Origin of the sequence: Emticicia sp. W12TSBA100-4 (assembly GCF_040253585.1) — a bacterium.
Classification (GTDB): domain Bacteria; phylum Bacteroidota; class Bacteroidia; order Cytophagales; family Spirosomataceae; genus Emticicia.
In genome coordinates, this window is the sequence record NZ_JBELAU010000002.1 from 1 (window position 1) to 57,671 (window position 57,671).

At 36.8% G+C, this 57,671-nt stretch carries 34 protein-coding genes, 2 tRNA genes and 1 pseudogene (1 of these 37 running past the window's edge); 17 read left to right on the forward strand and 20 right to left on the reverse strand.

Going from position 1 to position 57,671, the window contains the following annotated elements:
- The 3 genes from ABR854_RS02235 to ABR854_RS02245 form a co-directional block, all read right to left on the reverse strand.
- Positions 1–2,325: autotransporter outer membrane beta-barrel domain-containing protein (locus ABR854_RS02235; RefSeq protein WP_350263721.1), on the reverse strand; the 2,325-nt coding region annotated here is incomplete at its 3' end.
- Positions 2,326–2,425: 100 nt separating this feature from the next.
- On the reverse strand, positions 2,426–3,283 hold the full coding sequence (locus ABR854_RS02240; protein ID WP_350263722.1) for a hypothetical protein: 858 nt from the start codon (positions 3,281–3,283) through the stop codon (positions 2,426–2,428).
- A gap of 83 nt (positions 3,284–3,366) precedes the next feature.
- Positions 3,367–8,826 (reverse strand): beta strand repeat-containing protein, encoded by a 5,460-nt coding sequence (locus ABR854_RS02245; protein WP_350263723.1) that lies wholly within the window; start codon positions 8,824–8,826, stop codon positions 3,367–3,369.
- Positions 8,827–11,198: 2,372 nt separating this feature from the next.
- Here ABR854_RS02245 and ABR854_RS02250 point away from each other — a divergent pair.
- On the forward strand, positions 11,199–12,026 hold the full coding sequence (locus ABR854_RS02250) for an IS5 family transposase (protein ID WP_350263724.1): 828 nt from the start codon (positions 11,199–11,201) through the stop codon (positions 12,024–12,026).
- On the opposite strand, the gene ABR854_RS02255 is transcribed toward ABR854_RS02250, so the two are convergent.
- Together ABR854_RS02255 and ABR854_RS02260 are read right to left on the reverse strand one after the other, a co-directional pair.
- Positions 12,010–14,070 (reverse strand): GEVED domain-containing protein, encoded by a 2,061-nt coding sequence (locus tag ABR854_RS02255; protein WP_350263725.1) that lies wholly within the window; start codon positions 14,068–14,070, stop codon positions 12,010–12,012. The two genes, ABR854_RS02250 and ABR854_RS02255, sit on opposite strands and share 17 nt — an antisense overlap.
- 29 nt (positions 14,071–14,099) lie before the next feature.
- Positions 14,100–14,447: a LytR/AlgR family response regulator transcription factor gene (locus tag ABR854_RS02260; protein WP_350263726.1), complete on the reverse strand. Its 348-nt coding sequence runs from the start codon at positions 14,445–14,447 to the stop codon at positions 14,100–14,102.
- 522 nt (positions 14,448–14,969) lie between these two features.
- Here ABR854_RS02260 and ABR854_RS02265 point away from each other — a divergent pair.
- Positions 14,970–15,674 (forward strand): LytR/AlgR family response regulator transcription factor, encoded by a 705-nt coding sequence (locus ABR854_RS02265; protein ID WP_350263727.1) that lies wholly within the window; start codon positions 14,970–14,972, stop codon positions 15,672–15,674.
- On the opposite strand, the gene ABR854_RS02270 is transcribed toward ABR854_RS02265, so the two are convergent.
- Positions 15,671–16,351, reverse strand: coding sequence for a LytTR family transcriptional regulator DNA-binding domain-containing protein (locus ABR854_RS02270; RefSeq protein ID WP_350263728.1), 681 nt, complete (start codon positions 16,349–16,351; stop codon positions 15,671–15,673). The genes ABR854_RS02265 and ABR854_RS02270 overlap by 4 nt on opposite strands.
- 172 nt (positions 16,352–16,523) lie before the next feature.
- Between ABR854_RS02270 and ABR854_RS02275 the strand changes: the two genes are divergently transcribed.
- Both ABR854_RS02275 and ABR854_RS26080 read left to right on the forward strand, forming a co-directional pair.
- Positions 16,524–17,804, forward strand: a complete 1,281-nt coding sequence (locus ABR854_RS02275) for a sensor histidine kinase (RefSeq protein ID WP_350263729.1) — start codon at positions 16,524–16,526, stop codon at positions 17,802–17,804.
- Positions 17,805–18,148: 344 nt separating this feature from the next.
- Positions 18,149–18,262 (forward strand): annotated as a pseudogene (locus tag ABR854_RS26080) (IS701 family transposase); the annotation flags it as partial.
- A gap of 160 nt (positions 18,263–18,422) precedes the next feature.
- Here the strand turns inward: ABR854_RS26080 and ABR854_RS02280 are convergent.
- Complete coding sequence (locus tag ABR854_RS02280) at positions 18,423–18,548, reverse strand: hypothetical protein (protein ID WP_350263730.1); 126 nt, start codon at positions 18,546–18,548, stop codon at positions 18,423–18,425.
- A gap of 150 nt (positions 18,549–18,698) precedes the next feature.
- Positions 18,699–21,737 carry a reprolysin-like metallopeptidase gene (locus ABR854_RS02285; RefSeq protein WP_350263731.1) on the reverse strand — a complete coding sequence of 1,013 codons (3,039 nt, stop codon included), beginning with the start codon at positions 21,735–21,737 and terminating at the stop codon, positions 18,699–18,701.
- 1,051 nt (positions 21,738–22,788) lie between these two features.
- Between ABR854_RS02285 and ABR854_RS02290 the strand changes: the two genes are divergently transcribed.
- Entirely contained in the window at positions 22,789–23,502 is a 714-nt protein-coding gene (locus ABR854_RS02290; RefSeq protein WP_350263732.1) for a LytR/AlgR family response regulator transcription factor, read from the forward strand.
- 197 nt (positions 23,503–23,699) lie between these two features.
- Here the strand turns inward: ABR854_RS02290 and ABR854_RS02295 are convergent, their stop codons facing one another.
- Positions 23,700–24,887, reverse strand: coding sequence for a n-acyl-d-glucosamine 2-epimerase (locus ABR854_RS02295; protein ID WP_502881172.1), 1,188 nt, complete (start codon positions 24,885–24,887; stop codon positions 23,700–23,702).
- Between the two features lie 178 nt (positions 24,888–25,065).
- On the opposite strand from ABR854_RS02295, the gene ABR854_RS02300 reads away from it, so the two are divergent.
- On the forward strand, positions 25,066–26,241 hold the full coding sequence (locus tag ABR854_RS02300; RefSeq protein ID WP_350263733.1) for an ROK family protein: 1,176 nt from the start codon (positions 25,066–25,068) through the stop codon (positions 26,239–26,241).
- A 7-nt stretch (positions 26,242–26,248) separates the two neighbouring features.
- On the opposite strand, the gene ABR854_RS02305 is transcribed toward ABR854_RS02300, so the two are convergent.
- The 5 genes from ABR854_RS02305 to ABR854_RS02325 are packed head-to-tail and all read right to left on the reverse strand — an operon-like array spanning position 26,249 to position 33,338.
- A complete protein-coding gene (locus ABR854_RS02305; protein ID WP_350263734.1) occupies positions 26,249–26,542 on the reverse strand; it encodes an ImmA/IrrE family metallo-endopeptidase in 294 nt (97 codons plus the stop codon).
- Positions 26,543–26,574: 32 nt separating this feature from the next.
- A complete protein-coding gene (locus ABR854_RS02310) occupies positions 26,575–28,176 on the reverse strand; it encodes an FAD-dependent oxidoreductase (RefSeq protein WP_350263735.1) in 1,602 nt (533 codons plus the stop codon).
- Between the two features lie 45 nt (positions 28,177–28,221).
- The gene (locus ABR854_RS02315; protein ID WP_350263736.1) at positions 28,222–30,369 is read right to left on the reverse strand and encodes a hydantoinase/oxoprolinase family protein; all 2,148 of its coding nucleotides are present in this window, start codon (positions 30,367–30,369) and stop codon (positions 28,222–28,224) included.
- Between the two features lie 38 nt (positions 30,370–30,407).
- Positions 30,408–31,703 carry a citrate transporter gene (locus ABR854_RS02320; protein ID WP_350263737.1) on the reverse strand — a complete coding sequence of 432 codons (1,296 nt, stop codon included), beginning with the start codon at positions 31,701–31,703 and terminating at the stop codon, positions 30,408–30,410.
- Positions 31,704–31,754: 51 nt separating this feature from the next.
- Positions 31,755–33,338: a DUF4127 family protein gene (locus tag ABR854_RS02325; RefSeq protein ID WP_350263738.1), complete on the reverse strand. Its 1,584-nt coding sequence runs from the start codon at positions 33,336–33,338 to the stop codon at positions 31,755–31,757.
- 287 nt (positions 33,339–33,625) lie between these two features.
- On the opposite strand from ABR854_RS02325, the gene ABR854_RS02330 reads away from it, so the two are divergent.
- The 3 genes from ABR854_RS02330 to ABR854_RS02340 all read left to right on the forward strand — a co-directional run bounded on the left by ABR854_RS02330 (position 33,626) and on the right by ABR854_RS02340 (position 39,762).
- A complete protein-coding gene (locus tag ABR854_RS02330; RefSeq protein ID WP_350263739.1) occupies positions 33,626–36,664 on the forward strand; it encodes a SusC/RagA family TonB-linked outer membrane protein in 3,039 nt (1,012 codons plus the stop codon).
- A gap of 84 nt (positions 36,665–36,748) precedes the next feature.
- Complete coding sequence (locus ABR854_RS02335) at positions 36,749–38,524, forward strand: RagB/SusD family nutrient uptake outer membrane protein (RefSeq protein ID WP_350263740.1); 1,776 nt, start codon at positions 36,749–36,751, stop codon at positions 38,522–38,524.
- 86 nt (positions 38,525–38,610) lie between these two features.
- The gene (locus tag ABR854_RS02340) at positions 38,611–39,762 is read left to right on the forward strand and encodes a glycoside hydrolase family 10-like protein (RefSeq protein WP_350263741.1); all 1,152 of its coding nucleotides are present in this window, start codon (positions 38,611–38,613) and stop codon (positions 39,760–39,762) included.
- A gap of 67 nt (positions 39,763–39,829) precedes the next feature.
- Here the strand turns inward: ABR854_RS02340 and ABR854_RS02345 are convergent, their stop codons facing one another.
- The 4 genes from ABR854_RS02345 to nudK all read right to left on the reverse strand — a co-directional run bounded on the left by ABR854_RS02345 (position 39,830) and on the right by nudK (position 42,207).
- Positions 39,830–40,795, reverse strand: coding sequence for a sodium-dependent bicarbonate transport family permease (locus tag ABR854_RS02345; protein WP_350263742.1), 966 nt, complete (start codon positions 40,793–40,795; stop codon positions 39,830–39,832).
- A 370-nt stretch (positions 40,796–41,165) separates the two neighbouring features.
- Positions 41,166–41,239 (reverse strand) — tRNA-Pro (locus ABR854_RS02350).
- 103 nt (positions 41,240–41,342) lie between these two features.
- Positions 41,343–41,430 (reverse strand) — tRNA-Ser (locus tag ABR854_RS02355).
- A gap of 198 nt (positions 41,431–41,628) precedes the next feature.
- The gene (gene nudK, locus ABR854_RS02360; protein ID WP_350263743.1) at positions 41,629–42,207 is read right to left on the reverse strand and encodes a GDP-mannose pyrophosphatase NudK; all 579 of its coding nucleotides are present in this window, start codon (positions 42,205–42,207) and stop codon (positions 41,629–41,631) included.
- A gap of 56 nt (positions 42,208–42,263) precedes the next feature.
- On the opposite strand from nudK, the gene ABR854_RS02365 reads away from it, so the two are divergent.
- The 3 genes from ABR854_RS02365 (at position 42,264) to ABR854_RS02375 (ending at position 47,341) form a co-directional block, all read left to right on the forward strand.
- Positions 42,264–43,010: a DeoR/GlpR family DNA-binding transcription regulator gene (locus tag ABR854_RS02365; RefSeq protein ID WP_350263744.1), complete on the forward strand. Its 747-nt coding sequence runs from the start codon at positions 42,264–42,266 to the stop codon at positions 43,008–43,010.
- 545 nt (positions 43,011–43,555) lie between these two features.
- Positions 43,556–46,393, forward strand: coding sequence for an outer membrane beta-barrel protein (locus ABR854_RS02370; RefSeq protein WP_350263745.1), 2,838 nt, complete (start codon positions 43,556–43,558; stop codon positions 46,391–46,393).
- A 201-nt stretch (positions 46,394–46,594) separates the two neighbouring features.
- On the forward strand, positions 46,595–47,341 hold the full coding sequence (locus ABR854_RS02375) for a GLPGLI family protein (RefSeq protein ID WP_350263746.1): 747 nt from the start codon (positions 46,595–46,597) through the stop codon (positions 47,339–47,341).
- A gap of 80 nt (positions 47,342–47,421) precedes the next feature.
- Here the strand turns inward: ABR854_RS02375 and glgB are convergent, their stop codons facing one another.
- Complete coding sequence (gene glgB / locus ABR854_RS02380) at positions 47,422–49,425, reverse strand: 1,4-alpha-glucan branching protein GlgB (RefSeq protein ID WP_350263747.1); 2,004 nt, start codon at positions 49,423–49,425, stop codon at positions 47,422–47,424.
- 267 nt (positions 49,426–49,692) lie between these two features.
- On the opposite strand from glgB, the gene ABR854_RS02385 reads away from it, so the two are divergent.
- Complete coding sequence (locus ABR854_RS02385; RefSeq protein WP_350264081.1) at positions 49,693–50,241, forward strand: DUF4272 domain-containing protein; 549 nt, start codon at positions 49,693–49,695, stop codon at positions 50,239–50,241.
- 59 nt (positions 50,242–50,300) lie between these two features.
- A complete protein-coding gene (locus ABR854_RS02390) occupies positions 50,301–51,563 on the forward strand; it encodes a replication-associated recombination protein A (RefSeq protein ID WP_350263748.1) in 1,263 nt (420 codons plus the stop codon).
- Between the two features lie 3 nt (positions 51,564–51,566).
- On the opposite strand, the gene ABR854_RS02395 is transcribed toward ABR854_RS02390, so the two are convergent.
- A complete protein-coding gene (locus ABR854_RS02395) occupies positions 51,567–52,580 on the reverse strand; it encodes a LacI family DNA-binding transcriptional regulator (RefSeq protein WP_350263749.1) in 1,014 nt (337 codons plus the stop codon).
- 300 nt (positions 52,581–52,880) lie between these two features.
- On the opposite strand from ABR854_RS02395, the gene kduD reads away from it, so the two are divergent.
- From kduD to ABR854_RS02410, 3 genes are all read left to right on the forward strand, one after another.
- Complete coding sequence (kduD, locus tag ABR854_RS02400) at positions 52,881–53,636, forward strand: 2-dehydro-3-deoxy-D-gluconate 5-dehydrogenase KduD (RefSeq protein WP_350263750.1); 756 nt, start codon at positions 52,881–52,883, stop codon at positions 53,634–53,636.
- A gap of 234 nt (positions 53,637–53,870) precedes the next feature.
- The gene (gene kduI / locus ABR854_RS02405; protein ID WP_350263751.1) at positions 53,871–54,701 is read left to right on the forward strand and encodes a 5-dehydro-4-deoxy-D-glucuronate isomerase; all 831 of its coding nucleotides are present in this window, start codon (positions 53,871–53,873) and stop codon (positions 54,699–54,701) included.
- 152 nt (positions 54,702–54,853) lie between these two features.
- Positions 54,854–57,671, forward strand: partial view of a SusC/RagA family TonB-linked outer membrane protein gene (locus ABR854_RS02410; RefSeq protein ID WP_350263752.1) — the 5' portion only. It continues 377 nt past the right edge of the window; 2,818 of the gene's 3,195 nt are visible here — the first part of the coding sequence; the start codon lies at positions 54,854–54,856; the stop codon falls past the right edge of the window.

Genomic DNA, 57,671 nt, shown 5'->3' on the forward strand with positions numbered 1-57,671 from the left:
TGGATTTCCCGACACTGGTACTGGTGTACCATATGTCGTACCTGCTGGTACATTCTTATCATTCGTACTTACATTTCCCGTTGTCTGTGCATTTGGCTGTACTACTGCAAAATCAGGATTCAATACTGCACAAGGAGATATTGTTACTACCACACCAGTACCTACTGGACTAAAACAATTATTTGTCGCATCATAATATGCGGGATAGTATGTTCCTGCTATTGTAACAGCCTTAGGATCAGGTACCAATGTCGCCAATGATGGGGTACTTGATGTAAACCATCCTATTGGGGCACCATTAGCATTTGTCGATGGACTTGCATGAGTTGTTAAATCAACTGAAGCTGAAGGACAAATATTAGTTATTGATATGCTTGAACAATTATTAACCTGTACTTCAGCCGTTGTTGCAGGCGAAATACATCCATTTACAACTTGAACTACGCTTACCGTATAAATTCCTGCAGCACTTGGATTCATGACGTTAGCCGTTGTTGTGCTATTGCCTAAACCAGCTGTAGAACCATTAGCACTCGTAATTGACCAGTTAAATGTTGAACCTGACGCTCCTGACGTAGTTAAATTAATTTGGTTGTTTACACAAACAGGATTTGATGAAACTACAATTGTTCCTGGTGCAGCTGGTGCATTGGGTGCAGACAATACTATTGGTCCAGCAAATGGTGTTGCAGATGCACATGAGGTACTTGGATAGCTTACTGAAAAATTAGCATAACTTCCTGTTCCCAAATTTGAAATCGTTGCAGTACCTGCTGTTGTACTTGTTCCTGCTACTGCTGTTTGCTGTGCCCCATCCTTTGAATAACTAATCGAATAGCCAGTATTTGCGGTTAATCCTGATATGGTTATTGAACCTGTGTTTCCTATACAAGTTGTCGGATTTGTTCCTACTACATTGGTTGTTGTAAGCGTTGGAGGAGCTGCATTCACTGATATTTGAGCAGTTGTTGCTGGAGATACGCAACCATTCACTGTTTGTGTTACACTAACAATATAAGTTCCCGCAGTACTTGGTGTCATAGTAGTGTTATTGGTCGTACTATTCCCCAACCCTGCCGTTGAACCATTGCCACTTGTAATTGACCAGTTAAAGGTTGCCCCTGCCACACCATTCGTCCCTAAATTAGTTGTCGATAATGCACAAATTACAGTATTCAACGAACTCTTTATTGTTTCTGGTGCAGCTGGTGCATTAGGGTCACTAAGTGTTATTGGTCCTGCTATTATATTTGAACCAGTACACGATGTGGATATTACTTGTATGTTAGTATAAGTTCCTGCACTAAGATTTGGTATGGTAATACAGCCATTAGCATCAGCTGTCTGATTGGCCAATGAAACACTTGCATTGTTTTTTGAATAATTTACAGTATTTCCAGTACTATTTGCTATTAAACCACAGATTTTAATACTTCCCTGCGAACCACTACAGGTTGTAGGGTTTACATTATTTGTTGTTAAATTACTAATATTCGGACAACATGTAGAAATTTCTACATTGACTGCTGCACTCACAGAACTATAACAATTATTTACCTCATCATAATAGGCGGCGTAATAAGGCCCCGTCGTTGTTACTGCTGATGGATTGGTAACCATAGTTGTCGATGACGGTGTCTTTGAAGTAAACCACTTAACTGGCACTCCATTACTATTCACAGATGAAGTTACGTGGGTAGTTAAATCTACAGACGTTAAAGGACACGTATTCTTTACTGTAATTTCTACACAAGGTATAATATTAACTGTAACTGGCACACTTACTGGGCTATAACAATTATTTACCGCATCATAATAGGCGGCGTAATAGGTACCCGATTCTGTCACAGCAGTTGGATTAAGCACCAGTTTATCAGGTGATAGCGTATTTGAAGTAAACCACCTTACTGAAGAACCATTGGGTGCAGCACTAACATGTGTAGTTAAATTTACATAAGTAAGTGGGCAAGTATTAGTTACCGTTATACCTGCACATGGAGTAGTGGTTACAGTAACACCCTCACTTGTTTGGCTATAACAATCATTTACCGCATCATAAAATGCGGCATAATACGTACCAGCCCCAACACTGGCAGGGTTTGCTATTTTATTTATAGAGGTTGGTGTCGGTTCATTATGCCAAGTGACAATAGTACCAGCAGGTGGTGTGCTTGATACGTGTGTAGTTAAATCTACAGTTTGCGTTGGACACTGATTACTAACACTAATTTGTCCATAAGAATAGCTCTTACCAAATATTAACAGAACCATTAAAATGATTCTGCAAATACTGGCAAATTCTTTATTTATGTATTTGCTATTCATATTGAATTATCGATTAATTTATTAAAATTAAAATGAACAGTTGTCTTTAATAAAAACATTCATTTCATAAGCATAAGAGGTCATTACCTCTTATAATAATTCAACGAACAGTGGGAGCTACCGACCCTGCATTACAGGTGATTACGGGAGCAGTGAGAGTAGCATTCAAATTACATGTATTAGGAGTCCCCAAAGGACTTCCAGAAGATACAATTGTTCCTGTTACAGTAACTTGTTGACTACCAACTGCACCACCACCATTATACGTTACAGGTACATCTACAGTATTTTCTGAACCTGTGGCAACATAAGAAGGAAGCTTTCCTGAAAAATTGGAACCACTTATTTCAAATGAATAGTTAGCACCACCCACTAAGTTAGCAACACCCACTTTATATGTACCTGTTTGTGATGAACCATTTATCGTATAAGTATTAGGACTAAGGGTATTTGTATTACAAGACATTGTTGGTATTGCGGCAGTAACTTGCAATGATGGTGCTGCCGAATTGTTTGAAGTGATCTCATCTGTTGCTCCTTGAGGTAAAACATTTAATTGCGTAGTTTGAGCTCCAGCGGTAGTTATAGCCACACCAATAACGGGTACAGTAATATTCTGAATTTGTAGAGGGTTAATGGTAGTATTGTTTGTTCCCTGCCAACAGCCATTGGCATAAGTCCAATTATATGAACCTCCATCTGTACCAGCAGGGGGTACTGTTGTACTAGCGAATGTATAAAATTGTGTTGGTACACAAATTTGTAACACAATATCTCCTGGAGCAAAAGAACCGTTACCAGAAGCATTACCCGTTTTAATATTTAAATTGGTTGTACCTCCTACGGTTATTGAACCTTGTGCAAAACTGGCACCGACTGTAGCGTCTTGTGCTTTTGCAATAAAAATATTACATAATAGTAATAATACTATTGAAAGACAAAAATTTAAAGGTTTCATTTGAATATAGTTTATATGTTAAAAAAACGAGGCAACATGATCAAATATAATATTTCTATCCTGTTGCCTCGTTTGAAAAATAACTATGGATTAGTACTCGCAATAGTTAATACTGTGATGTTATTACTTGATACAGTATCTCCACCGCTACCATTAGGTATTGAAGCAGTAATTGTAGAAGACGAACCTGCATTTGTTACTGTTAAAGTAATACTAAATGTTGTAGATCCCCCAGGTGCTAATGCAGGAATAGCAAAAGAGCCAAAACCTGTTGTTGTGAATCCTGATGTGAAATCCGGAATACTTAACGTCGCTGGAGTTGAGGCAACCGTACCTTTATTTCTAACAGTTAAGGTATAGGTTTTAGTTGCAGTCGAACTTCCTACCGTAAACAAAGTACCTTGAGTAACATTTGAGAAAAATACAGTCAAATCTACATTTCCTGCCGGCACTGTCACAGCAGTTGATTGTGAACTTTGCACACCATTTACTGTACATACCGCCGTATAACTATCGCCTGCAGCCACTGCTGATGTACTATAAGTAGAACTTGTTGCTCCTGCGATTGGATTACCATTTTTATACCATTGGATAGTTCCTGCACAACCTGTAGATGTAAAAGTAGCTGGCTGCCCTGCTACTAATGGATTGGGCTGTACTGTAACTGTAGGTGCTGCTACTGATGCTGGCACTGTCACAGCAGTTGATTGTCCACTTGACACTCCATTTACTGTACAAACTGCCGTATAACTATCGCCTGCAGCCACTGCTGCTGATGTACTATAAGTAGAACTTGTTGCTCCTGAGATTGGATTACCATTTTTATACCATTGGATAGTTCCTGCACAACCTGTAGATGTAAACGTTGCCGGCTGCCCTGCTACTAATGGATTGGGCTGTACCGTAATTGTCGGTGCTACTGGTGGCACTGTTACAGGAGTTGATGGTGAACTTGGCACTCCATTTACTGTACATATCGCTGTGTAGCTATCTCCTGCAGCTGGTGATGTTGTATAAGTACTGCTCGTAGCACCTGCTATTGCAACATTATTTTTATACCATTGGATAGTTCCTGCACAACCTGTAGATGTAAATGTTGCCGGCTGTCCTGCTACTACTGGATTTGGCTGTGTCGTAACTGTCGGTGCTGTTGGTGGCACTGTTATAGGAGTAGATGGTGAACTTGGCACACCATTTACTGTACATACCGCTGTATAACTATCTCCTGCTGCTGGTGTTGTTGTATATGTACTGCTCGTAGCACCTGCTATTGCAACATTATTTTTATACCATTGGATAGTTCCTGCACAACCTGTAGATGTAAATGTTGCCGGCTGTCCTACAACTACCGGATTCGGCTGTGTCGTAACTGTCGGTGTTGGTGTTCCTACTACATTGGCTGTCACATTAGAGCATGATGACCCACCTGGTGATTGTGAAATAACTAATGTTCGAGACCCTGCTGCACCTGAACCATCAAAAGTAATTGGAATATCCACTGATGTTTGACCTGCTTTTAATTCAGTAATAAATTGATTAGGATTTGCAGAGAAACCTGTGCCTGTTACATAGAATGACGCTGAACCTGTCGTAGTAACACTTATAGGTAAGGTTACTGTACCTGTTTGTCCTACTGTACCAAGACTAAATGTCGGCGTTGCCGTAATAGTGCTTGCACCGCATTGCATAGTATAAGTTGCATAAGTTGACCACACTCGAACTACTGGACTACAAATTGTACCATTTGTGTTATTACTTGAAGAAACTGTAAGCGTTCGGAATGACGCTTGTCCTGTGCCATCATAAAGAAATGGTATAGTAATACTCGTTGTTTGTCCTGCTGTTACATTTGTTGTATATGGGTTCGAATTTCCCACAAAGCCATCACCTGACAAATTTAATGTAACTGGTCCTGACTTACTTGCAGTCACTGGAATAGTTACTGTACCTCCTTGACCAGGTACATTATTAGCAACTAAATAACCCGTACTTGTTGCCGAACTACAATTACCAAATGCTATACGACCATTTGTACTTGTTACTGTCACATTTGGTGTACATGGAGCGGTCGAATTATTTGTAGAATTAATCGAACTTACTGAAATTGCTCTCACCCCAGGAGACCCCGAGCCATCATAAAGAAAAGGTATGTTCAAATTTGTCTGACCATCTACTAAAATAAATTCATAAGGTGAAGGATTCGTTGTAAATCCTGGGCTACTAAAGGTTACTTTAATAGGGCCTGCCTTAGCGTTTGTAATTGGTATCAGAATTGATCCCTTCTGGCCTTGGGCTCCACTTGCTTCAAAATAAAATGGAGCTTCTGTAGCTGTAGCTGTAGCATTGCTACAATTACCCCAAGCAAATGACCCTGGGCGAACAATCGGAGTGAATGTAGCCAAACATCCTCCCTGTGATGCATCCTGAGAACTAATATTGAATGAATTTACTAAATTGGCTCCACCAGTACCATTATACGAGATCGGAATTTTAACTGATGTATCCCCAACATTTACAATTGCTGAATATGGTGATGGGCTTGTCGTTACGCCTGTTCCTGAAACAATAAAAGTTATAGTACCTGCCTTAGTTACACTAATTGGCAATATAACTTCACCTGTTTGTACGGTATTGTCTGTATAGAAATTACCATTGGCATTTGAAGCAGTTGGGGTTGCATTTACTGAAGTTGGACAGTTAAAACTAATTTGTCCAGTAGTTGCATTAACCATAACATTCACATTACAAGAATTGTTACCTGTAGGTCCTTCTTGCAGTGTTACTACTATTTGGCGAGTACCTGAAGTACCACTACCATCATAACGTACAGGAATTACTAAATTAGAAGTCCCTGCTGGTACTGATGCAACATAAGGAGAATCAGTTAAAGAAAATCCTGCTCCTGCAACTGTAACATGTACAACCCCAGCTGTACTTACAGTAATAGGTAATGTAACATCAAACTTCTGCCCAGATTGATTACTGGCTACTAAATTACCAGATGAACTCGCATTAGTACAGTCTACTGACGTAACTTTTGCTGCTACTGCATTTACGTTGGCAGTTACTGTACAAGTACCTGTACCATTTGCAGATGTAATTTGGATAGGGGTTGTACCACCGCCACCACCAGTGTTATTAACTGCGTTTGAACCATCATAAACCAATGGTATTTCAAGGGTAGTTTGTACTGGGGTTGTGCTTACTGAACCAGTATAAGTAGTTGTATTGTTTGGCGATACCTTGAACCCAGACCCATTAACAGTTACTGTTATTGGTCCTGCCGTTTGTACTGTAATTGGTAATTTTAAGGTTGCTATCTGGTTAGCAGTTCCATTGGCAGTTACTGATGTTACTGTTCCTGCTGAGCAATCTCCGAATGTAAAAGCACCCGCTTGGACATTTACATTCTGAGTTATTGTACAAGATTGACCACGAACATCGTTAATTGTAATGGTATAGCTACCAGACGCTGCACCCGTAAACTTTATTGGAATATCAATAGATGGCTGTGCTGCTGTTATTATAACAGATTGCCCAGGTACTGATGATACATAGTTTGGATCAGCTGGGTCAATACCAAAACCAACTGGTGAAGAGCTTACTTTTAAGGTATCGGTTCCTGCGGTAGCACTTGTCAAAAAAACTCGAATTGTACCTGTTGTACTGGTATTCTGTGTGAAAGTTGTTGGGGTAATTTGTGCCCCCGTACAATTTAGCGTAAAGGAAGAGGGGGGTAAACTTACAGTAACAGGTGCATCACATGTTGCCGTTGTGAGATTCGTGATTGTACTACCACTATTTGGTGTGTTTATGATTATAGACCTTACTGAGCCAGTACCTGTCCCATCATACTTAATTGGAATATAAATGAAAGCAGTTGGATTTGTTCCAGTAGCAATAGTGGTACGAAATGGGCTTGTACCACTAATCTTAATTGAAGGGTCCCCTGAAATTGTTACTGAAATTGGACCTGCAAGGTTTGTTGTGATAGGTACTTTTAAATAACCTGTTTGTACAGTGTTATTTGCATAGAATTTTTTAACTGATGCAGTGGATACTGGTGAAGAAACAAGTGTCGAAGTGCTACAATTTCCTAATGTTAAACCACCCTTTAAGGCACTCGTTAGGATTGTAAAAGTTGACTTACCATCTGGAAATACTACATTATTAAATGTTACAACTGTTCCATTGATAGATGTACAATCGTAATACAAAACCTCTCCACCACCATTAGTGTTTGTAAAATTCCCATCTCCCTCTGTATCAACCATCAATTTAATTCGACTAATATCTGTAGTACTAATACCAGCAATATCTTTTAAATCAATCTGAACAGTTACTGCATCTGAAGCGTGATTCAAACTTTGAGCTTGCCACTCACGTGCCAAACGTTTTGAGCCACTATATAAAGTAGGTATATCTGTTGTTATTGTTGTCATGCCATTACCGTCATCTCCCCACACTAAATAGCTCATGTCAGTGCCAAAAGCTCCAACAGTCGTAACTGAGGCATTGTCTTGTTCTATTGTGTTCTCATCATTTCCCATTATAAGTTGAACTTGTCCTGTGATATTAGATGCTGACTGATATTGCATCAATCCAGAATTATCATCACGCCCTATTCCTGCAATATTATTTGTATATATAGTATTTGTAGTACGGTCGAATATTATTGTTGAGCCATCAGATGCTTTGTAATCACCAACAGCACTCTCCAGTGTAATACCATATTTAATACCTAAATAGCTCAGAACTTGAGTCTGCTCTTCTTGTGATAAAGCTCTTTTATAAACAATTACTTCTGAAATATTTCCTCCTGTTGATGATTTGCTACCCCAAGCAGCCATTACCGCTCCACCATATGTGCCTTGATCTGGGTCACCATTTTGAGAAACTGGACTAGAATACCATTGTGTACCATTGCCAGCGTAAGTACGTCCAGTTCCTTGTTTTTTTAGTAAGCCATTCTGAGAGATTGATGTGGTACCCAAATTCCGCCATCCAGTATAGATAACATTTCTATCAAAAATTGTACGATCATAGTAATCATCATAGTCCCATGGTGCATTCCATCCAGCCTTATTATTTGAATGAGCAACCAAAGCTGATGGAGAAGCGTTCCCACCTGCTTCTCCCCAAAAAGTAGTCATTGTATTTTGGGGCGATAGCCCAACCCCAAATACTGTCATTAAATCATACCCTCCAGGTAAATTAAAAATTCTTAAGTTTTTATCATAATAAAAGTAAGTTTTACCACTTATCATATATGCTGGATTAAAATTAGCTACTGATTTTAATGGAACACTTGCCGCATGATCAGTAAAAGGTACAGGTATAGCATGCCGGTTGTTACCACTGGCATCTAACCACTTTGTCGGTGTCGCTCCAAAATCTGCTTTCCACCAACCTTGAAGTTTATCTGCAACACCGCCCGGTTTACCTTGGGCATGTAGCTTCGTGGATATAAAGCAGCTTATCAATACGAATAACCAGATAACTGGAATCTTTCGCATGTTACTGTTTGTAAATTGATGATTCATTGTTTTTACAATTTTAGTTTTTAATTATTACAATTTGGGAGTTAAAAAAAATAGCAAGCCAAGGTATCATATTTTAAAATACGACACGGTTCAATTCATTTTAAATCCCTAAGGAGATTAAAGACAAGAAAATACGGAAGATAGTACTATTGGATATATTTGTTTTTCTTGTGATTAATTATTACTTTTTGAGTTTATTTTTAAAATCATGTTATTAGCTGACAACAACAAATTAGCTATGAAGTATCGCTTATTTCAATCATACTCGGGTGGTAATTGATAACTCTTTGAAAGATATGATTAGGGATTTTTATACAATGGAAGGCTTCCTTTATTTTATATAAAAGAAGGTATAGAGACATTAGGTTTTTGTAAGCTATATGCTCTTGAAGAACGGCACTGCCTAATATTTTTTTATTGTTTACATTATACAATAGTATAGCAACAATAGGAATACTTGTAAAAAGTTTTCTCATTTCACTCTATAATTTTATAATTACTTTTTGGTTTTCTAATAAACTGTTTTCATTAGGCTATGAAATAGTGGCTATTTACAATTCTATTCATACAAAAGTCTAAGACCGAAATAAACCAATTAGTATAAACATGGTTTAAATAAGAGATTATCCCAATGTGAAATTTGAAAAAAATTGCGAATACTATATATGATTTCGCAATAGTCAAAAAGACACATTATATGGTGACAAACAACTCATTGTGGTTACAAAAAAACCAATTAACCTATTTAAAAGACCTCTATAACTAAAAAGAATTGGTATTTATATTATGCCGAGAAATCAACTCCTATGATAAATTTAGTTTACATTAAATGATTTATAATACTAAACAGTAAATCCAAGACATTTATCAAATACTAAATTTTTTATATAATTTATAGTACTATTTTGACTCCAAAACTGTAAAATACAGCTGCATTTGGTGACAATCAACGCCTCATGGTTACAAAATACCAATCAGTTTATTGAAATGATTTATAAAAAAAGGACGTTTCGACTTAGCCAAAAACATGCCAACTTATAGCGTTAGTTGATACTAAAAACATTAGGGATAAATAAGCCCCTCTATGCCGTATTTATCCCCATGTATGATGACTATTGAGTGAATCTTTCATAAGTATTTTATGAAAAGACTTTAAGTAAACAGTGAAATAAAATACTTGCGATACTAAACTTTCACATTATTTATAATGCCATTTTTATTCCATAACTATTAAAGACCATACTATCTGGTGATAATCAACACCTTATGGTTATGAAATACTAATAAATTTATTGAGAAGGCTTAAAAAAAACGCTTCGACTTAGCTAAAAATACACCAACCCATCATATCAGTTGATATTGAAAACATTGGGGATAAATAAGCATCTGTATGCTGTATTTATCCCCATGTATGATGAATATTGAGTGAATCTTTACATAAAATCTATGAAAAGACTTATGAAAGAGTGAAATAAAATACTTAATAATACTAAACTTTCACATTATCTATAATGCCATTTTTATTCCAAAACTGTAAAACAGCACTAAACCTGGTGACAATCAACATTTTATGGTTGTAAAAACAAGCAAACTTATTTAAATGATTTATTAATAAATCGTTTCGACTTAACCAAAATACACCAACTCATAAGATTAGTTGGTATTAAAAACATTGGGGATAAATAAGCACTTGTATGCTGTATTTATCCCCATGTAAATCCACTATTGAGTGAATCTTTGCATAAAATCTATGAAAAGATTAAAAAACTTCTGCTTGCATAAAATTAGCTATAAACTTAGCTTACTTAAACATCATCGGTGATACAATACAAACAATGGTGATAAACTATATCAGTATTGCAAAAAAGACTTTTTAACAACTTTAATTTTTAAAAATCTATACATTCGATTGATTATAATTTAGTAGAAAAACAAAGTAATACTTGTAATGAGTAAGAATGATTAGTAAAACAAAAAGGGCAAATACTTGCCCTTTTTGTAAAGTCATTTCAATAAGCACATAAATAAACCTTTATTATGTTATGTATGAGAAGCGGGATTAGGCTATAAATAACAAAAAATGGTGATATATAACATCAAACGGTGATATTAACCCTTGTATATCAAGCTAACTTACTGATTACCACAACCATCAATATAGGCAGTAAAGGAAGTCCCAGAACCGCTCTCTACAATAAAGGCCTTTTGGACACCCGTTGTTGGTGGAATTAATAGTATTGATTTCTTTGAGTCAAATTTAACATTGTATGCAGAGCCTGTATATAATGAACTTGTTTAAGATTATTTTGGGATTCAAATAGATGCTCAAGAAATAGGTAATTTTGTTTTGCGAATCAAAATATCTAAATCAAATGAGCATCTTAAGCAAAGATAGAGTTAAAAAATATATTCTACCCTATTTAAGTCAGGGTAAAAGAGGTAGAAATTTAACAGAAGATAAACGAGTAAGTATTGTTTTGTCTATTTTTCATCGCTTAAAGACAGGTTGTCAGTGGCGAGAATTACCATTAGAAAAATATTTTAAAGAACACTATAGTTATGAATCTGTCTTTTATCACTTTAATAAATGGAGTAAAGACGGTTCTTGGGAAAGAATGTGGTCATGCTTATTGGATAAATATAAAACTTATTTAGACTTATCCAATATCCAATTAGATGGTTCACAAACCAGAGCTAATAGAGGTGGTAATAAAGTAGGTTTTCAGCTCAGAAAAGCTGATGAAAGTACTAATTTTCTGTATTTATCTGATAGTCAGGGCATTTTAATAGCAATTTCAGAACCATTAAGTGGCCAGCATCATGATTTAGCAGATATAAAACAACAATTTAGCCAAATGATAAGTTGGCTAAATAAAGCCAATATTAGAACGGATGGATTATTCTTAAATGCAGATGCTGGTTTTGATAGTCAAGAATGCAGGCGTATCTGTACACAATTTCAGATTGAAGCTAATATAGCCTTCAACACAAGAAATGGGTCTATTAATGACAGAAAAGAGTATTTTGACGAACTTTTATATGAAAATCGTTATGTTATTGAGAGAGCCTTTGCTTGGTTGGATGCTTTTAAGGCTTTACTTATCAGATATGAAACAACAGCAAGTAATTGGTTGAACCTCAATATTATAGGAATGATAGTATGTTTCGTCCGAAAAATATCTGCTAAACTAAAATGTTAAACAGGTTCAATATTTTATTTGATGCAGTGATTGTACCATCTGTTTCTTTTTTGATTGTACCCGATGATATATCATCCGTTGGAGGAACCAAAACAATCGGATCACTATTACACAAAGGATTAATTGTGATTCCATAATCTTCAATTTGCCCAGAACCAAAGCCATTCGCCCCTACAATAGTACATGAGTTTGAAGATGATGATGGGTCTGCAAGAACCCTCATTCTTAAAAGTGTACTTTGTACTGCTGTTGTTGGGATACTGATAGTTCCAGTTAATACATTCCCTCCGGAAGCTCCACTTGTATTACCTGACAGTACCATCTCTCCTGCATCCGTAAAACTTCCATTATTGTTATAATCTAAATAAATTTTCACAGCATGAACATTTGTAAAATTCCCAGTTACGCTTAACGTATAACTACTTCCAGCATTAACCGTGGTTTTTGTAGTACAAGACTTATCTGTGTAATTTACTCCATCCGTTAATGAAGTACTTGATGATGAATTGATAGTAGTGATACCTGTAAATGTAAAATTGGTAATACCAAAATATTGACTAAGCCCATTAGTAACACTTGGGATACAAGCAACTGTTGGAGATGGACTTACGCTTACTGTTGTATTTGCATTGGCACTTGCAGCACAACTACCTTCTGTACAACTAACACCGTAAGTAGTCGTTGAAGTTGGTGATACAGTTTTGGTGGCTCCAGTACCTAAACCATTTGTCCAAGTATATGTACCGCTGCAATTACTTGCTGATAGTATCACGAGTGAACCAGCACAATTTGGTGTAGAAGCATTGTTTGATACGATTGGAAGCATTGAAGTTGTTCCACTAATTGTGATTGACTTAGTATAAGTACAGTCGTTTTTATCGGTTACGGTTACACTATATGTTCCTGGAGCTAACCCATTGATTGTTTGCGTAGTTGCACCAGTATTCCATAAATAACTTTTTGCTCCTTTATCAAAATTTGCCGTAGCAGTTGCATTATTCATACCTTGTCCGCAATTTGGATTTGTGCTTATAATACTTAATGTGGCATCGGTGGTGGCATCGGTGGCAACTACATTATAGGTGTATGGACTTTGAGTTACACCACCAATCTTTACTCCAGAAATTGTTACCTTATAAAGGACATCGGCAGTGCCTGAAAATGTAGGAGCAACTGCCAAATCCCAGACCAAAGTATTATCACCATATCCTGTTTCTACAGTATTCTTTGTCAGACTTACTGAATTATTATTTTCATCTAATACCACAATATTTGCTGCGGAAAAATCAGCATTGGGTATCCCGAACGACCATCTTTGTGGAATTAAAGTTCGAGGCATATAACCAGCAATTGGCCATGCAATAAAAGCAGGAAGTGTACTTGGAGTGCCAGTTGCTCCTTGTACCCATAAGGCATCGCTATTATCAGTACTACCATGCCCAAATGTTAATGCCCGTGAGTAGATTATCCATCTTCTATGCCCTGCCATATAATTTCCGGGGCCAGTATCATCCATAAAGGATTTCATGGCATTTGATGCAAAGTTACCTAATGATAAGTTTGAATTACCCGCCCCATTATACCCATTTATAGTATAGCATGTCCACGTATTAGGAGGAAAATGATTTAAGGCATTATTTGCTTTCATCATTAAGGCAGCCTCTTGGGTCTGTAAATCATAAGTGTTACTGTAGGATACATCTGTCAAACCCACCAAATTTCTAAAATAATTAATCCTTTGAAATGTAAGATTTTGAGCAGCCGTAGAAATAATTCCAGCATTACATGTGCCTACACTACCAGTCCAACCTAAAGTTGTAGAATTACAAGCAGAACCTAAATAATTTGCATTGTAATTATTGACAATGGTTGTTCTATTACAAGTGGTAGTAACTGAACGAAGCTGAGCATAATTAGAAGAAAAAGTATTTTCAAAATTTTGCATCTCAGTATGCTGTGCTTTTGGTGGCGTACCTAATATTTGAGCAAATCCACCATAGCTTAATATAAAAAATAAAGAAAACGTTTGGAGATTTTTTTTCATATTACTTATTGGGTTAAATGGATTATGCTTTAATTATTTTTAAAATAACTCTGCGTAAGCGATATAAAATCTTTCTTTTTCCGTCTTGATATAGAGAATTTAATATCATTTGTTAACTCTACTTGCATAACACTATCTATACATTCAATCTTTTTGACTTGTGCTAAATTTATAATATACGTTTTATTCGGACGGTAAAAGTGATTGATATCTATTCCATCCAATGACTTTTCAAATAATTTCAAGGTTTTGGCTACTATGATTGGAGTTCCGTCTACAAAAAAAAACTTTGTATAATTGGCTTGACCTTGCAAACATATAATGTTGTTCAAGTCTAATTTTTGCTTCTGACACAATGATATTAACAGTGAATTCATGATAACAATATTTAATTAAATCTACTATGGACATGAAAAGATAATTTAAGTCACAGCATGGGGGATATACGGTTGTAAATTGGTTACAAAAAGATATGTAGAACTATATCTTACTAAGCTATCCACTAATTAACGACGCATTATATCACCAAAACACGTTATACATCACCAATCTCTGTGACAAATAAGAGTAAACAGAATATAAATATGATACAACCCAATACACAGAAGTGTATTTATAATTTCATGAAAGAATAGTATTTTTGGTATTAAAAATAATTAATTTAGTCTTGAGAAGGATAGACTTGCCACTTTTAAAATAATTTAATCAAACCATGAAATTCCAAAGCAATAATCTTTCAAGCAAGTAATGACTTTTATCACCAAGAAAAGTCGTTACTTGCCACCAGTAATCTACTGTTTATCACCAATAATCACCATTTATCACCAAAAAAAATAAATGAATTAGCTTTTATCTATGATTATTGCTAATATTAATTTGAATAATTAAATATTATTACTATGCGTACAAAAATCCTAATAATTGAAGATGACCCTATTTGGTCAATCTGTGTAGAAACAATTATTCAAGAATCTAATTACGAATTAATAGGTTCTGCAAATACTATAAGTAAAGCAAAAGCATTGATTGACGGATATAAGCCTGATGTGGTGATTTCTGACATAAGGATTCAAAACTCTACTGTTTTTGATTTTTTTCTTGGCGAAATAAAATATGATTTTCCGATATTATTTATGACCAGCCACTTAGACAGCGATATTTTTGACTTGTCAACGAAAATTCCTAAAAGCACCTATTTGGCAAAACCTTTTCATAAATTTACCTTACTGGCTGCGTTAGATTTACTAATAAGTAAATACCCAGTAGTAAAATCTATAGAAGAAAACTTTATCACAGTTAGGGGCAAGCAACAACAAATAAAAAAAATTGGTTTTAGTGAAATAATATGGATTGAGGCCAAAGGAAACTATTGCTTTATTCATACAGAATCGAGCAGAAAATATACTCGAAAAAAAACACTCAAATCATTTGTTGATGAATTAGATTCGAGATTTCTCCGAATTCATAAGGCTTTTATAGTCAATCAATCCTATATAAACAGAATCGAATTAAGTAATAATCTGATAATAATAGGCAATAATTCTATTCCATTAGGAAGACATTACCGCAATGAGCTTAATAAATATTTACAACTTAAAAATTAAGCAAAAGTAGAATTTTGCCATGTTTTTTTAAACAATGTAAGGTTTCGTCTTGAAATACTTAGTATTTGAGACTTTATATAGATTTCGCCAGTTTTATTTCTTTTATCAATTTTAAAACTGTTTATGTGTTGTAAATTAACAATACAGTCTCTTCTAATTTTGATAAAAGTTTCTCGTTTTAATATATTTTCATTAAAATACTTTAAGGTTTCATAAAAATAACTTGTTGTCCCATCTTTATAAAAGATGATTGTTTGTGTACTTTTTCGTATCAAACATTCAATATTTTCGATATCGATTCTTGTTTTACTATTGCCACCTCTTAAATAAGTTCCTTTTGTATGATTACTTATACAAGCGTAGATAGATGGGTATCTCTCTTTTAAAAGATGTCTTAACATGAGCATGTATTTTGGGGATATAATGTACATTTTCCCTTCAATTACAACATACTCTTTAACGATATTAGACAAAACGGTATCTATGTACTCTACATTAATTATTGTGTCCTTATTTATATATACCAACTGTCTATGCATATATAATAGTACCCCTACATCATCTACAAAAACCGTTTTAGGGCTGGATGACGTTGGTACTATATACCAGTTTTGCTTTTTTCTTATAAGCACTGGTATCTCAACTTTTGTATCAAGAATCGTTTTAAGGTTTTCCATAATTAAATCATGTTATTATTCAAATATATAATAGAGAATGCAAACGTTGTGCATACTCATACCAAAACGCTTGTAAACAACATTTTTTGGTGACAAATTACAGTTAATCAACACGTATCTCACTTTTTGATTGTATATTCATTAGATAGAAGAGGTTAAAAAATTTACTTTTATGACAACTCAAAATAATTTATCTCCAGTATCTTTTCTAAATCGCCAAGCATTGGTTATTAAGCTTGTTTTAGGTATGGCCATTTCTATCAATTTATCTTTCCTTATACTTGGTTTAATTAATAAAAATGGAGTACCATTGTTAAATCTTCTATATATTTTGGTATGCTGTTTACCTACTTACTTTATTTTAAAAAAAGGATTTATTGAATTTGCTACCTATTTCACCTATTTTCCATCAATTGGCATATTATCAGTAATGGTTTTTAATAATCTAAAGGGAAATTCCATACATGGTAACTTAGAGAATGTATTAATTCCATGTGTTTCTTTATGCTTTCTTTTTTCTAACTATGTAGTAAGAAATTTAGGTATTAGCTTAAACATGATATTGCTTATCACTTTCAAAATAATCCGCTACCAAAATATACCAATGTTAATGGGGGAAATATTTGATGATTTGACAATAGTTGTTGCTATTTATGGAGTTTCTCTTTTTTTGGGGTATTATTACAAAAATGATTATTTTTCTTTAGTAGAAATTAATACTGAGCTTCAAAAACAAAAGCAAACAGTAGAGCAACAGGCTGTTGAACTTCAAAAGGCAAACAACACTAAAACCCGCCTATTTAGTATTATAGCACATGATCTTAGAGCTCCTATTATTTCTCTTAAAGGTCTCTTACAGCTTTATGACAATAACAAAATAAACGAAGAAGGTTTTAGGACTTTATCGAAGAGACTTCATGAAAATGTGAATAGTGCAAACCTATTATTAGATAACTTACTAATTTGGTCTTTTTCTCAAATTAAAGATACAAAACCTACACTCATCAAATTAAAGCTCAAGTCTATAATTGAGGAGGTCATATTTTTATATAAAGAAGCCATTGGTAGTAAAGGAATAAAAGTAACAAATAACTTCACTCTTGATTTAGACATTTTAGGAGATGAGCAACAGCTTAAAATTATTTTCAGGAATTTGATTAATAACGCAATAAAATTTACCAATACTAATGGTAGTATTTTCATAAATGCCCATCAACAAGGAGAATTAATTGTCATTAGTATTGAAGATAGTGGAATTGGAATAAAACAGGAAGATTTAGAATACATTTTTTCTAAACCAAAACTTAATACTGGTACAAATGGAGAAAGTAGCACTGGATTAGGCTTAATGCTCTGCCAAGAGATGGTTACAAATCATAAAGGCACGATAACAATCAATAGCCAATTAGGAAATGGAACAATTGTAGAGGTTCAACTCCCTATCTCTACTTAACTTAACACTATTACACTTCATCACCATTAACCGTTGTTTAAATCCAATTACATATTCACACTATTCAATTGTTAATATATTTGTTTATTGGTGTAAATAATTTCTTATACAATCAATGATCATAATAACTACCAACATTCAATGATCATAATGACTACCAACATTTCAGATTTGTATAAGATACGAATGGAGTTTTTTAATTGGTTGGGGTTCCAACTCTTTGGGTTAACCTTATATAACTCAAGGCTTTTAGCCTTGAGTTATATTTTTAGAACTTTCGCTTTTGTGAAATAGGTTAAAAATAAGTACATTAACTTAACGAAAAAACAATCGTTAAATACTGATTGAGTACTCTTCTCAATTATACATATACACATTTGACAAATCATTTAGATAATCTTTATCATGATTCAATCTGTAATTTTCTAAAACAAAAACGCTTTACACCTCATCAACTATGAGAACTTATAAAACTATATAGATGATTTTGGATAATTAAGAAAATTTCAGCTCTCTGTCTTACAACCACTCCTAAATTAAATCCATAAAAAGGCATCTACGGAGTTTTTATCCATAGACACCTCTTCTTTTCCACTTTTTATTAGTCACATAAATAACTTACTTCACGACCATCAGCTTCTGAGCCGAACCAATACGTAAACTATCTTTTTCGATATGTACTAAGTAACTACCTTCGGTTAAATCTTCCAAAGATAAATCAACGCTAAACTCTCCTGCCCACATTTTTACTTTTTTGCGGAGAAGCTCACGAGAGCTTCTCGAATTTAGGAATTTGTGTTAAATTAAGCTAATATGATTATTGTTTGTTTACGGCTATTTTTGATTGTGCATAAAAATCGAACAATCAAAACCCGCAAAATAAATGTCAAGTGGTTAATTACTACACCCACCAATCTCTGCTTTGAAAATAGTTCCAGTATCAGCCAAAAAGCCTTTCTGTAATAATATAGATTTGGCTTGATAGGTTGCTTGTGTTCCATTGCCAGTGATACGATTCGACGCAGTAATATTGGCATTTGATGCGGTCGTCTGAAAAGTTGAAGATGCTTGCTTTATGACATTCCCAGAACCAATATCATCAGAAGGACTTACTAATGCTAAGGTAGATACACATGGATTTCCAATGATATTAAGCGTTTTGCTATTTGCACTAAAAAGCAAACAATAGTCTGAATTATATACTTGATTTATCGTTTGGTTAATAAAATTGTTTGGATTTAAAGTATTATCATATTGCAAACCATAAATATTGTATATCCCTGCTCCCAATGATGTAAAGTTTGAAGTACTTGAAATTGAACTAATGACGTTTGTATTCTGATTTACAGCAACATACGTATAGTTAACTCCTGCAGAGCCTACTGATGGTTCAAGAAGGTCTCCAATACCTATTACTGAAAGTTCTATTGTTGGGGTAGCAGAACTCCCAAAATAAACAACCGCATAATAGTCTGTACACTCGCTTAATGAGAGCGTTTTACTATCATAAGACGAAATCCCTGAACTTGAGATACGAGAGGTACTCCCCACAAACGAGCTACAGCCAATATTGGCAGAATTATAAATAGAAAAATTCTTTGGATTCCCTGAGCTACTAAGTGCTGTTATTTCATAGTCTCCTGTTTGAGATACTCTAAAAGGTATTACAATAGAATTTAGATTAAAACCTGAGGCACTTTGGCACGTAGTAAAAGTATTATCAGAATAACAATATAATTGCCTTTGTGTTTGACCAACTGTTGAATATGTTCCTATATTATTAATTATTTTCTTGATATTTTTATTGTTCAGTGCCAAATTAAAAATAGCATTACCTACCTGTCCTGTAACAGTATTTGTAGGGCAAATGACATTATTTTTAGCAATACAATTAGACGAAATTGTGAAATCTGTATTAGAAACATCAAAGAACTCAATTGTTGGATTTACGGTACTCACAATTTTTATCCGACATATTGTTGATGATGCAATATTAGCAGGTAGTGTAACTGTTTTTTCTCCATCATTAGTAGTACTCGCTGCTAAAATAAATGGGAAAGTTATTCCTCCATCATTTGAGAGCAATATCTTTACAAAAGGGCTAATGATTGCAGTGTTATTTACTTGCCATGTAATTGTCAAATTATCGCCAGCATTAATTGTCTCTCCACCATCAGGATATGTAACAGAAAAAGGCCCTTTATTAGTATCTACTGTTAAAATCCTTTCATCAGAATCAATTCCTCCTCCATTGGCTTTATTGTCTCTTACCGTGAGTCTGAATTTCATAGTTCTTCCTACCTGTGGCAAATCTTCACCAGCGTTTGCGGCTCCTGCATTGCTATTATTTAATACATAGGCAATATCTGGAAAAGTTCGGGTATATCCAGTTGTAGAAGGAGCATAACTACGGAATAATGGGGCAGTTGTACTAACTACCGCTGTGTATCCTCCCCTCCCCTCAATGGTCGAGCCTAATGCTCCTTTATCGTCAAGGGTTGCAACATCATATTGTTCCCAGTTATAAGTCAGAATATCGCTTGGATTGGCATCAGTAGCACTTCCAATTAAAGTAAAAGGGGTATTTACTGGAAGTGTAAAATCAACTCCAGCGTTAGCTACAGGCAGAGCATTACCTGTTGCATCTAAGTACCCACACCCATTTCCATTAACAGCGAGAAAACCATCACTTTGCAAAATTTCTTCAATACTATGAGAATGAAAATAACTACTTCCATCTTTACCAGGACCAGTTAAATTATAATTTGGAGAAGTACAAAGTCCCCCATAAGACAATAAAGTGGTACCACTACCAGGTTCAATAGAACTTGTAGCTGCCCATTGGTCAGAGCATACAGTCGGACGACTACTGGTTCCTCCTCTTGCATTATAGGTATGCCCCGCACCAAACTGATGGCCAATTTCATGAGCAATTGTATTGGCTACTAATCCTGCATTTGCACCAATACCAAACATAGACCACCCAGCCGCCTTTTCGGTATCCGTACAGGGAGTTGGGCCAGCCTGGCCACTTCCACTATTACTACCCGCATCGTAATGGAAAGTATGTCCAATATCATATTTGTTATAAGGCAAATAATAGGCAAAAGTGCCTGTTGTAGCTGCCATTCTGTCAAAACCATCTTGTGAAGCTTGAGCAGAAGCTCCCCCAGTAGGAGAAAATGGGTCATTGGCTGAGTCTGTAAAAAGAATTGTTTTGTCTGTTGTTTCGGCAATTAATGAAAACCTCATTGACACTTCATTAATAAAAATTGAATTTATTAAGTTCATTATCTCGGTCATTTTTGCTAAAGCAGTTGTTCGGCTACCCCCTCCAATATTAGCTACAAACTCCCCAGTGGCTGCTGCCGCCATACGATAAGTTCTTAATTGTGTACCGTTTGGAAAAGGTGCAGAGCTTGATGGTCTATTTTTCTTTAGATTTTTAATCGTTTGATTCATAAATGTTGAATCAACCCCACATTTTAATTCACTATAAGTACTCAATGGATATAATTTATAGGTGTTGTTTGCAACATTAATAACCTCAACTACATAATAATTTGAAGGGCTTTTAATCATTCCTGAAAAGCCTAATGGAGAAACTGTAAATCTGATAGAATACCCATCATTCTCAACACTAACCCCCGAATAAGTACGAATATCGGCCTCTTTCATAGCATTTGCATCTTCCCAAATAGAAGATTCTTCGACATAAAAGGATTTCGTGGTACCGTCAACCATTGGAATTTTGACAATTGATAGCGAGTCACTTAATTGGGCATTGTGATCCAACCTTACACTTTTAGATGCAGACTCCATTTTTGCATTTCTTAGCCTTGATTTTAGTGATGATAGTTCAATCGTTACTTGTTTTTCTTGGCTAAAAGCAAGTGTTATACTGAAAAAAAAGAGGACAATAACAAATTTCATAATTGTAATTAGTTTGTAGTTTTCTTTTAGACTGAGCACAGTACGAAGAGTATAGCCACTTGGGATATTAAAGTATAAAAATTCGTAAATAATTCACTTTCTGGCCTATCAGACCGAATAAAAAGAAATATTAATTGAACAAACCAAGGTTCTGTGATTTGATTTCGTACTCCAAGTTTTGTGGACATTTTCACATAATCTTAAATTACATCCCAAATAAAAAGTAAGTAACCATCACTCCCATTCGTATATGATAGGCATCTTCAACAATTGCGACATGAGGTAAGAGGTTAGGATATTTTTTTCCAAAAATTCTCTTCAACATATAACCATACATTTAGATAATATTTGTTTGATGTTTGTAAATTTTGTATAAGATGAACTAACTTCTTTTTTCAGTTCCTTAAATATTGCTATCAACATAGCTTTTCCAGAAGCTGTAAATCATTTATTACAGTAACTTAATAGGTTCTATTGAATAGCAATATGCTGAACTTACATACTTAAATAAAGTCTCAAGCTTATGTCAAATAAGTCTTTAAAATCTTCTTTTTTGTAATTGGTAAATAAAAAACTTACATATTCATTAGTGGTATATAAGTTAACAGGTTTCTATATTAGATTTATTAGCATTTTTAAAATATTGCACCTCTTTAGAAAAGGGTATTCAGTATTTTGTTTTTAGCTACTATTTTTAAGTATATTTTCGTCAAATATTTATTTAAATAAAAAATTTACGAAATTGTAATAAAATGAAATTCAAAAAACAAATTTTATATTCCAACTATTTATAAAAAGATGATAAATCTATACTCAAAGGTTTATATATTTTTGCATATTATTAGTTTCTTCCTTAAAGCAAAAAAAAGACTTAGTTGAAAACGTTTGATCTTTTTTACTATAATTTGGTCTTTGCATTTGCTAACCCAAATATTATTGTTTTGTATTCAAAAGTTTACATGTATAAATCTTTATAGGTGACAAACAACAAAAAAAAGTAGACAAACAATATTGCCTATACGTAAATATCATTTCTCAATAATAACATTATATGGATTTATCAAAGAAAAAAATATTATTGGCAGAAGATGACCCCATTTATTCTATTTGGATTAAAATGGTTTTGGAGGAAATAGGTATTAACAACATTTTATATGCAGTTAATGTAAAAAAAGCGATTGAAGAATACCAGTCAAATCTTCCTGATTTAATTATCTGTGATATATTTTTGGAGGGAAAGCAAACAGGTATTGATTTGATGAGAAAACTTCAATCCTACCAAATACCGATTATTGTCATAACAAACTCAATGGATAAATCACTGTATGCTGAAGTGAAAAAAGTTCAGCATGTTAATTATCTTATAAAACCATTTCAACCATTATCTCTGATTTCAATTATTGAAAATATTTTCCATGAACTTGAGTCATCAAAAAAAAATAGCATATTAAAAGAACCGTATATTGCCATTAAAAATCATGAGAATATTTATGTAAAAGTATATCTAAACGACATCCTATACTTAGAAGCAGATAAAAATTACACCTATTTATATACTTTAGGTAAAAAAATTGCATTGAAAAGAACATTATTAAGTCTCATTAATGATTTAAATACCCAATTTATTAGAATCCATAAAAGCTTTATAGTGAACAAAATACATGTAATTTCGTGGAATTCTGAGACAGTTACTCTAACAAATCAATTAAATATTCCGATTGGTCGGAAGTTTTTAAGTGATTTTTTTAAAGAAATTGAAAAATAGCCTAAAAAATGCTTTTACTGGCAGTTATACCTGCCAACTTCCTAATGAACGAATGAAATTTATTAAGGTGTAAAATAGAAAAAGGATTAAAAGTTAGTAATCCTCTTTTTTACTTCAAATTTTAAGTTCGCCCACATCACTCAGATTATACTTTTTTTATCCTGCTATTAATTTTTTTCTTGAATTCAATAAGGTGGCTATTTTTCTACTGTTTCTAATAGATAAATCTTTTCTAAAGTTTTCCAAGATTGGTATAAACCTCTGGGTATATGATAACATCCTTTCCATTTCCCACCTTTTAGCGTGAGTAGCGGCTCTCCGTTTCGGCTTAGATAACCATACCATTCCCCAAATTCATGCTCAGGGAAGTGCTTCCAAGTCCAGTCATGAACTTTCTCGAACCATTCCCAACAACGCTCATCGCCTGTGTGTAAATACCCTTTGAGTAATGCGATGATTGTTTCGATATGCACCCACCAAAGTTTTTGATCCCATTCGAGTTGTTGCACAGGTTTATTTTTAACATCCATGAAATAAAAAATACCACCATATTTTTCATCCCATGCGTATTCGAGCGTGCGTAACGTAAGTTGCTTTGCTTTTTCAATAAGCGAAGAATCTTTTAGGCGTTCGCCCAAATCCATGATAAACCACATGGCCTCAATGGCATGTCCTGGGTTTAATAATCGGCCTTCAAAACTATCAGAAAATTGTCCTTCGGGAGTTACATTTTCTAAAATTAACCCAGATTTAGCATCATAAAAAACTTCCATTACTTCATCGATACACTCTCTAATTAGCTTTTCAACAACGTCTGCTGGTAGTAGATGTTCTATTTCGAGCGATAGATTACACAAAATCATGGGTAAGGCAAAGTTTTTTAGTGGCCGAGTACCACTCACTGCCTTCGACCAATTCCTTTTGGGATTTTCTCTTCGTTTTAGAATCGAATAAAAGGTATTACGAGCCAGTTCAGCATACTCAGCTTTTTGGGTAGCTCTATAAAGCTGACCGAACGCCTGTGTTGCAAAGCAATCAGAGAATATATTGTAGGGTTGTACCAAAGGTTTTCCTTCACGTGTGAGCGAAAAATACCAAGTTCCATCGGCTGCTTGCCCATATTTTTGTAAGAAATCGGCTCCGTGTTGGGCATAATCAAGCCATTCTTGGCGAGGTTCTAAATTATTATATAGCATCGAAAACATCCAAACGCCACGGCCTTGTAACCAAATAAACTTGTCAGTATCAAATACTTCTCCTTCTTTCGAAAGGCAAGTAAAATAGCCACCGTGTGTTTCATCCTTCGAAAATTTCATCCAAAAAGGTAAGATGTTTTCTAATAATTCGGTCTTATAAAGGCTACTATATTTTTTAATATTTTTCACAGTCAGAGATTATTCTTAGTTTAGTAAAATATTTCAATTATTGGTTTAAAAAAGTCAGACCATACAAAGTTGAGGATAATTTTACAATTATTTTATTATCTTTATTAAAATTTTTATAAAAGTATAAATTTAATTTTAATAAAAAATATTTAGAGCGATTAAAATCGAAAAAAAAGGAATGAGAGCTTATATAGAGACCTTAAATGCCACTAATGGTCGAAACAATCAACATACCCAAACAAAAAAAATCCTTCAGTATTTATTACAAGAAGGAGAAAAGACAATACCTGAGATTAAGGACTTTTCTGGCTTGAGCCTACCCACTGCCACCAAACTAATCAACGAACTGATAGAACAAGGAATATTAGTTGAATCTGGCAAGCGAGAGTCATCGGGCGGCCGACCACCGTCGTTGTTTTGTCTTGATTCTTCATTAGGGTACATTGTGGGCGTAGAATTACTCATTAATTCGTTCAGGTTTAGTATTGTCAATCTCAATCACGAATTGATTTACGAGTACGAAACTGATAATTTCGACATCAATAATCGTGATGAAGCATTCAATTTTGTCGCTCGAACTGTACCTGACCTGATTAGTAAAAAGGGTATTCCAGATGCCAAGATTTTGGGTGTAGGTATCGGAATTACGGGTCGTGTAGATGGTAAAAAAGGCATAAGTTACAGTTTTTTGAATTTTGATACTCCACTTGCCAAGCTTTTGAGTGAACGTTGGGGCTATCCTGTTTATATTGATAACGATACCCGATTAATGACTTTGGGTGAACAAAATTTTGGTTTCGCTCGTGAAAAGTCGAATATTATTTACGTAAACTTAAGTAGAGGTTTAGGAATTGGCTTCATCTCTAATGGTCATTTGCACAGCGGAGAATCTGGATTTGCAGGTGAGTTTGGCCATATTCATTTTGAAGATAACGACAAACTCTGTGTTTGTGGGAAGAAAGGTTGCTTAGAAACAGTTGTTTCTGGCTATGCTCTTGAGCGACAATTTCAAGACTTAGACCCGGCAAATGCGGCAAAGAAACTTAAATATCGTGAAATCATACAATTGGTTCATACCAGCGACCAAACTGCCAGAGGACTATTAATCGAAATGGGAGAAAGATTAGGGCAAGCACTTTCTATGTTGGTTCAAACGCTGAATCCTGGTCTGATTATCTTAGGGGGGCGATTTACGGATGTGGCTGAACTGATGAAATACCCTGTCATTAAAGGATTGAGTTTATATGGCTTGCCTCAACTTGTAGGTGATTGCGAAATAAAAACTTCAACATTGGGCGATAAAACCACCATGCTTGGGGCATACACGCTGGTGATGGAAAATGTTTTTCAATAACAATCCTTTATTCTTGAAAATATTCAGCAAAAGTGCTTGCTACGATTTCTTCCTCAGCTCGACTTAACTGAATATTTTTTTGATGAATAAAATAATGTCCTACTTCGTGAGCAAGAATCTGAGACTGTGGCACTTTCGCATTCAAATTGAGACAAATAGTGTTGTTTTTTCGGTCAAATTCTCCCAGCGTCGTAGGATACCACTTTTCATAGCGAACGTTTATCTGGGCAATCTGGCACAACTGCAAAATGCTTCGCGTACCAAATTGCTTAAAGACACTTTCGGCTAATTCTTTACCCATTATTTGAAAATATTCGGTATTCATTTCTTATCTCACATGGCATGAATATGGGGGTCTCCTTCGGCTAAAATCAAATCTTCTGGCCACTTAATTTCTACTCCTTTCTGTACGATTAAAGACTGAAATTGTGTCAAAAGTTGTGAGTAATTTCTCACTTCAGTTGGTTTTTTCTGATTTTCTAAACAGAAGGCCACCAAATTGCCTACTACTTCACCGATGTTCCACTCAATTGGGTGCAGTCGATAACACCCATTAGTAATATGAGTAGTTCCGATATTTTTACAAGCAGGTAAAAGGTTTTCGACTCGCTTCGGAATCAATGCTCCCAACGGAATCAGAAATGGTAAACTTTCTACATCTACATAATTATCACCACCAACACTTGGGTGCAAATCGATGCGATAAAAGCCAACACCAACCGAATCTTCAAATGGTACTGCCAAAACTTGATTGGGTAAGTATTTTGCCGAAACATGCTGTTCTTTGATAGTAAATGCTGCTTTTATTCTTCGAGCCTCTCTGATATACGGACTTTTGGCCAAACCATCAGAAGTACCTGTAATATCTCCTCTTATTTTCAAACCTTTAAAGCCTAATTCTGTTTGTAAATAATATAAAAAAGATAAACTTTGCTCTTTCGCTTCGGCAATCATTCGAGCTTTTTCTTCAGTATTTGCACTGAGTAAATCGCCCAATAAATAATCAATTTGTGGGTAATTGACCAGCGTAATATCTGAGTCGTAACGACCTTCTTGAAAGTTTTTTTTGTGTAAAATGCGGCGATAAGTCCAAAGTCCTGCAAATGCTTTATTTGGCTCATTATTAGGCACAAAATTATAATGTACAGGTTCTAAAGTGCGTGGACTTAGCCCCGTCAGACGCAACAGTTCTCCGCTCCAAGCAGGTGTGAGTTTTGGCACAAAGTTTCGCCAAAAATCATAATTTTTAGGTCGCTCAATCGTCCAGTCTTCCCCTTCGTGATAACTCATAGCAAAACACATCGAAAATGCCTGCGAATTAATTGAATTTGCTTGCATTTTAGCACTTGGCTCATCGGTTTCAGCCTGACTCTCAGAGCCAGTTACGTACTCAGTATTGGTAAGCGGAAGTAATTCTCCGAGTTCGGTAGCATCAATAAAAAACTCAGCTTCAATGCGTAACTCATTTTTAGTATCGGTATGAGCAACCGTAACATTTTCTACTCGATTGCCCGAAAAACCAGCCCGAATTGGTATATTATTTAATAAAATTTTTAATTGTCCATTTGCTACAAATGGTTGCAAAATTTCTTCAAAAACAGCTAAAAATACTTTTGGTTCTGCACAAAGTGGAGAAACCCACCCATCGCCAGGGTTCAGAACTGGATTTTGTAAAGCCGATTCAGTAAGTGGATAATGTTTTTTATAATATTCTCTAACACTATTTCGAAAATTTCGATATGACTGCGTACAACCAAATTTCTCAATCCAACCGTGTTCGTCGGGTGGCGTAGCTTGACTGGTAAATTGTCCACCAATCCAATCTGACTCTTCGGTCATAATGACATTTAAACCAGCTTCACAGGCTGTTTTTGCAGCAGCACACCCACCAATACCTCCACCGACAATTAAAAGATTTGTATGTAATTTTTCCATTTTTACTTCAATATTTTATTACGCTTCTTTAGCTGTACCTATCAATTATTTCACCGAAGCTACTATTACAATTGGGGTATCTTGGGGTAAATTTTCGAGTTCGGTTTTTGCCAATGTCAGAGCTTGTTCAACTTCGGCAAGGCCAGCTAAGTTGATAATTCTCGCTCCAACCAATAAGTGAATATCGGGTAAACTTCTTCCAGCGTCGCCAAAATCAGTCAAATTATTGATAATGTTTTCTAATGAACTGAGAGCATTTTCTACATCGGTCGATTCTACCAAAGCATTGCTTCTTTGTAGTCTCACAACACCTGTTTTATCAATGATACGTAAGAGTTTTTGTTTAGTCTTAAATAAACCAAACAACGATTTTATTTCTTTGTCGGCCGTAAAAGCCATCAATGAGGTTGTTTTTGCGGCTAATTTTATTATCGATTCGGGCAATTGCATCGAGCGTGATGCCACAGCCCTACAATCATCGAGCGTTATGATTTTGGCAGAATTATCTTCTTTTCGAAGCTCAGTTGTGCCAAAGGCTGTGGCTTTCACCACATTTCTTAGTGTATCAACTTCAATCTGTACTTCTACCGTTTCAGGAACTGCACCAATTTTAATAACTGCTTCTGCTGCTTCTTTTCTTATTGATAAAATATCTTCGGGAGTTGGTTCTACTACATTTCGTTCGATGGTATCTCTCACCATCGCTAAAGCCACCCCAATTGTCGAAATCACTTCAGCTTTTTTTGCTAATCTTGCTGGAATACCCATTAATTCACCTGTATAAAGTACCAAAGAAGCTGCTCCGCCTCCACCACCAATCAACTCAACAGTTTGGCGGTCTAAATGGTACTCAACAATTAATTCTTCGAGTTGTTTTACGACTTTTTTGCATGAAATTTCCAAAATTTCACGGGCTGTTTCTTCAACTGTTTTACCAATTTTATCGGCCAAAGGTTTAAATGCCAACCTTGCAGCTTCTTTGTTTCCCTTAGCAAAAGCAGTATCGGGGATAATGCCTAATAGATTGGCTGCACAAGAGGGTGTAAGCGAAAAGCGTTGACCCGAAGTCGTTTCGATAGCCGTATAATCATCAACATCCTTTTCGGTTGGTTGTAAATGAATCAGTTTAGCATTTTCAAATATTTCTGGCTTCTGAAAACACGCATAATGCAAGCCCGCAATATGTGCCGAACGAGAACCAACATCGACAATTTTTCCGTTGGCTTCTCGAATCATACTTCCCCCTGCAATAGCCAAAGTTCGTACATCTAAAGTATTTAAGTAAGTACGATGCCCACCTACTCTGGCAGCCTTGGTTTGGGGTTGCCCATCACGAATCACCGAAATATCGGCACTCGTACCACCCACTTCAATGAAAATTCCATCAGAAACCCTTTCGTGCATCAAAGCTCCAGCAATGCCCGCAGCAGGCCCAGAAAGCATTGTCATAATAGGTCGGCGATGCACCTCTTCGACACTCATAACACCTCCATCCGACCGCATAATCATTAACGGAGCAGTAATACCTGCACGCTTTACGCACTCGTCTGTCATAATTGCAGTATGAATCATTTTAGGCAAAATGGCACCATTAATGACAGCCGTTCGGGTGCGAGTTCGTAAACCGTAAAGGCTCGAAACTTCGTGGCCAGAAGTAACAAACATACCCATTTCTTCGGCTATTTTACTTATTAGCTCTTCATTTTGGGGTTTATCAACGCCAAAAGCTTCTGAACCAACTATTACCTCTACATTCTTTTCTTTGAAAGCTGCTATCTGCCGAATTACCGTTTGTTCTTTTAGGCCTTGGCCCGAAACAAAGGCATGTTCGATGTTTAGAAAACGATTAGGTGCTAATTCGATAGTGGGTATTTTAGTATCAATTTTTGCTTTTATTCCCTCTAAGCCACTACCTAAACCAATAATTCCGACCTTAGCTACATCGCCTTCTAAAAGAGCATTTGTTGCTTGTGTGGTAGAATGGGCAATAAAAATGACTTCATTGGGCAAAATACCCAACTCGGCTAATGCCCGATTGATTGCGTTGATAATTCCCGCAGCTACGCCTTCTTCTGAGTCATGGGTTGTTGGTACTTTCAACTGCGAAATCACTTCTCGGGACTGATGATCAACTACAACTACATCGGTGAAGGTTCCTCCTACATCAATACCAACTCTTACTTTTCTTTTCATTTTACCTAATTTTAGTCGATTTCGCTCAATTTTCTCAATTACAAAAACATTAGCACTGAAATTACTAAACCAACCAAGCAAACAAGCATCATCGGAAGTAGGGTTTCTTTGGTAAAATCTTCGACTTGCACACCAACAAAATTGGCTATCCAAACACTATGTGTATTGGTTGGGTCGCAGACGTTTTGTACTTGTACCACGCACATGATGGCTGCCAGTAGAGCCAAAGGCGGCAAAACTGCGGTTCCAAACATGATAGTAAATAAGCCAATACCGATACCAAAAATATTGAGTGGTCCACGATACAAAGCCAATGGTGAGAGCAATCCAAAAAAAGCAATATAAAACAGCGTGGACTGAAAAGGCAACGAAAGAATGAGCGGTTCGAGTGCGGTTTTGATAAGTGGTAGGTTGAGTGCATTTAGTAGCATCCCGATTCCCATCATCAGAATTGCGGCTGGAGCTCCATCTTCAATCCCCTTAATGGCCGAAGAAGTAAGGGTTTTAATGGCATTTCGCCAGTTAGTTGTGCAAACGCCATACAAAGAACCCAAAATAAATGCAGCAATAAAGTCGAGTTTAAGACCAAAATAATTGAATCCAAAAAACAAAACTAAAGGCACAATTGGTGTTAGCAAGGCGAGAGTTGGCACTTGCTTGTTTTTATCTCGTTTTAGTAAATCATCTTTTGAAACTGCCGACATCAAAAGCATTTCGCCTGAGCGTTTAGCTGCAATAAGAGCATAAGACACCACCATTATGAGCATCAAACCCAATAAAATAAATGCAAAAGTAGAGACTTGAGCGGGTAAGGCTTCTGTTTCGGACAAGCCCAATAATTGGCGATAGAGTGTAAATAAAATCGGATTGAAGATGAAACCAGTAGCAAAAGCCAGAATAAAGAGCGTACCTGCCAGTTTCCGAGGAATACCAAGGCTCATCATGATTGGCAATACCAACGAACCAACGGTGATAATAGCCCCTAAACCTTGCAAAGTCGTAAATAAAATGATTGTAACAGCCATTAAACCAAACGATACAATGAGCGGTTTTTCGCCCCCAAACTCAGCCGCTCGTTTGATAATTTCTTCGGCAATACCTGTTTGAATCAATACCCGCCCCATCATTGCTCCCATAAAAACCGATACATATACCGATGTAAGTTTGAGCGAACCCTGAGCAATAATCTGATTCAAAATATCTGGAATAGGTAATTCTGCGAGCAAAGCAATCAAAATTGCCATGGCAGGCAACGCCAATAAAGCGGGTATTTTCCGCAAAAACATTAAGCCAGCGAAAAATGTAAATATAATAAGTAAACCGATTGCTATCATTGTTTGGTGATAATGTACATTTAAAATATAAGCTTATTTAGGCTGTGCATTTTAGTTGGTTTTTACGATTTGGCAATCAATTTCTGCCTCAAACGTACGATTCCAAGGTAAATCAAAACTCAACGACCCCACTTTTAAATGTTTTATATGTTTTGGATAAAAATTTTCTACTGTTTTGAGGGCTACTGATTCCAACTCTTTCTTACAAAATTGCTCTGTTAGTTGGGTCTGTTGGTCGGTTAAGCGAAAGGCATTCCATTGGTTCTCACGAATCATTTTGGCCGCCATTGGTCGCACAATTGAATGATAGCTGTAATCATCCAACAAGCGATTAATCATAAACCAAGTTTGTGCATTGGCCATTCGAGCGGCTATCTGTTTCTGTGGATGCAGTTTAATCACCGATTTCGAAACACCATACAATAAGCCATGTGGCAAGGCTGTACCGATTACGTTTCCAGCAGTATTCCAAGAAGCATAACCATATGTTTTTGAGAAAATCTTCTCCTCTTTTAATGCTTCCGTGAATGGAATATCGCCGCCCTGAACATCACCAATGGGGTCGATATCAGCAATGATAATTCCTTTTTTTTCCTGCTTAGAAAACGCAATAATTTCATTTGCAAAGGTCTTAGCTCTTCCTTCCTCTTTTCTTGATGTAAATACAAAAAAGCCAATATCGGCATCTTTCATGTCATTTACTTCTCTCGCTCCAACCGCCTTTAAATGAAAGCTAACGGTCTTACGCAATGGTCGGTCTTCAAAAGGCATTTCTTTATCTGCCATAGTTTCTGACGAAAAAACTGCCTTAATTTTTGGTCGATAATTGTATTTATCTGTCACCGAACGTGCCAAGAGCAACATCGAAACTTCATCAGCTCCAGGCTGAATGGCTATTCTGGAACTTAATCCGTTATTAGTTACAAATTTGGTCAGCGTCTCACGGTCTTTAATATGTACACCTTTAGGTTTGGCATCATCTTGCGATAAAATCAAATAATCAAAAACATTTTCCTTGGCTAATTGAGCGGCATAAAGATTTACTTTCAAGTTTCGTTCACGGGCTGCTTTATAATTTCCCAGTGCTTTTTGCGGAATCTCCGCTTCAAGTTTTTGAGTTAGTAATTTTTGATTTTCATCGGGTGACACCTCTGCCCACTTGGCAAGTTTTTCACGATATGATTCATTTTTTCCATCGCCCGTTGGAGCTAAACGCATTATCACGCTTGACCCGTATATTTTTAGCTTTGGCGACTTTCTCCGAATTGCTTTCACAATCTCTACTCTTTTTAGTGCCTCTTCAAGCGGCGTTTCGTGAACTCGTGAGGCCACCAAGCCTCCGTAAGCAAGCATATCCATCGAAATAATAGCGGCATCGAATGAGTCTATTTTCTGAGTATCAATCCATCTAATTATCTCATCTGATTTTCCGTATTCGAGGAATCTACCGAGCATTTCACGGGGTGGGCTAACTAATGATACATCACCCACAAGCCCCATTTTAACTGGAAATTGCAAACAAGGTGGTCGGTCATCTAAAGGAATCAACAAAACCCTTGCAGAGTAATTACTCTGTGAGAACACCGATGATACTACACAAAACAAAGTAAGAAGTAATAAGGCTTTTCTTTTCATATATAAAAGATTCTGGGCTGCGGTAAATGGCTCTGTCATTACGCTAAAATCAAGATTTTTTGTCAGAATAACTACTAAGCCAATGAATGTTTGAACAAATGTGAGAAATAATTTTAATTTTTTAACAATCTTTTATAAAATTTTTATATAAGTTTGTATAAAATTATATTTAAATCATAAAATATTCTCTAACATCAATAAAAAACAGGCAAGCAAAACAAAAAATGTATTCAACTATGTAAAGCTTATCAGTGTATGAAATTTTAAAAAACTACTTGTAAAAAATTATGAAACAAAAATCTCTACTCACAATCCTTTTTTCCTTAATGGTAGTGCTTGCCCTACAAGCCCAGCAGAGGATAGTAAAAGGAAAAATTATTGACAAGGCCAGCAATACTGCACTGCCAAACGTATCTATACTTGAAAAAATATCGGGCAAAGGAGTAATATCTGATACCGAGGGAAATTTCAGCATCAATGTACCAGATAAAGCAATACTCGTGTTTTCATTCATCGGCTACGAGACCCAAGAAATTGTGGTAGGTAACCAAAGTAACATTGAGGTGATTTTATCAGAATCAAACAAATTATTGGATGATGTGGTAGTGGTAGGTTACGGAATTCAGAAAAAAGCCAATTTAACAGGCTCAGTTTCTCAATTCAAAACTGAAGAAATTACTCGCCGTCAGGTATCATCTTCAAGTCAGTTACTGCAAGGGATTGCTCCTGGTGTTACAGTAGCCCAAGCCTCAGGTAAACCTGGTGCTGATGGAGCAAGTATCAGAGTTAGAGGTGTTGGATCTATCTTTTCAGGTTCTGACCCACTCATTATGGTTGATGGAGTAGTTTCGAGCATGGATAACGTTGACCCAAATGCTATCGAAAGTATTACTGTCCTAAAGGATGCAGCCTCTACTTCTATCTATGGTACTCGTGGTGCTAATGGTGTGATTCTAATTAAGACCATTCGTGGTAATAAAAGTGGAATAAAAGTAAGTTATAATGGTTTCTTGACTCAGCAACGTGCGACCAACATTCCAGAAAAAGTTTCAGCAATTGAGCACATGGAACTTAGTAATGTAGCTCAGCAGACTCAAACTGGCAATCCGAATGCCGTTGTTTTTCCAGTAGCGTTGATTGAAAGATACAAAACAAATCCAGTCGATAATATTGAAATTTTTGATAATGATTGGGTAAAACTATTGCTTACAAATAGTGGTATCATGCAGAATCATAATCTTACAATTGATGCTGGTTCTGAAAAAGCGAGTTTATTTACATCGATTTCGTACTTAACTCAGCAAGGTTTGATTCCGAATAATAGTTATAATCGTTTGGATATCAGAATGAACCCTGATATTAAAGTAAATGATAAACTACGTCTTTCGGGAACACTATTTTTTAATCAAGGAACCCGCATTGAGCCAGCAGGTGGAAGTCCAGAATTTATCATTCGCCAAGCTATTGGTTTACCAGCAACAGGACAGGCCAAATTTGGAGAAGGAATGTATGGTAGTGCTGGACAATCTAACAACCGAAATCCATTGGGACAAGCCGAAGCAAGTGGAATTTTCAAGGAAATAATACCCAGAATATTCGGAAAGGCACAAATTAATTATACACCAATAAAAGGTTTAGATTTTGAGGCATCATATGCTCGTGAACAATGGACACCTAACAGTAAGCGTTTCCAAAAAAGCTTTGACATCTACACGCCAAATATTAGCACACGCTCTTATGATTTATCAAGCCGTTATCCAGGCACTAATAGCCTAAGCGAAAGCTATTCTTTCAGTTTCAGAAATACATTCTTAGCTCAAGCTTCTTATCAACTAACTAAGGCCAAACACGATGCTAAAATTATGGCGGGTTTCCAAAGTGAAGAAGTTTCGACTCGTAGCTTGGGAGCTTCTCGAACTGACTTTATCAACGAAAGCCTACCATATATGAACTTAGGTGGTGCAAACCGCAATAACAGTGGTGGTACCAGTGAAAACGCTTTAGTTGGAGCATTTAGTCGCCTAACCTATGCTTTTTCAGATAAATATTTGGTAGAAATCAACGGTCGCTATGAAGGCTCTTCGAGGTTCTCGCAAGCACTCAACAAACAATGGGGTTTCTTCCCATCAGCATCAGCGGGTTGGGTATTTTCCAACGAAGATTTCATGAAAGACCTCACCTTCCTCCAATTTGGTAAAATCAGAGCATCTTATGGTACACTTGGCAATCAAGCATTACCTGACAATTACCCATTTGCGAGCAATTACACTTCTGGGCAAGATTATTACTTTAATGCACTTATTAATCCTGGGTACGCTCTAACAGAAGCCGCTAATGAAGGAATTACATGGGAAAAATCGAAGCAAACTGATATTGGGCTTGATTTGGTATTGATAAAAGGTTTAAGCATCACAGCCGACTATTACATCAAACAAATCTCTGATATCTTACTCCGCAAGCCTATTCCAAATTACGTAGGTTTAAGCCCTGCTTTCTTAAATCTTGGTACAATGGAAAACCGTGGTTGGGAATTTTCGACAACTTACAAAAATAAAATAGGCAAACTCAAATACGATGTAACAGGTGTATTGGCTGATGTTAAAAACAAAATAACATCGCTTCCTGGCACACCTTATTTAGATGAAGGTTTACTTCGTTCGACAGAAGGCTACTCTCTTCGCTCATATTATGGTTATGAGGCTATTGGTTATTACCAATCGAAAGAGGATATTGCTTCTTCGCCAAAAACTTTTTTCACTCCCAACCCAGGTGATATTAAATACGCTGACACAAACGGCGATGGTGTAGTAAATGCCGATGACCGTACATTTATTGGCAATAACTTCCCAAGATATGAGTACAGTATCAACCTCAATTTGGTCTATGATATTTTTGACTTGAATTTATTTGGACAAGGAGTAGGTAAAAAAGCTAACTATATTTCAGGCACTGGTGCTTGGCCATTCTTTGCTGCTGACTTTGTACCATCATTATTGGCTATGCACAAAGATTATTGGACACCCGAAAACCCAAATGCTACTTTCCCCCGTCTGACACCAACCATTGGAGTAAACAGTACAAATTCTTCATTTTGGGTGAAAAACTCAGCCTATTTCCGCTTAAAAAATGTCAATTTAGGCATGAAAGTCCCACAGCCTTTAGTTAAAAAACTGGGTATCGAAAGTGCTAGAATTTATGTGAGCGGTCAGAATCTATTAACTTTTACGAAATTTTGGAAAGGCTTCGACCCTGAGCAAAATAACAACAACGCCGAATTTTATCCTTTAATGAAAACTTATACAGTTGGCTTAAATCTGAAGTTTTAACGGATGCTGAAAAAACAGCTTATAATCAATTCATTAAATTTTGCACACGATAAAATCATCGAATTATAAAAATATTAAATAAACATGAAAAAAATCATCTATATCATATTGTTGGCAGGAGTATCGCTTAGTTGTGATAAATTCCTTGACCGCCAGCCGCTTGATACCCCATCAAGTGCCAGTTTTTTATCGAATGAAGCCGAAATCCGACAAAGCTTAACGGGCGTTTACAATGCCGCTTTTTGGAATCGTACAGGTTTAGTTCCAGATTTAAAACGTTTAGAAGGCACAACTGACATTCAGATTTCGAGAAAATCAGACCCTGAATCTTTAATTGCCCAAGGCGATAATGGACCTTTTGTTGCAGGTAATGGATGGTCAGACAATGCTTGGACTCAAGGCTACAGGGTAGTTTCACGTGCGAACGAATTATTGGAAGGAATGAAAAGAGGTGAAGCGGCTACATCGAAAGCAGCTTATGACAAAATGCGTGCTGAAGCCGTAACATTACGAGCATGGGCGTATTTTAACCTCATGGTTTGGTACGGAGATGTAGTATATTATACAAAACCACTCATGCCCGAAGAATACGAAACGCAAGTTCGCACTCCCGTAGAAACAATTGTGAAAGCTCTCTATACTGACCTCGATAATGCTTATGCTACCTTAGATTTTAATCCTTCAGAGCGTGGCCGTGTAAGCAAGGGCTTTGCACTCGGTTTGAAAGCAAGGTTAGCTATGTTAATCAAAGATTATCCAACAGCTGCCACTGCTACAGAAACCATCATTAAAAGTGGGCAATACGGTCTTAATCCAAGCTATCCAAACTTATTTACACTGGCTGGCCAGAATGCCAATACAAACCGTGAGATTATTTGGTCGATGGTATATCCAAGCGAAAACCCTAATATTGCCAGTTGGATGGCCGTGGGCTATACTCCTCGCCAAACTTTAGGTGCTCAGAGCAATAATTTCCCAACCCAAGCACTGGTCGATAAATTTGAGTGTACCGATGGAAAAAGAATTGATGAGTCTCCATTATATGACCCTGCGAATCCAAGCAAAAACCGTGATAAACGCCTACGTTGGACACTCTACATGCCAGGCGATACGGTTGAAGTACGCATGAGTAAAACAGCAAGTTTACCTTATCAGAACCCTAATCAGCGATTTATTTTCAATATTCATACCGACCAAATTTTCCGATGGAATTGGAATACTCAAAAATTTGATGTTATCAATGGAAACCCCGACTTTGTTACTTCATCAAATGGAGTTTGGCAATTTGGAGCTACTGGTGCAGTAGGTGGTGTGGGATATGTCTGGAGAAAATATAACGATACCGACCAATATCTTTGGGAACTAAAAACTGGCTATATTTTGATGCGTTATTCTGAAATTTTATTAATGTACGCAGAAGCCCAAATCGAACTCGGGAAGCTTGATGCTTCGGTAGTTGATGCGATCAATGCTGTAAGAAAACGTTCAGGTCAACCTAATATCGAACTTGGTACACAGACAAAAATGCGTCAAGCAGTTCGTCGAGAACGAACCGTTGAATTTGCCATAGAAGGTCTTCGACTCTATGATATTCGTCGCTGGGGCATTGTTTTGGATGTTCTAAATACCCAAATCGTAGGAGCCGCCAAAAATCCTGCCGATGTACCAGCCAAACCTACCTTTGGAGCTGCTGGTTCGGTGCAAGACATCAATGATATACCTGATTATTCGGCAAGTATTTCAAAGCGTATCAGCAGTCGTAACGAAATTCGTAAAAATACAGCCAAGCATTTACTATGGCCAATTCCGCTCGGAGAAATAGATAAAAACAAAAACTTAAAGCAAAACTCTGGTTGGTAAACCCTTTTTTAATCTCAACTCCTCTCTCCCCATTCTATTCGTAGAATGGGGGGTATTCTCTGATTGTCGCAAATACAACATCAACTATGCTACTAAAAGTAAAGAGATTTTTCTCAATCATTCTATCTATTGGTCTAATCACCGCAATTCAAAGCTGCAAAGCACAAGAACAAAATAGTAGCCCCACGCCAACTACTCAGCCCAAGACTGTTTCGGGTGTAAAAGGTGTTTGGCTGACAAACGTTGCGAGCCAAGCCCTTTATACCAAAGAAGGCATTAAACAAGCCGTAGATTTGTGCTCAAAAAGTGGCATCAATCATATATTTGTGGTTACTTGGAATAAGGGTCGCACACTTTACCCAAGCAAAATTATGAATGATTTATTCAAGATTCCAATTGAAGAAACATTAGCTGGTCGAGACCCACTAAGAGAAATCATCGACGAAGCTCATGCAAAGAATATCAAAGTATATGCGTGGTTTGAATATGGTTTTGCAGCTGAAAACAGTGGCTTTGGCGAGCATATCTTACGCATTAAACCTCAATGGGCATCGCTCGATAAAAATGGAAATATCACAACAAAAAATGGATTCAAATGGCTAAATGCCCTCAATGCCGAAGTACAAGATTTTATGCTTTCTTTGCTCAAAGAGGCCGTAATCAATTATCCAGATTTAGATGGTATCCAAGGCGATGATCGCCTGCCAGCTATGGCGGTAGAAGGTGGGTATAACCCCGAAATACTCGCCCAATACAAAGCCGAAACTGGTGCGAGTCCATCAGTTGATAAAGACGAGAGTTGGGTAAACTGGCGAGCCAATCGACTCAATAAATTCATGGAGAAGCTTTCCGTTGAACTAAAGAAAATCAACCCTAAAATTGGCATTTCTATGGCTCCGAGTATTTTTCCGTTTGCCAAAACCGAATATTTACAAGATTGGCCTACATGGGTAAACAATGGCTGGGTAGATATGATTTGTCCACAAATTTATCGATATGATATTGTGGCTTATAAGGCCGAATTAGCCAAAATCATCAATACTCAAATCAATGCCGACAAAGTAAAATTACTCGCACCAGGTGTTCTGCTGAAAGTAGGCACTTATAAACCCACCTACGATTACCTCAAACAAATGATTGATGAAAACCGTAAAAACAAAATTGAGAATGAAGTATTTTTCTTTTATGAAGGCTTAAAGGATAATTCATTATACTTCACAACTGAATACGCTAAATAAATCTAAATCAATTAATATCAACTAATAAATGCACTGCGAAGCTATCAATTTCGCAGTGCATTTATTATTAAAACCAGTTCACAATCAAAAAGTAGAGAGGTAAACCAACTGTAATATTCATTGGAAATGTAACTGCCAATGCCATTGGTAAATATAAACCTGGGTTAGCTTTAGGTACTGTTATTTTCATTGCTGCCGGTACTGCAATATACGAAGCACTGGCCGCCAATACAGCGAAAATAAACCTATTTGTCACATCAGAAGTAACCGCAGAACTTAAGATTGCAAAAATACACCCATTAATTAATGGGATAAACAATGCAAAAGTAAACGGGAACATCCCAAAAGAAAAGAACGACTTCAGTTTTCTACCACTTATAATACCCATATCCAAAAGGAAAATAGCTAAAAATCCTTTAAACAAATCATTAGTGAATGGCTTAATACCTTCGGCTTGTTTTGCATTGGCCAGAAAACCAATTACCAAACTTCCGAGTATCAACAACACACTTCCATTGGTAAGCGAATGCTTGAGTATTTCTGATAATTTTATACTTTTTACTGCATTTTCTTTATCAAATAATGAGATCAAGACCAAACCAATGATAATTGCTGGTGATTCCATCAAAGCCATAATAGCAACCATATAGCCATGTATATTCAGTTGTTGAGATTCAAGATACGAAGAGGCTGTTACGAACGTAACGGCACTAACCGAGCCAAAAGCTGCTGCAATTGCACCTGAATCATATACATTCAGCTTTCGCTTTAGAATAAAAAAAGTGTACAAAGGAATCAGCAACGAAATACCTATACCAAGCAGCATCGACCAAACAATTTCACTCGTAAATGCTTCATGAGAGAGTTCTTGTCCACCCTTAAAACCTATAGAAAATAATAAATAAAGTGATATAAATTTTGATGAATTGGGTGGTATTTCTAAGTCACTTTTCAGATAAACGGCTAAAATACCTAAAACAAAAAACAATAGAGCAGGATTACTTAGATTTTCAATGAGTAAATTAAAATTCATAATCTTTGATATAAAATAAGGATTTGTATTGTTAAGTCAAAAATCAATCATACAAGTATCTTTACTTGCTTATTGATTTCTGGACACAAAATTCGGGAATCTTTTTCATAAGAATTTATTTATATTTTCAATGAAAATCATAAATAATATTTATACAAAATCCTTGTAATCACTTACTAAATTAAATATTAAACCCACCTTATTGCATTAAATGAATAGAAAATAGGAGTGTGTACGAAGAGTCCCCGAGTAGAGAACATGTAATATGAAGTGATATGGTTAAGAGCAAGCGGACGGCAAGTCAAAATAAACAAAAAGCCTCAAAATTGTATGATTTTGAGGCTTTTGATGCTACTTGTTACTTATTTTGTCGGGGTGGCCAGATTCGAACTGACGACCTTCTGCTCCCAAAGCAGACGCGATACCGGGCTACGCTACACCCCGAACTGGAAATCTCTATGCGAGGTTGTTTCCGTTTGGGAGTGCAAAAGTAGAAATTAATTTTTGTATTTCAAACTTTTACACAAAAACTTTTTAAAGTTTTTTGCGGAGAGGGCGGGATTCGAACCCGCGGTACGCTTTAGACGTACGACAGTTTAGCAAACTGCTCCTTTCGGCCACTCAGGCACCTCTCCTTCACGAACCCCTGTTTGAGTTTCGGAGTGCAAATATAAGACACTGTTTTTAATTTTTTACAAATCTGATGCCAAATTTTCTGAAAAAAATTAAACTTTTTTATCTCGCATCACTAATTATCTGTAATTCAGGCATTTATGTTTTATCCGAAATACATTCAGAGAATGTTTTAAATCTCTAAAAATTTATGGTTTCTATCATAATATATTGTTGAGTCTTAAATATTGAAGCAACATTATTGTTTTTCCATCTTTTATTTCGCCCGTATTTATCATTTCGAGTGCCTTATCATACGCTATTTCTAATACATCAATGTTTTCTTGTTCTTCTTCTGCCCCACCACCTTCGTTAACTTTCATCGCTTTGGTATACTCTGCTACGAAAAAATAAAGAATCTCGGTAACTGACCCTGGCGACATATAGGCTTCAAAAACCTTTTTTACTTCGCCAATCCGATAACCTGTTTCTTCTTCAGTTTCTCGTCTGATACAATCTTCGGGGTTATCTTTATCCAGCAAACCCGCACAGGCTTCTATCAACATACCCGACTCATTACCGTTGACGTAAGTGGGCATTCTGAACTGTTCGGTTAGCACCACCGTTTGATTTTCTTTATTGTACAACAAAATCGTTGCTCCATTGCCTCGGTCGTAGGCTTCTCGGCTTTGGTTTTGCCATTCACCTTGTTTGTTTTTATACTCAAATATTATTTTCTTCAATACATACCAGTTATTGGAAAGCACTTTTTCTTCTATAATTTTAACATTCGGATTCATAAATGATTATTTTTGATTAATTTTGATTACATTTGAACAAATATTCATAAAAAGAAATGAGTTATCAAAGCAGAAAGCAGAAAATATTAAAAATCGTTGAAGAGCAAGGCGAAGCCGACGTAAAAGAATTGGCCTTAAAAGTGGAAACTTCCGAGATTACGATTAGGCGAGATTTGGCTCTTATGGCAACTGATGGGCTTATTTTTCGTACGCACGGCGGTGCTATGAAACTCAGTTTGGCAAATATTCCTGCCAGTTTTGAACAGAAAATTGCAGCTAATATTGAGCAGAAAGATTACATTGCCCGACTTGCCGCTCAGGAGATTCAAGACGGCGATATTATTTTTATGGATTGTGGAAGTACCGTTTCTCGGCTTTGTCAGTTTATCAAACACAAACGCATAAAAATTATCACTAACTCTTTACCAATTGTTTATGAATTATCTAACACCGAGGTTTCGATAAACTTAATTGGTGGCGAACTTGATAATAAACGTCAGGCTGTTCATGGACAAATTGCCATTGAGCATATCAAGCGATATAAGGCCGATAAGGCTTTTTTGGGTATTGATGGCATTTCGATAGAAAACGGCTTGAGTGCCGCCAGTGAAAAAGAAGCCGAAATCACGATTTCGATGGCGGCACAGGCCAATCAAACATTTCTTCTGTGTGATTCGAGCAAATTGGGTAAAGATAAATACCTAAAATTTGCTCCTCTAAGTATTGTTCAGGTATTGGTTACAAATGAGGTTTCGGAGCAACTAAAACCTTATCAAGATTTAGGTATTAGGGTTTTGTATTAATCTCCAAAATTTCTGCACAAATTAGCTTATCGTGGCACGCTGAGCGTGTCACGGTTAAAAACAATAATGCCTCTGAAAACTCTTCCGAAAACCACTCACTCAATTTTTCTTAAATTTTCTTAAAAAAGATTCTTGGTTTTAAAATATTGATACCTTTGTCTCGTTATCAACTAAAGCCTTAGTTACTTTTCCAGAACACAATTAACCGTCAAACACTTTTATGAAAAAGCATTTACATTATCCCCATTTCAGTTTTCGCTTATTTTTTTCTTCATTCTTTTATTTTCCCAAGACTTATTGATTTGTAAAAAACATTGGGTTTCGTCACAAATTCTCATCGTTTTAACACATTTTTATATTCTTAGCTGGCATTTACAATAGTTTTACGAAAAATTTACGTATCTGTTTGTAACTTTTCTTAGTTAGCCAAGTAAGTTTGAATAATGGAAAGAAATATACGATTTAGAAAAATCAGTGCAACATTCCTATAAAAATCACGACTCATTAAAAACGGTTTCCACCACAAAAATTCAAAAACACTTTTTATGAAAAAAGCTATTACTATCATTCGGGCTATGCTATGCCTATGTCTGCTCACGAGCGGAACTATCTTTGCTCAAAATCCTGCCAGAATCTCGGTTAAAGGCTTGGTCATCGACTCATCGAGTACTACACTTCCCTCGGCTACTATTATGTTGCTTACGCCAAAAGACTCAGCTTTGGTTAGTTACGGACGCACCGAAAACGACGGACAATTTGAGATCAAAGGCGTAAAGCGTGGCACTTACCTACTAAAAATTTCGTACATGGGCTATTTGCCTTATCAGCAAGAATTTACTCCTGCTGAAGGTGCTGTGACTGACTTGGGAAAAATTCAACTGAAGCCAATTATGAAAGAACTTTACGAAGTAGTTGTCCGCACGGCCAAAGCTCCTTTGAGTATCAAAGGCGATACGGTTGAATACAATGCGGCTTCTTTTAAAGTGCCACCTGGCTCGACGGTTGAGGATTTATTGAGAAAATTGCCTGGGATGTCGGTTGACCAAGATGGAAATATCAAAGCTCAAGGACAAGATGTAAAACGAGTTACGGTCGATGGTAAGCAGTTTTTTGGTGGCGATACGAAAATGGCAACCAAAAACTTATCGGCAGAGGCTATTAAGAAAGTGCAGGTTTTTAACGATAAAACCGAACAAGCAAAAGCTACGGGTATAGACGATGGAAAGAAAGAAAAAACCATGAATTTGGAGCTAAAAGATGAGTTTAAGAAAGGTGGTTTTGGAAAGGTTACGGCTGGAATCGGCAATAAAGAGCGAATGGAAATAAAAGGGAATTACAACAAATTCGATCAAAAAAACCAGTTTTCGTTGATTGGTTTGGGAAATAATACCAATCAGGTAGGTATGGGATTTGATGATTTTCAGGATTTTAGAGGGAGTCAGTCTTTCAACTGGAATGATAATGCCGACTTTGGTTTCGGTGGCGGTGGTCGCTATTATTATTTTGGTGGTGATGAAGGCGACGAAGATTTAGCAATTCCCGTGGGTGGCGGTCGTGGTCAAGGTTTGACCGATTCGTATGCAGCAGGTTTGAATTATAATTACGATACTAAGAAAAATAAATTAAGTTCGAGCTACTATTTTAATGGTAAAAATCAGATTTTAGATGCTCTTTCGAGCCGTCAGAATTTCTTAGAAAATAATGCTTCGTTTGCAACTTCCAACAAAGATTTAACTCGTAACGAAAATTATAACCACCGAGTATCGTTCCGTTTAGAAAAAACACTTGATACACTAAATACATTTACGATTGTTGGAAATGGAAAACTTTCACGAGGAAATACTCGGTATAATGGTTTTCAACAGTTTTTTGTAGGAAACGATGACAAAACCAATCAAACTACTATCAATAACCAAACTGGCTTTAACTCATCTGCGGCAGCAATAACAGGAATTTTCAGACATAAATTCAAGAAAAAGGGCAGAATATTTGCCATGAGTGGTGGGTATAATTTTACCAATTCAGATGGAGATGCAACGCAAATTTCACTCAATGAATTCTTTAAAATTACCAGTACAAATGATTTATTGAGAAATATTAATCAATTTAACGCAACTTTAAGCGACCGCAGCCAATGGAAAGCAAGTTTGTTGTACGTTGAGCCATTTGGCAAGAAGTTTTCTTCTGAAACTTTCTATAATTTCAGTATTCGTAATAGCGTGGTTGATAGAGATGTAATAAACTTAGAATCAAATTTACAGATTGACTCACTCACTCGTTATTTTGAAAATACAATTTCGTATAACAGAGTCGGTACAAGCTTGAGATATAACTATAAGGGCATCAATATTTCGGCGGGGATTGCGGGGCAGCAGTTTTCTCTCAGAGGCAATTTCATGCAACCAAAACAACCAGAGACAGTTGTTAATCAAACATATTTTGCTTGGCTCGGAAATGTTCAAGGTAATCTTGATTTGAAAAATAACCGTTATATGTGGTTCAGCTACGAGCCAAATGTTTCTGAGCCTTCTATCAAAGACCTCCAACCAGTTGTCGATAATAGCAATCCGCTATTTATTAGAGAAGGAAATCCAGACCTTTTGCCACAAATCGACCATAATTTCAATCTTGGTGGCAATTATTACAACCCTGGTAGTTTTATGAATATCTATTTTGGTTTAAATTATGGCTATAATGTCAACCAAATTATTTACAACCAAAATATTGATAGTAAGACCTTTAAAACAACTACTAAGCCTATGAACATTACAGGAGGAACTGATATGGGTACGTATTTTGGCTTAGGTTTTCCGTTGAAAAAGACAAAAGCAACGATGAACCTAAACGGAAGTGTCAACAACGGTAATAACCTGACTTACATCAATAATATCTTGAACGAAACCAATAACATGAGTTATTATGCGGGTGTAAGATTGGATTTAACACCTTCTGACAAGTTTACTTTCTATGGAAATGCTAACTTTGGTATAACAAACACAAAGTATTCAATCAATACTGCTCAAAATCAGACGATTTATAATCATAGATTTGGTGGTGAAATGAATGTTAAATTCCCGAAAGATTTTTTCCTAAATACTCGAATCAATTATAATGTTTTCATCAATGAGCGTTTTGGTTTTAATCAGCGTCAACCAATTTGGAATGCAGCAATTTATAAACAACTCGGAAAATCGAAAAAAGCCGAGATTCGCCTGACTGCCAACGATATTTTGAATCGTAATCTTAATATCAGTCAGTTTGCTAATCAAAATTCATATTCAGAATCAAGAACCGAAACTTTGGCTCGTTATTTTATGCTGAGTTTTACGTACAACATGCGTGGCGTGAAAAGTCAAATGCGTAGAAGCGGTGGTGGTTGGTAATTTGGAATTACGAGGTACGAATGACGAATTTTTGAATGTTAAATATCGAATTTATTCGGGTACTAAAGAGCAAAAGTCCTTTGATTATTTTAGCCATCGAATTTATTCGGTGGCTAATGATGATGAGAATTGAAAAAACAAAATGCCGATTTTATACGGCAATTCTAAAACATAAACAACTCATTATAAATTACTTACAAAATGAAAAAAATCTTTTTATATATGCTACTATTCCCCATTTGGGGAGTAGTTTCTGCCCAAAAAACCGAAGGAGTTGTACATTATGAGTATCAGCTCAACTGGATAAAAATGATGAAGAAACTTCCATTTCTGACACAAGAAGAAAAGGATAGAATGGAAAATACTTGGAAAAATGAGGAAAACACTAAGCAGAAGCTTAATCTTTATTTCAATGAAAAAGAAAGTCTTTATACTTGGGGGCAAGACCAACAAGAGTATGAAGGCACGGAATATAAAGGCAGAAATGAAGAACTGGTAATGCACAAAAACTTTGAGTTAGAAAAGCATAACGACATGATTGAGATGTCGGGTAAGACATACTTACTACAAGATTCTTTACAGAAAATAGAATGGAAAGTGATGAATCAAATCAAAGAAGTGGCTGGATATATTTGTATGAAAGCCGTAACGGAAGATAAAGTAAAAGGACAAAAGATAACTGCTTGGTTTACGGGTGATATTCCAGTGGCGAGTGGTCCTGAGCAATTTCATGGCTTACCAGGCATGATTCTCGAACTCGATATTGATGATGGAACGCTAATGATTGAAGCCACAAGTGTAGAGTTCAAGAAACTGGAGAAAGAATTGGTTTTACCAAAAATGAAAGGCAAGAAAATCAATGACAAGGATTTCAATGCCTTGATTTCAAAATACATTACTGATAGTATAAAAATGCAACGAAATCCTTATTGGGTGATTAGGTACTGATAACATAAAATTCCGAAAACAAAAGTGGCACACCTTATTATCAGCCGATAAACAGGTGTGCCACTTTGTTTTCTCTTGAATTATTTCAACTTAAACACAATCGCACCCAAAGGTGGAAGCGTTAGTTCGATAGAGTTTTCTTTTCCGTGTGAGGCAATCGCTTGGGTATGTACTTCGCCATTCAATGTTCCACTTCCCCAATATTCTTGCTTATCGCTATTGAAAACCTCTACATAAGTTCCTGCCGCTGGTATTCCGATTCGGTAGTTTGAGCGTGGAACTGGCGTAAAGTTTAACACTACAAGCAAGTTTTCTTTTTCGTTGAAACCCTTGCGTGCATACACAATCACGGCATTTTCACGGTCGCTGGTATCAATCCACTCAAAACCATCAGGACTAAATTGCTTATCGAACAATGCACCTTCCGAGCGATAAAGATTATTCAAACCTTTCACACATTCAGCCATTCCTTTATTTGGTTGATTTCCGAGCAAATGCCAGTCGAGACTTTTCTCAAAATTCCATTCAGCAAACTGAGCAAATTCCCCACCCATAAAGAGTAATTTTGTTCCAGGATGCGTAAACATATAAGTGTACATCAAACGTAAATTAGCAAACTTACGCCATTCATCACCTGGCATTTTTTCGATTAAAGAACCTTTTCCGTAAACAACTTCATCATGCGAAAACGGTAACATGAAATTTTCAGAAAAAGCATAAACCAAACTAAACGTAACATCATTCTGATGCCATTTACGGTACATTGGGTCTTTTGAGAAATAACGCAATGTGTCGTTCATCCAACCCATCATCCACTTCATGCCAAAGCCAAGTCCACCCGTATAAACTGGGCGTGAAACGCCAGGGAATGCCGTTGATTCTTCGGCAATCGTCTGAGTATCAGGGAATGAGCGATAAATCTCTTCGTTTAATTCTTTGAACAACGAAATCACTTCGAGGTTTTCACGGCCACCAAACACATTGGGTACCCACTCACCCGCATTACGAGAATAATCACGGTAGAGCATCGAAGCCACGGCATCTACACGCAAACCATCGGCATGGAAACGGTCGAGCCAAAATATAGCATTACTTATCAAAAATGAACGTACTTCGTAGCGTCCGTAATTGAAAATATAACTTTTCCAGTCTGGGTGATAGCCCTCACGTGGGTCTTGGTGTTCGTAAAGAGCCGTACCATCAAACTGAAATAAACCATGAGCATCGCCAGGGTAATGCGATGGCACCCAGTCGAGTATCACACCGATGCCGTTTATGTGAAGCTGCTCAATCAGATACATAAACTCTTGTGGCGTACCAAAACGGCTACTTGCGGCAAAATATCCTGTAATCTGATACCCCCACGAAGGCTCATACGGATGCTCCATGATTGGCATAAACTCTACGTGTGTAAAGCCCATTTCTTTCACATAAGGCACAAGCGTATCGGCCACTTCGCCGTAGCTGAGGCATCTTTCAGGGTTCGATGGGTCACGTTTCCACGAACCAAAGTGCAATTCATAAACCGATTGCGGAGCATTGAGATTATTGGCCGCACGACGGGTTTTCATCCAGTCTTGGTCTTTCCACTCATACCAAGTATCCCAAACGATGGAAGCCGTTTTTGGCGGGTGTTCCCAACGCAATGCGTAAGGGTCGCCTTTTTCTATATCGGCACCAGTATTTGAGGCAATAAAATATTTGTAAACTTCTCCATTACCGATGTTCGGAATCCAGCCTTCCCAAATACCTGAGCCATCCCAACGAGGGTTGAGCGGATGTTCGCCACGATTCCAGCCATTGAACGTACCAATCACCGAAACGTATTTGGCATTGGGGGCCCAAACGGCAAACAAAGTCCCCGTAACTCCCTGATTCTGAACTACGTGCGAGCCAAGCTTTTCGTAAAGACGGTAGTGTTTTCCTGAGCGAAAAAGCGAAATATCATAATCAGTCAACAAACTAAACGGCTCAACCTTGTTGAAAGTTGGAGTAACTGCTACTTCTTGTGATTCGTTTTTAGATGTTTCTTGTTCGGTACTCGTTGTTTTTTCTTTTTTTGTAGAAACTGCTTTCTTTGCCATAAGGTTGAATATTAAACAAGGTTAAGTATTTGTTTGTAAAAATAGTTTTTAAAAATTGAAAAGCAAAAAATGGTTTATATTTGAAGTCAAGAATCAAATATTATTTAAACCCTGCAAATAAATCTCCAATAAACGAACGGACATGAATCATTCAGATAAAAAGCAATATTTACAAAGTAAACTTTCTAAAATACATATCAATGATTGTCACTTTAACTTCATTCCCTATTTAGATGAGTCTAATTGAAACTTTCAGAACCCTAAAAAATAGGGAAAAGACTTTATGCTTTTTATTCAATAGTTTATTTGATTGAAAATCCTGAAGATAAAGCAAAACTCATTCTGTGGTTGAAAAAAGAAACAATTTGGGACGAATTAGCTGAGTCTGAAAAATATATTTTCGGTGGTGTTTCTTTAAGTGAAGAAGAAATCGGAGAATGTTTTTGGGCAATAGAAAGAGTAGGCATCCTTGCTTGGGTTTTAGGAATTTACAATAAAGATTTAGACCCAAATGAACCCACTGATTTTGATGAAATTTATGAGGAAATTCCAAAATTTGGTGAATCTTTAGATGATTTTTTCACAAAATTAGAGTTCATAAAAATTGACAAGCAGAAAATTTTCTTAGAAAACATATTTTACGAATTAATAACCTCAACATTAAGAGACATTAGTTTTGGTTTACAAAAAACAATTCCTCAGTGTGATTCTTATATTTCATTTGAAAGACATAAAACATTAAACTGGGTGAGAAATTATGGATATTCAGATAAAAATCAGATAATTGATTGGGACGATGTTGCAACTGATACATAATAACTGGTACATGATATTTTTAAGACTAACTAAATTTTTCATTTACGACTAATCAAAATATGTCAGCCCCACTCGCCGAACGATTACGCCCCAAGAAATTAGATGAATATATTGGGCAAGAACATATTTTAGGTAAAAACAAACCTCTTCGCACGGCCATTGAGGCTAATCTTGTGCCGTCGATGATTTTGTGGGGGCCGCCAGGCACTGGCAAAACTACGCTCGCTTTGCTCATTGCCGAAGCTACCAAACGCCAGTTCCATCAACTCAATGCGGTGAGTTCAGGTGTGAAAGAATTGCGTGAAGTTATCAGCAAAGCTTCGGGACTCTTCCCTCCCATTGTGTTTATCGATGAAATTCATCGCTACAATAAATCTCAACAAGATTCGCTACTGGCAGCCGTTGAAAAAGGACAAATCACACTCATCGGAGCAACGACAGAAAATCCGTCGTTTGAACTCAACAGTGCAGTACTTTCTCGGTGTCAGGTGTATATTTTAGAGGCTTTCGGACAAAAAGAACTCAAAGAACTGACCGACAGAGCTTTGCGAGAAGATGAGGTTTTGAAAGAAAAAAACATCAAAGTAGAGTCTTATGATGCACTCATGCGAGTTTCGGGAGGAGATGGACGAAAATTATTGAATTTACTGGAATTGATTACGTTTTCGTATCCACCCGATGCCGAAATTATCATCAACGATGATTTAGTTGAAGAAGTTGCTCAACGCAACATTGCTCGCTACGATAAATCGGGCGAACAACATTATGATATTATTTCGGCATTTATCAAATCTCTGCGTGGCTCTGACCCCAACGCCGCACTTTATTGGATGGCTCGCATGATAGTTGCGGGAGAAGACCCCGAATTTATCGCCCGAAGAATGTTAATTTTGGCCTCAGAAGATATTGGCAATGCTAACCCGACAGCCGTTATTATGGCCAATAATTGTATGCAAGCCGTGAAGGTAATTGGTTATCCCGAGTGTAGAATTATCCTTTCACAAACAGCTATTTATTTGGCAACTTCACCCAAATCAAATGCGTCGTATATGGCAATTGAAGCAGCGATTGCTTTGGCCGAAAAAACGTCTCATTTGTCTGTACCATTGGCTCTCCGAAATGCTCCAACTAAACTAATGAAACAAATCGGCTATGGCAAAAACTACCAATATTCGCACAATTACGAAGGAAATTTTGCGAAACAAAACTTCTTACCCGATGAGCTAAAAGGCACAAAACTTTACGAACCAAGTAATAATACCCGTGAAAATGAAATCAGAAGACAGCTACAAACTTGGTGGGCTGAGTGGTATGGGTATTGAGATTTATATTTCCGAACTCTTCCGCACCACCATTTCGGTTGGAATCTTAATTGTTCGAAACTGTTCAATATTATTCTGTTTTCTTTCTATCGAATCAAGTAGCAATTCGGCCGCAGTCTGACCAATTTCAAAGGCAGGTTGCACGATTGTGCTTAACGAAGGTGCTAATAAATGTGCAACTTTTAGGTTCGTAAAACCAATAAACGAAAGCTCTTCGGGAATCAGAATCTCTTGCTCTTTTACGGCCGAAAAACAATCTAAAGCCAATCTATCACTCGTAGTAAAAATGGCATCGGGTTTCTGTTCATTAATCAAATTAAAGATTAAGTTTTTTGCTTCTTCGGGTTCAAATCCACAATATTTTACTAACGATTCATCGTAAGGAATTTGGTATTTTTCGAGGGCTGCTTGATAGCCCATTAAACGCTCTTTGGTTATTGATAACAATGACGGACTTGTAATATGGGCAATACGTCTCCGCCCCGACAAAATTAGGTGTTCGGTTGCTTTAAATGCACCATCGAAATTATCAGCTACTACTTTATGAGCGTCAATTTTATCAGAAACCCTATCAAATAATACCAAAGGAAGTTTTTTTAGTTGAATTTCCTGCAAATGAGAGACATCGTTTGTCTGCCCAGAAAGAGAAATCAACAACCCATCTACTTTTCGAGCAATGATATGCTGAATGTTGGTTATTTCTCGCTGATATGACTCGTGGCTCTGAAAAATTACTACATGATAACCACGCTTATTGGCTACATCTTCAATGCCATTGATGGCTTGCGAGAAGAAATTATTGGCAATTTCGGGTACAATTACACCAATGGCTCGGCTTTTGTTTTCTTTTAAACTAAGGGCAATTGGATTAGGCGAATAATTGACTTTTTCGGCATATTCCATCACCAGCCGTTTAGTTTCGGCATTGATTTCATAACTCCCACGCAAGGCCCTCGATACCGTTGAAGTCGAAAGGTTTAGGGCTTTTGCAATATCTTTTATCGTAACTGTTTCCAATCGTCAAATCTTATTAAAGTACAATTTTATCCTCTCCTCTTCCTACACAAGATACTCATAAAAATAAGGTATATAAAACAAAAATCAAAGTTTATTTGATTCAGAATAATTCATAAGCGAATTTTGGCAACGTTCCCGATAACGATTGCATAAAGATTGTCGGAGAAATGTTTGCACATCAACTATTCTTGTTGCATCTTAGAAAAGTCAAATATAAACAACATTAAGTACTATAAAAGAAATTTCAAGGAATTTTACATATTTTGGTCATTATTATACAAGAAAAAATAAAAACGATACATGTTTAGTTTAGCAGGAAAGATAGCACTCGTAACTGGGTGTAATAAAGGCATAGGAAAAGGGATTGCATTGGGTTTGGCAGAAGCAGGAGCAGACATTATCGGTGTATCGGCAAGTATCGAATTAAATGGCAGTCAGGTTGAACAAGAAATAACCGCCCTCGGCCGTAGATTTAAAGCCTACCAAGCAGATTTCAGCGAGCGTGATAGCCTCAAGGCATTTATTGGAAAAGTGAAAACCGATTTTCCTGTCATTGATATTTTAATCAACAACGCTGGCACAATTATGCGAAACCCTGCGGCCGAACATTCGGACGAATATTGGGACAGAGTGATGACTATCAACCTTGACTCACAATTTATTTTAGCCCGTGAAATTGGTCGAGATATGATTGCTCGTGGTTCAGGGAAAATCATTTTCACGGCATCATTACTAACTTTTCAAGGAGGCATCAACGTACCAGGCTACGCTGCCAGTAAAGGTGCAATTGGCAGTTTGGTAAAAGCACTCGCCAACGAATGGGCAGGAAAAGGTGTAAACGTAAATGCGATTGCCCCTGGCTATATTGCTACTGATAACACCGAAGCACTCAGAAATGACCCCGAACGCAGCACTTCAATTTTGGCAAGAATTCCAGCAGGTCGTTGGGGCGAACCACAAGATTTCAAAGGTCCAGCAGTATTTTTGGCATCATCAGCATCAGATTATGTACACGGAACAATCTTGACCGTTGATGGTGGATGGATGGGGAGGTAAAACCATTTTATGGATATCGATGATTGAAGATTAAATGATTTAAGATTAGTGATTATTTTTCTAATCATCAATCGCTAATCGTCAATCATTAATCTTCAATAAAAGCCTTAGTTCAAATAAAATCATCTACTTTGTAAGTTATTGATAATAAATGACTTACATAGCAAACTATTTTTTTAATAAATCAATATAAAAACTCCCCTTTAGGGGACGGTCCGACGATTCGGTGGGGGTATGCAAACAAGATACGAAAGTAGTCCAAGAGAGACGGCGGGAATGAATACCGCAGAATTACGTAATAATTTTTTGATGGAAACATTGTTTTCCGCAAACCAAATTCATCTAACTTATTCGCACTACGACCGCATGATTTTGGGCGGAGTAATGCCAACAACCGAAACTCTAACTCTGGGTACTTACGAAGATTTAAAGTCGGAATATTTTCTTGAAAGAAGAGAGTTGGGAATCATCAATGTAGCGGGCGATGGCAGAATAACAGTCGATGGCCAAGAATATCTTGTCAACAAATTAGATTGTTTGTACGTAGGCCGAGGTGCAAAAAATATTACTTTTAGTAGTGTAAATGCTGAAAATTCGGCTAAATTCTTTGTTCTTTCTTGCCCAGCACACAAAGAATATCCAACTCAATTAATGACAAAAGATGCCTCTACTCCTGCCCACATGGGAGCAGTAGAAACGGCCAATCAGCGTACAATTTATAAATACATTCACCTTGACGGCATCCGAAGCTGTCAGTTGGTGATGGGCCTTACTGTTTTGCAAAACGGAAGTGTGTGGAATACTATGCCATCGCATACACACGACCGCCGTATGGAAGTTTACTGTTATTTTGATGTACAGGAAGGCCAAGGCGTGCTGCACTTGATGGGACAACCACAAGAAACTCGTCATTTGTGGGTAAGCAACCACCAAGCAATTATTTCTCCTCCATGGTCGATTCACTCAGGATGCGGCACTACCAACTATTCGTTTATTTGGGGAATGGCTGGCGAAAACCAATCTTTTGCTGATATGGATTTCGTGGCCATCAATGAGCTAAGATAACCTATTATTTATTTTATATACAATTACTTACTATTGATTTTGACAAGTTTTGAGCGAAAAATTCAATCAAAACCTGTCAAAATATCAATAGTTGGGCTTTCTATTTCTCTATTTTTCAAAAAACACCTAAAAAACCTTTTGTTAACTTTACAATGAAAAAATTATTTATTCTACTGCTCTTGACAGCCGTTCAGGTGGTGATGGCACAAGCCCAGAAAATTTCGGGCAAAGTGACAGACTCCAAAACGGGTGAAGGTTTGCCGAGTGTATCAATTATGCTCAAAGGTACTAAAACTGGTACTACTACGAATGCGAAAGGGGAATTCTCGCTGTCTGCCGACAAAAAGAATGGCTCTTTAATTGTTAGTTTGATAGGTTATACAGTTAAAGAAGTTTCGATTGGTAATCAAACCAATCTCGACATTCAACTCGACGAAGACACTCAAACCCTCGACGAAGTTGTGGTGATGGGCTACGGCGATGCCATTAATCGCCGTGATGTAACGAGTTCGGTTTCATCGGTTGGAGCAAAACAACTCAAAGATATTCCGTTGACCAATGCCGCCGAAGCACTCACGGGTCGTTTGGCAGGTGTGCGTGTAACCACTTCTGAAGGAGCTCCAGGGGCTGATATTCAGATTCGTGTGCGTGGTGGTGGTTCTATCACACAAGATAACTCCCCTATTTATGTAGTCGATGGAATTCAGGTTGAAAATGCACTTTCGTTCATTTCTCCGCAAGATATTGAAACAATTGACGTACTAAAAGATGCTTCTTCAACGGCCATTTATGGTGCAAGAGGTGCAAACGGGGTTGTGATTATCACGACAAAATCAGGTAAAGGTGGCAAAACAACAGTGAGTTATAATGGTTCAGCAGGTGTACGTGAGATTTTCAAAAAACTCGACGTAATGAGTCCGTATGATTTCGTGCGTTGGCAATATGAAAGAAGCCGTGGCGATGTTGCGGCCGAAACAAGTTTCACGAATCAATATGGTGGTTGGGAAAACATCAACCAATATAAAACCGTTGATGCAATCGACTGGCAAGAAGAAGTTTTTGGTCGCCAAGCGAGTTACCAAAATCATAATTTGATTGTTAATGGTGGAAATGCCAATACAAACTACAATTTGAGTTTGACAGCCAACAAAGAACAAGGCGTTTTGCTCGAATCGGGCTTCGACCGCTATTTGGCAACTTTCAAGATGGACCACAAAGCCAGCGATAAATTAAAAGTAGGTTTCAATGTTCGCTACACAAATCAAACCGTGAGCGGAGCGGGAACTTCGGGCAGTGGCACAAAATCTACTAACCGTTTGCGTCACTCGGTGCAGTATCGTCCGTTGTTGGTTGGGGTAAATCCAGAAGTAGATGATTTCGACGAAAACCTTTATATTTCATCAGGAAACTTGGTAAACCCAATCTTGATGACCCAAGCCGAATACCGCAAGGCCTACACAAAAGCTATCAACTTGAGCGGATATTTTAGTTATAATATCTTGAAAAACTTAACTTTCAAATCGACCGTCGGTATTGATAATAACGATACACAAAACGATTTGTTTTTCAGCAAAATCACGGGTACAGCTCGTAACTTCGCTTCACTTCCTGTGGCTTCGATTTTCCAACAAAATGCCGTAACAATTAATAACTCAAATACGCTTCAATTCACCAAGAAATTCAATAAATTACACGATTTCAGTGCATTGATTGGGCAAGAAATTTATCAGAATGTAGCAAAAAGTACGAACATCGAAACTCGCTACTTCCCTGCTGATATTGCTGCCGACCAAGCATTGGCCAACATGGGGCTTGGTTCACCACCAACAGGTGCAACACAGGCTCGTCCAACGTCAAATCAGACTCCTCCTAACCGTTTGTTCTCATTATTCGGTCGTGTAACTTATGGCTATGCCGACAAATATTTGGCAACAGCTTCATTGCGTTCTGACCGTTCGTCGAAATTCAATTATGCCAATGGGGCATTGGTTTTCCCTTCGGGAACTTTGGCTTGGCGTTTTTCTGAAGAAAGTTTCTTGAAAGGAAATAAAATTATTACCGATGGTAAGTTGAGAGTTGGCTACGGTGTGGCAGGAAATAACCGTATCGGTGATTTGCTTTATCAACAACTCTACGGCGTAACGGGCGAATATGCCCTCAACCACAATGTGTTGCCAGGGTACGCTCCCGTAGCATTATCGAACCCTGATTTGAAATGGGAATCGAATATTTCGCAAAATATCGGTTTAGATTTATCTTTCTTGAATAACCGTTTCCAAGTCACGATTGATGCCTATAAAAACAAAGGGCAAGATTTACTTTTGGCGGTGGCAATTCCTCCGACTTCGGGGTATTCTTCACAAATCCGAAACTTAGGTTCTACAACCAATCAGGGAGTTGAATTACAGTTGAATGCTTACATCATCAAGAAAAAAGACTTGACTTGGAATGCAAACTTCAATATTGCAAACAACAAAAACACCGTAACAAGTCTCGGAACGGTTGACCAACTCACTCGTAACTCAGGCTGGCAAGGCTCTGACGGAACTGACGATTATTTAGTAAAAGTAGGTCAGCCCGTAGGTTTGATGTACGGTTTCGTGACTGATGGTTATTACAAAATCGAAGATTTTAATTATAATCCAAATTCTACTACACCAACAGGATTTTATACCTTGAAGCCAGGGATTGCAGTAAATTCGGTTTACGGTGTACCACAACCTGGTATGTTGAAATGGAAAGATTTGGATGGTGATGGACTCGTAACGGCCGATAAAGACCGTACGGTTATTGGCAACGCCAACCCGAAATTTATTGGTGGTTTGAATAACCAAGTTGCCTACAAAGACTTCGATTTAAGTGTTTTTGTAAACTGGGTGGTTGGAAACGACATCTATAATGCGAATAAAATCGAGATGACAGACGGAGCGTTTCCGAGCTTGAATATGCTTAAATTTATGGAAAACCGTT

Coding starts and splice junctions, on each gene's coding strand:
- ABR854_RS02240 (WP_350263722.1), bottom strand. CDS start 3,283: ATGAAACCTTTAAATTTTTGTCTTTCAATAGTATTATTACTATTATGT.
- ABR854_RS02245 (WP_350263723.1), bottom strand. CDS start 8,826: ATGAATCATCAATTTACAAACAGTAACATGCGAAAGATTCCAGTTATC.
- ABR854_RS02250 (WP_350263724.1), top strand. CDS start 11,199: ATGAGCATCTTAAGCAAAGATAGAGTTAAAAAATATATTCTACCCTAT.
- ABR854_RS02255 (WP_350263725.1), bottom strand. CDS start 14,070: ATGAAAAAAAATCTCCAAACGTTTTCTTTATTTTTTATATTAAGCTAT.
- ABR854_RS02260 (WP_350263726.1), bottom strand. CDS start 14,447: ATGAATTCACTGTTAATATCATTGTGTCAGAAGCAAAAATTAGACTTG.
- ABR854_RS02265 (WP_350263727.1), top strand. CDS start 14,970: ATGCGTACAAAAATCCTAATAATTGAAGATGACCCTATTTGGTCAATC.
- ABR854_RS02270 (WP_350263728.1), bottom strand. CDS start 16,351: ATGGAAAACCTTAAAACGATTCTTGATACAAAAGTTGAGATACCAGTG.
- ABR854_RS02275 (WP_350263729.1), top strand. CDS start 16,524: ATGACAACTCAAAATAATTTATCTCCAGTATCTTTTCTAAATCGCCAA.
- ABR854_RS02280 (WP_350263730.1), bottom strand. CDS start 18,548: ATGTGGGCAGGAGAGTTTAGCGTTGATTTATCTTTGGAAGATTTAACC.
- ABR854_RS02285 (WP_350263731.1), bottom strand. CDS start 21,737: ATGAAATTTGTTATTGTCCTCTTTTTTTTCAGTATAACACTTGCTTTT.
- ABR854_RS02290 (WP_350263732.1), top strand. CDS start 22,789: ATGGATTTATCAAAGAAAAAAATATTATTGGCAGAAGATGACCCCATT.
- ABR854_RS02300 (WP_350263733.1), top strand. CDS start 25,066: ATGAGAGCTTATATAGAGACCTTAAATGCCACTAATGGTCGAAACAAT.
- ABR854_RS02305 (WP_350263734.1), bottom strand. CDS start 26,542: ATGGGTAAAGAATTAGCCGAAAGTGTCTTTAAGCAATTTGGTACGCGA.
- ABR854_RS02310 (WP_350263735.1), bottom strand. CDS start 28,176: ATGGAAAAATTACATACAAATCTTTTAATTGTCGGTGGAGGTATTGGT.
- ABR854_RS02315 (WP_350263736.1), bottom strand. CDS start 30,369: ATGAAAAGAAAAGTAAGAGTTGGTATTGATGTAGGAGGAACCTTCACC.
- ABR854_RS02320 (WP_350263737.1), bottom strand. CDS start 31,703: ATGATAGCAATCGGTTTACTTATTATATTTACATTTTTCGCTGGCTTA.
- ABR854_RS02325 (WP_350263738.1), bottom strand. CDS start 33,338: ATGAAAAGAAAAGCCTTATTACTTCTTACTTTGTTTTGTGTAGTATCA.
- ABR854_RS02330 (WP_350263739.1), top strand. CDS start 33,626: ATGAAACAAAAATCTCTACTCACAATCCTTTTTTCCTTAATGGTAGTG.
- ABR854_RS02335 (WP_350263740.1), top strand. CDS start 36,749: ATGAAAAAAATCATCTATATCATATTGTTGGCAGGAGTATCGCTTAGT.
- ABR854_RS02340 (WP_350263741.1), top strand. CDS start 38,611: ATGCTACTAAAAGTAAAGAGATTTTTCTCAATCATTCTATCTATTGGT.
- ABR854_RS02345 (WP_350263742.1), bottom strand. CDS start 40,795: ATGAATTTTAATTTACTCATTGAAAATCTAAGTAATCCTGCTCTATTG.
- nudK (WP_350263743.1), bottom strand. CDS start 42,207: ATGAATCCGAATGTTAAAATTATAGAAGAAAAAGTGCTTTCCAATAAC.
- ABR854_RS02365 (WP_350263744.1), top strand. CDS start 42,264: ATGAGTTATCAAAGCAGAAAGCAGAAAATATTAAAAATCGTTGAAGAG.
- ABR854_RS02370 (WP_350263745.1), top strand. CDS start 43,556: ATGAAAAAAGCTATTACTATCATTCGGGCTATGCTATGCCTATGTCTG.
- ABR854_RS02375 (WP_350263746.1), top strand. CDS start 46,595: ATGAAAAAAATCTTTTTATATATGCTACTATTCCCCATTTGGGGAGTA.
- glgB (WP_350263747.1), bottom strand. CDS start 49,425: ATGGCAAAGAAAGCAGTTTCTACAAAAAAAGAAAAAACAACGAGTACC.
- ABR854_RS02390 (WP_350263748.1), top strand. CDS start 50,301: ATGTCAGCCCCACTCGCCGAACGATTACGCCCCAAGAAATTAGATGAA.
- kduD (WP_350263750.1), top strand. CDS start 52,881: ATGTTTAGTTTAGCAGGAAAGATAGCACTCGTAACTGGGTGTAATAAA.
- kduI (WP_350263751.1), top strand. CDS start 53,871: ATGCAAACAAGATACGAAAGTAGTCCAAGAGAGACGGCGGGAATGAAT.